The 56,711-nt window shown below is 66.3% G+C and carries 49 protein-coding genes and 1 pseudogene (1 of these 50 running past the window's edge); 21 read left to right on the top strand and 29 right to left on the bottom strand.

Annotation, left to right across the window (positions count from 1 at the left end):
* Positions 1-574 carry the 3' portion of an MBL fold metallo-hydrolase gene (locus ACQ5SA_RS18875; RefSeq protein ID WP_499315544.1) on the top strand. 407 nt of this gene lie to the left of the window's left edge, so the window shows 574 of its 981 coding nt (coding positions 408-981); its start codon lies beyond the left edge, outside the window; it ends in the stop codon at positions 572-574.
* A gap of 64 nt (positions 575-638) precedes the next feature.
* Here ACQ5SA_RS18875 and yihA read toward each other — a convergent pair whose 3' ends face one another.
* Positions 639-1,241: a ribosome biogenesis GTP-binding protein YihA/YsxC gene (gene yihA, locus ACQ5SA_RS18870; protein WP_230111274.1), complete on the bottom strand. Its 603-nt coding sequence runs from the start codon at positions 1,239-1,241 to the stop codon at positions 639-641.
* 155 nt (positions 1,242-1,396) lie between these two features.
* Here yihA and ACQ5SA_RS18865 point away from each other — a divergent pair, with 155 nt between their 5' ends.
* From ACQ5SA_RS18865 to ACQ5SA_RS18850, 4 genes are all read left to right on the top strand, one after another.
* On the top strand, positions 1,397-2,194 hold the full coding sequence (locus tag ACQ5SA_RS18865) for a c-type cytochrome (RefSeq protein ID WP_346587695.1): 798 nt from the start codon (positions 1,397-1,399) through the stop codon (positions 2,192-2,194).
* Positions 2,195-2,300: 106 nt separating this feature from the next.
* A complete protein-coding gene (locus tag ACQ5SA_RS18860; protein ID WP_230111279.1) occupies positions 2,301-2,951 on the top strand; it encodes a thiol:disulfide interchange protein DsbA/DsbL in 651 nt (216 codons plus the stop codon).
* A 106-nt stretch (positions 2,952-3,057) separates the two neighbouring features.
* The gene (locus ACQ5SA_RS18855; protein ID WP_230111281.1) at positions 3,058-3,873 is read left to right on the top strand and encodes a thiol:disulfide interchange protein DsbA/DsbL; all 816 of its coding nucleotides are present in this window, start codon (positions 3,058-3,060) and stop codon (positions 3,871-3,873) included.
* 22 nt (positions 3,874-3,895) lie between these two features.
* Positions 3,896-4,663: an endonuclease/exonuclease/phosphatase family protein gene (locus ACQ5SA_RS18850; protein WP_089236863.1), complete on the top strand. Its 768-nt coding sequence runs from the start codon at positions 3,896-3,898 to the stop codon at positions 4,661-4,663.
* A 131-nt stretch (positions 4,664-4,794) separates the two neighbouring features.
* Here the strand turns inward: ACQ5SA_RS18850 and ACQ5SA_RS18845 are convergent, their stop codons facing one another.
* Positions 4,795-5,670, bottom strand: a complete 876-nt coding sequence (locus tag ACQ5SA_RS18845; RefSeq protein WP_089236864.1) for an EamA family transporter — start codon at positions 5,668-5,670, stop codon at positions 4,795-4,797.
* Positions 5,671-5,742: 72 nt separating this feature from the next.
* Here ACQ5SA_RS18845 and ACQ5SA_RS18840 point away from each other — a divergent pair, with 72 nt between their 5' ends.
* From ACQ5SA_RS18840 to ACQ5SA_RS18815, 6 genes are all read left to right on the top strand, one after another.
* The gene (locus tag ACQ5SA_RS18840) at positions 5,743-6,216 is read left to right on the top strand and encodes an Lrp/AsnC family transcriptional regulator (protein ID WP_165378087.1); all 474 of its coding nucleotides are present in this window, start codon (positions 5,743-5,745) and stop codon (positions 6,214-6,216) included.
* A 43-nt stretch (positions 6,217-6,259) separates the two neighbouring features.
* Positions 6,260-6,814, top strand: a complete 555-nt coding sequence (locus ACQ5SA_RS18835) for a M23 family metallopeptidase (RefSeq protein WP_230111283.1) — start codon at positions 6,260-6,262, stop codon at positions 6,812-6,814.
* A 109-nt stretch (positions 6,815-6,923) separates the two neighbouring features.
* Positions 6,924-7,400, top strand: a complete 477-nt coding sequence (locus ACQ5SA_RS18830; protein ID WP_230111284.1) for a hypothetical protein — start codon at positions 6,924-6,926, stop codon at positions 7,398-7,400.
* Positions 7,401-7,631: 231 nt separating this feature from the next.
* Complete coding sequence (gene fhuE / locus ACQ5SA_RS18825; RefSeq protein WP_499315542.1) at positions 7,632-9,791, top strand: ferric-rhodotorulic acid/ferric-coprogen receptor FhuE; 2,160 nt, start codon at positions 7,632-7,634, stop codon at positions 9,789-9,791.
* A 172-nt stretch (positions 9,792-9,963) separates the two neighbouring features.
* Positions 9,964-10,455, top strand: coding sequence for a hypothetical protein (locus tag ACQ5SA_RS18820; protein WP_499315540.1), 492 nt, complete (start codon positions 9,964-9,966; stop codon positions 10,453-10,455).
* Between the two features lie 68 nt (positions 10,456-10,523).
* The gene (locus tag ACQ5SA_RS18815) at positions 10,524-11,231 is read left to right on the top strand and encodes a hypothetical protein (protein WP_499315539.1); all 708 of its coding nucleotides are present in this window, start codon (positions 10,524-10,526) and stop codon (positions 11,229-11,231) included.
* 70 nt (positions 11,232-11,301) lie between these two features.
* Here ACQ5SA_RS18815 and ACQ5SA_RS18810 read toward each other — a convergent pair whose 3' ends face one another.
* Positions 11,302-14,166, bottom strand: coding sequence for a TonB-dependent receptor plug domain-containing protein (locus tag ACQ5SA_RS18810; protein WP_499315538.1), 2,865 nt, complete (start codon positions 14,164-14,166; stop codon positions 11,302-11,304).
* Between the two features lie 258 nt (positions 14,167-14,424).
* Positions 14,425-14,832 carry an ExbD/TolR family protein gene (locus ACQ5SA_RS18805; protein WP_099820943.1) on the bottom strand — a complete coding sequence of 136 codons (408 nt, stop codon included), beginning with the start codon at positions 14,830-14,832 and terminating at the stop codon, positions 14,425-14,427.
* Between the two features lie 151 nt (positions 14,833-14,983).
* Between ACQ5SA_RS18805 and ACQ5SA_RS18800 the strand changes: the two genes are divergently transcribed.
* Both ACQ5SA_RS18800 and ACQ5SA_RS18795 read left to right on the top strand, forming a co-directional pair.
* Positions 14,984-16,969, top strand: a complete 1,986-nt coding sequence (locus tag ACQ5SA_RS18800; RefSeq protein WP_499315537.1) for a transglycosylase SLT domain-containing protein — start codon at positions 14,984-14,986, stop codon at positions 16,967-16,969.
* Between the two features lie 111 nt (positions 16,970-17,080).
* Complete coding sequence (locus tag ACQ5SA_RS18795; RefSeq protein WP_499315535.1) at positions 17,081-18,301, top strand: multifunctional CCA addition/repair protein; 1,221 nt, start codon at positions 17,081-17,083, stop codon at positions 18,299-18,301.
* Between the two features lie 57 nt (positions 18,302-18,358).
* On the opposite strand, the gene ACQ5SA_RS18790 is transcribed toward ACQ5SA_RS18795, so the two are convergent.
* The 5 genes from ACQ5SA_RS18790 to ACQ5SA_RS18770 all read right to left on the bottom strand — a co-directional run bounded on the left by ACQ5SA_RS18790 (position 18,359) and on the right by ACQ5SA_RS18770 (position 20,968).
* On the bottom strand, positions 18,359-18,793 hold the full coding sequence (locus ACQ5SA_RS18790) for an SseB family protein (protein WP_049467432.1): 435 nt from the start codon (positions 18,791-18,793) through the stop codon (positions 18,359-18,361).
* A gap of 87 nt (positions 18,794-18,880) precedes the next feature.
* Positions 18,881-19,240: a helix-turn-helix domain-containing protein gene (locus tag ACQ5SA_RS18785; RefSeq protein ID WP_499315534.1), complete on the bottom strand. Its 360-nt coding sequence runs from the start codon at positions 19,238-19,240 to the stop codon at positions 18,881-18,883.
* A complete protein-coding gene (locus ACQ5SA_RS18780; RefSeq protein WP_375069311.1) occupies positions 19,237-19,539 on the bottom strand; it encodes a type II toxin-antitoxin system HigB family toxin in 303 nt (100 codons plus the stop codon). Before ACQ5SA_RS18780 ends, ACQ5SA_RS18785 begins: the two co-directional genes overlap by 4 nt.
* A gap of 46 nt (positions 19,540-19,585) precedes the next feature.
* Complete coding sequence (locus ACQ5SA_RS18775; RefSeq protein ID WP_499315532.1) at positions 19,586-19,924, bottom strand: hypothetical protein; 339 nt, start codon at positions 19,922-19,924, stop codon at positions 19,586-19,588.
* A 3-nt stretch (positions 19,925-19,927) separates the two neighbouring features.
* On the bottom strand, positions 19,928-20,968 hold the full coding sequence (locus ACQ5SA_RS18770; RefSeq protein WP_312785994.1) for a S41 family peptidase: 1,041 nt from the start codon (positions 20,966-20,968) through the stop codon (positions 19,928-19,930).
* 386 nt (positions 20,969-21,354) lie between these two features.
* On the opposite strand from ACQ5SA_RS18770, the gene ACQ5SA_RS18765 reads away from it, so the two are divergent.
* A complete protein-coding gene (locus ACQ5SA_RS18765; RefSeq protein WP_499315530.1) occupies positions 21,355-21,777 on the top strand; it encodes a hypothetical protein in 423 nt (140 codons plus the stop codon).
* A gap of 243 nt (positions 21,778-22,020) precedes the next feature.
* Here the strand turns inward: ACQ5SA_RS18765 and ACQ5SA_RS18760 are convergent, their stop codons facing one another.
* The 6 genes from ACQ5SA_RS18760 to ACQ5SA_RS18735 form a co-directional block, all read right to left on the bottom strand.
* A complete protein-coding gene (locus ACQ5SA_RS18760; protein WP_499315529.1) occupies positions 22,021-25,062 on the bottom strand; it encodes an autotransporter family protein in 3,042 nt (1,013 codons plus the stop codon).
* Positions 25,063-25,434: 372 nt separating this feature from the next.
* A complete protein-coding gene (locus tag ACQ5SA_RS18755) occupies positions 25,435-26,502 on the bottom strand; it encodes an acyltransferase family protein (protein WP_499315528.1) in 1,068 nt (355 codons plus the stop codon).
* 2 nt (positions 26,503-26,504) lie between these two features.
* Complete coding sequence (gene nagA / locus ACQ5SA_RS18750) at positions 26,505-27,653, bottom strand: N-acetylglucosamine-6-phosphate deacetylase (protein ID WP_499315526.1); 1,149 nt, start codon at positions 27,651-27,653, stop codon at positions 26,505-26,507.
* A complete protein-coding gene (locus ACQ5SA_RS18745) occupies positions 27,653-28,681 on the bottom strand; it encodes an SIS domain-containing protein (RefSeq protein ID WP_499315524.1) in 1,029 nt (342 codons plus the stop codon). Before ACQ5SA_RS18745 ends, nagA begins: the two co-directional genes overlap by 1 nt.
* A gap of 7 nt (positions 28,682-28,688) precedes the next feature.
* The gene (locus ACQ5SA_RS18740) at positions 28,689-29,756 is read right to left on the bottom strand and encodes a LacI family DNA-binding transcriptional regulator (RefSeq protein ID WP_353099441.1); all 1,068 of its coding nucleotides are present in this window, start codon (positions 29,754-29,756) and stop codon (positions 28,689-28,691) included.
* Positions 29,757-29,795: 39 nt separating this feature from the next.
* Positions 29,796-31,088 carry a sugar MFS transporter gene (locus ACQ5SA_RS18735; protein WP_499315522.1) on the bottom strand — a complete coding sequence of 431 codons (1,293 nt, stop codon included), beginning with the start codon at positions 31,086-31,088 and terminating at the stop codon, positions 29,796-29,798.
* A 385-nt stretch (positions 31,089-31,473) separates the two neighbouring features.
* Between ACQ5SA_RS18735 and ACQ5SA_RS18730 the strand changes: the two genes are divergently transcribed.
* From ACQ5SA_RS18730 to ACQ5SA_RS18720, 3 genes are all read left to right on the top strand, one after another.
* Complete coding sequence (locus tag ACQ5SA_RS18730; RefSeq protein WP_363731599.1) at positions 31,474-32,490, top strand: glucokinase family protein; 1,017 nt, start codon at positions 31,474-31,476, stop codon at positions 32,488-32,490.
* 143 nt (positions 32,491-32,633) lie between these two features.
* Positions 32,634-35,297 (top strand): TonB-dependent receptor, encoded by a 2,664-nt coding sequence (locus tag ACQ5SA_RS18725; RefSeq protein ID WP_499315521.1) that lies wholly within the window; start codon positions 32,634-32,636, stop codon positions 35,295-35,297.
* Positions 35,298-35,409: 112 nt separating this feature from the next.
* The gene (locus ACQ5SA_RS18720) at positions 35,410-37,764 is read left to right on the top strand and encodes a beta-N-acetylhexosaminidase (protein ID WP_499315519.1); all 2,355 of its coding nucleotides are present in this window, start codon (positions 35,410-35,412) and stop codon (positions 37,762-37,764) included.
* An 84-nt stretch (positions 37,765-37,848) separates the two neighbouring features.
* Here ACQ5SA_RS18720 and ACQ5SA_RS18715 read toward each other — a convergent pair whose 3' ends face one another.
* Together ACQ5SA_RS18715 and ACQ5SA_RS18710 are read right to left on the bottom strand one after the other, a co-directional pair.
* Positions 37,849-38,241: a VanZ family protein gene (locus tag ACQ5SA_RS18715; protein WP_230111317.1), complete on the bottom strand. Its 393-nt coding sequence runs from the start codon at positions 38,239-38,241 to the stop codon at positions 37,849-37,851.
* Positions 38,238-39,422, bottom strand: coding sequence for a class I SAM-dependent methyltransferase (locus tag ACQ5SA_RS18710; protein WP_499315517.1), 1,185 nt, complete (start codon positions 39,420-39,422; stop codon positions 38,238-38,240). Before ACQ5SA_RS18710 ends, ACQ5SA_RS18715 begins: the two co-directional genes overlap by 4 nt.
* A 59-nt stretch (positions 39,423-39,481) precedes the next feature.
* On the opposite strand from ACQ5SA_RS18710, the gene ACQ5SA_RS18705 reads away from it, so the two are divergent.
* Positions 39,482-40,219, top strand: coding sequence for a pteridine reductase (locus tag ACQ5SA_RS18705; protein ID WP_089236904.1), 738 nt, complete (start codon positions 39,482-39,484; stop codon positions 40,217-40,219).
* Positions 40,220-40,284: 65 nt separating this feature from the next.
* On the opposite strand, the gene folK is transcribed toward ACQ5SA_RS18705, so the two are convergent.
* A complete protein-coding gene (gene folK / locus ACQ5SA_RS18700) occupies positions 40,285-40,770 on the bottom strand; it encodes a 2-amino-4-hydroxy-6-hydroxymethyldihydropteridine diphosphokinase (protein ID WP_499315516.1) in 486 nt (161 codons plus the stop codon).
* A 93-nt stretch (positions 40,771-40,863) separates the two neighbouring features.
* On the opposite strand from folK, the gene ACQ5SA_RS18695 reads away from it, so the two are divergent.
* The gene (locus ACQ5SA_RS18695; RefSeq protein ID WP_230111323.1) at positions 40,864-41,607 is read left to right on the top strand and encodes a proteasome-type protease; all 744 of its coding nucleotides are present in this window, start codon (positions 40,864-40,866) and stop codon (positions 41,605-41,607) included.
* Positions 41,608-41,682: 75 nt separating this feature from the next.
* On the opposite strand, the gene ACQ5SA_RS18690 is transcribed toward ACQ5SA_RS18695, so the two are convergent.
* From ACQ5SA_RS18690 to ACQ5SA_RS18675, 4 genes and pseudogenes are all read right to left on the bottom strand, one after another.
* Complete coding sequence (locus tag ACQ5SA_RS18690; RefSeq protein ID WP_499315514.1) at positions 41,683-43,194, bottom strand: two-component system sensor histidine kinase NtrB; 1,512 nt, start codon at positions 43,192-43,194, stop codon at positions 41,683-41,685.
* 4 nt (positions 43,195-43,198) lie between these two features.
* Complete coding sequence (locus ACQ5SA_RS18685; RefSeq protein WP_025878695.1) at positions 43,199-43,639, bottom strand: response regulator; 441 nt, start codon at positions 43,637-43,639, stop codon at positions 43,199-43,201.
* Entirely contained in the window at positions 43,636-45,453 is a 1,818-nt protein-coding gene (locus tag ACQ5SA_RS18680; RefSeq protein WP_499315513.1) for a sensor histidine kinase, read from the bottom strand. The genes ACQ5SA_RS18685 and ACQ5SA_RS18680 overlap by 4 nt, the downstream gene beginning before the upstream one ends.
* A 202-nt stretch (positions 45,454-45,655) precedes the next feature.
* Positions 45,656-45,895, bottom strand: a pseudogene (locus ACQ5SA_RS18675) (BON domain-containing protein); the annotation flags it as partial.
* 334 nt (positions 45,896-46,229) lie between these two features.
* Between ACQ5SA_RS18675 and ACQ5SA_RS18670 the strand changes: the two are divergent.
* Entirely contained in the window at positions 46,230-47,273 is a 1,044-nt protein-coding gene (locus ACQ5SA_RS18670; protein ID WP_499315511.1) for an oxidoreductase, read from the top strand.
* A 391-nt stretch (positions 47,274-47,664) separates the two neighbouring features.
* Here the strand turns inward: ACQ5SA_RS18670 and gnd are convergent, their stop codons facing one another.
* The 7 genes from gnd to ACQ5SA_RS18635 all read right to left on the bottom strand — a co-directional run bounded on the left by gnd (position 47,665) and on the right by ACQ5SA_RS18635 (position 55,109).
* On the bottom strand, positions 47,665-48,570 hold the full coding sequence (gnd, locus tag ACQ5SA_RS18665; RefSeq protein WP_499315510.1) for a phosphogluconate dehydrogenase (NAD(+)-dependent, decarboxylating): 906 nt from the start codon (positions 48,568-48,570) through the stop codon (positions 47,665-47,667).
* 10 nt (positions 48,571-48,580) lie between these two features.
* A complete protein-coding gene (locus tag ACQ5SA_RS18660) occupies positions 48,581-49,819 on the bottom strand; it encodes a hypothetical protein (protein ID WP_499315508.1) in 1,239 nt (412 codons plus the stop codon).
* A gap of 17 nt (positions 49,820-49,836) precedes the next feature.
* Positions 49,837-50,448 (bottom strand): DUF2242 domain-containing protein, encoded by a 612-nt coding sequence (locus ACQ5SA_RS18655; protein ID WP_229979890.1) that lies wholly within the window; start codon positions 50,446-50,448, stop codon positions 49,837-49,839.
* 175 nt (positions 50,449-50,623) lie between these two features.
* On the bottom strand, positions 50,624-52,801 hold the full coding sequence (locus tag ACQ5SA_RS18650) for a carboxy terminal-processing peptidase (RefSeq protein WP_346560235.1): 2,178 nt from the start codon (positions 52,799-52,801) through the stop codon (positions 50,624-50,626).
* A 300-nt stretch (positions 52,802-53,101) separates the two neighbouring features.
* Positions 53,102-54,112 (bottom strand): lipoyl synthase, encoded by a 1,011-nt coding sequence (gene lipA, locus ACQ5SA_RS18645; protein ID WP_499315507.1) that lies wholly within the window; start codon positions 54,110-54,112, stop codon positions 53,102-53,104.
* A 17-nt stretch (positions 54,113-54,129) separates the two neighbouring features.
* Positions 54,130-54,810, bottom strand: coding sequence for a lipoyl(octanoyl) transferase LipB (gene lipB, locus ACQ5SA_RS18640; RefSeq protein WP_230111343.1), 681 nt, complete (start codon positions 54,808-54,810; stop codon positions 54,130-54,132).
* A gap of 20 nt (positions 54,811-54,830) precedes the next feature.
* Positions 54,831-55,109 (bottom strand): YbeD family protein, encoded by a 279-nt coding sequence (locus tag ACQ5SA_RS18635; protein ID WP_032975372.1) that lies wholly within the window; start codon positions 55,107-55,109, stop codon positions 54,831-54,833.
* Between the two features lie 296 nt (positions 55,110-55,405).
* On the opposite strand from ACQ5SA_RS18635, the gene ACQ5SA_RS18630 reads away from it, so the two are divergent.
* Positions 55,406-56,464: a lipid A deacylase LpxR family protein gene (locus ACQ5SA_RS18630; RefSeq protein WP_447935586.1), complete on the top strand. Its 1,059-nt coding sequence runs from the start codon at positions 55,406-55,408 to the stop codon at positions 56,462-56,464.
* Positions 56,465-56,711: the final 247 nt, after the last annotated feature.

Below are 56,711 nucleotides of genomic sequence, written 5' to 3'. Positions count from 1 at the left end.
TGAGGTGCTGCTGACCCACGCCCATCCCGATCACCTGTGCGGCATCCTCGATGCACAAGGCAAGCCGGCCTATCCGAATGCGACAGTGTGGTTGTCCAAGGCCGATGCCCGCTATTGGCTCGACCCGGCCAGCGAAGCCACGGCGCCGCAGGGTGTGCGCTTCGCCTTCGCGCTGGCACGCAATGCGGTGGCGCCGTACCAGGCGGCCGGCCGCCTGCACACCTTCCAGCCTGGCGACGCCCTGCCGGGCCACGCGGTGGCGATGGATACCCACGGCCACACGCCGGGCCATGTGTCCTATCGCTTCGACAGCCAGGGCCAGTCACTGCTGGTGTGGGGCGATGTGCTGCATTTCCACGCGGTGCAGTTCGCACACCCGGAAGCGGCATTCGAGGCCGATTCGGACCGCAAGGCGGCTACGGCCAGCCGTCGCAGCCTGTTGCAGGAAGCCAGCGCCAACGGCTGGTGGGTGGCGGGTGCGCACCTGCCGTTCCCCGGGCTGGGTCACGTTCGCAGCGAAGGCAAGGCGTATGCGTGGGTGCCGGCGGAGTTCTCGCCGTTGCCGAAGGAGTGAGGGCGGCCGCAGGGACGGTGAGGTTGCCGGCCAGCGGCCGGCACTACCGTCATGGCGACGGGGCTTATTCCAGCCCCAGCCAGCCGCCGATGATGCCGCGGGCTTCCTCGACGCCGGTACGGGCGGCGCCGGAGAACACCTGCACGCTCACCGTATCGCCGAACGACGAATGCAGTTCCTTGCGTACCTTCTGCAGGGTCTGCATCTGCTGGCTGCGGCTCAGCTTGTCGGCCTTGGTCAGCAGCGCATGCGCCGGCAGGCCACGCTGCACGGCGTAGGCCAGCATCTGCCGGTCGTAGTCCTTCAGCGGATGGCGGATGTCCATCACCACCACCAGGCCCTTCAAGGCCTCGCGGGTGCGGAAGTAGCGGTCGATGAAGGCCTGCCAGTGCGCCTGCAGGTCCAGCGGCACCTTGGCGTAGCCGTAACCGGGCAGATCGACCAGGTGGGCGTCCGGGGTGACCTGGAAGAACACCAGCTGCTGGGTCCGGCCAGGGGTCTTGGAAACCCGGGCCAGGCTGTTCTGCCGGGTCAGCGCGTTGAGCGCGCTGGACTTGCCGGCGTTGGAGCGACCTGCAAAGGCCACTTCAGAACCTTCATCGGGCGGCAGCTGCCCCATGTTGTGGGCAGAGAGGTGGTATTGGGCGCGTTCGATGAGCAATGACATGCCTATAGGATCGCATGTTGCGGCGCCGCGCGCCCGGCCCGGGGCCTTCCAGCGGGAAAATGCTGCACTGCTGCGTTGACCGTGTACGGAAACGGCGTTGATAATCCAGGCGATGCCGGCCGCCGCCGCCCGGCCGGTCCATACGGAGCTTCAGCATGCGCCACGCTCGCGTTCTTGCCGTATCCGCCCTTGCTACTGCCGTTGTTGCCGCTGCTGCCTTTGCGCAGACCACGCTGACCCCGCTGCCCGACAACGGCCCGATCAAGACCGCCTCGCTCGAGGTGGATTTCAGCAAGACCACCTGGGGCGACGCCAAGGCCGGCCAGACCAAGGCCACTGCGTGTGCCGCCTGCCATGGTGCCGATGGCAATTCCACGGTGGAGATGTATCCCAGCATCGCCGGCCAGAGCGAGCGCTACGTCGCCCAGCAGATGGCCCTGATCGCCAATGGCCAGCGCAGTTCCGGCGCCGCCGTGGCGATGGTGCCCTTCGTGCAGAACCTCACCCCGCAGGACATGCGCGATATCGGCGCGTTCTTCGCCACCCAGAAGGCCAACGCCGGCATCGCCGACGACACGCTGGTGGCCGAGGGCCCGTACAAGGGCATGAAGTTCTACCAGATCGGCCAGCAGCTTTACCGCGGCGGCGACGCCCAGCGCGGGCTGCCGGCCTGCATGGCCTGTCATGGCCCCAGTGGTGCCGGCAACCCCGGCCCGGCCTACCCGCACATCGGCGGCCAGCACGCCAGCTATGTCGCCCGGCGCCTGCAGGAATACCAGGCCGGGCAGACCAACGAGACCGACAAGGCGCACTTCCAGATCATGGCCACGGTGGCGCAGAAGCTGACCGAGCAGGAGGTGCAGGCCCTTTCCAGCTACCTGCAGGGCCTGCACAACAAGGCCGACGACCTCGCCGCCGAGGGCGCTTCGACGCGACCGGCCGCCGCCCCCTGACCGCCACTGGTCGGCGCGGGTCGCCACGACGGCCCGCCGCTGCGGTATGTTTCCTTCACGCCGGCGGCTGCGCCGGCGTTGTCATTTTCAACGGAGATGCGTGTCGATGAGGTTGATTCCCCGCCTTCTGCTGTCCCTGCTGGTGCTGCTGCCGTTGGCGGCCTGCGCCGCCACCCCCGCCAACGCCCCGCTGGTCGAAGGCAAAGACTACGAGCGCATCGCCCAGCCCGGCCCGTTCCAGCCGCTGGCCGGCAAGATCGAAGTGGTCGAGGTGTTCGGCTACACCTGCCCGCACTGCGCCCATTTCGAACCGCAGTTGGCCGCCTGGGCCGCAAAGCTGCCGGCCGACGTGCGCTTCACCCCGGTCCCCGCCGCCTTCGGCGGTGCCTGGGATTCCTGGGCCCTGGCCTACTACGCCGCCGACGAAGTGGGCGTGGCCAAGCGCAGCCACGCCGCCGTCTTCAAGGCCCTGCACGATGACGGCACGCTGCCGATGCAGAACGTCTCGGCCGATGAGCTCGCCAGCTTCTACAAGGCCTACGGCGTGACCCCGGAGCGCTACACGCAGGCCCTGCGCGGCGAGGCAGTACAGAAGAAGGTCGATGCTGCCCGTGCCTTCGCCCAGCGCACCCAGGTGCCGGGCACCCCGGCCATCATCATCAACGGCCAGTACCTGGTCCGTGGCAAGAGCTTCGACGACCAGCTGCGCATCGCCTCGGCGCTGATCGTCCAGGCCCGCGCCGCCCGCGGCCGCTGAACCAACACACACCATCGACACGGCGCTGTCGTCGCCGCATGTCATCATTTCCCTCTGGCCGGTGCCTGACGCCGGCCCCACCTTTCCAGATGCTGGAGACGTTTCCATGAAGACCCGTTTCGCCGCCCTCGCCCTCGCAGCGCTGCTGCCGATCCTGGCGGCCTGCAAGGCCGACGATGGCACCGCCAACACCGCCGCCCCGGCAGAACCGTCGGCGACCCCGGCCGGCACCGAACCGGCCGCACCGGTCGCAGGCAGCGAAGCCGCTGCACCGGCTGCCGAAGGTGACAAGACCGCTGCCAGCGCCGCGCCTGCCCCGACCACCGCCGCGCTGACCGGCCCGGCCCCGGTGGAAGGCGCCGACTACCAGCTGATCCCGAACGGCCAGCCGTTCCAGCCGGCGGCCGGCAAGGTCGAAGTGGTCGAGATCTTCGGTTACGTCTGCCCGGCCTGCGCGGCATTCCAGCCGCTGGTCAGCCCGTGGAAGGCCGGCCTGCCGAGCGATGTGAACTTCGTCTACGTGCCGGCCATGTTCGGTGGCACCTGGGACAACTACGCCCGTGCCTTCTACGCCGCACAGACCTTGGGCGTGCAGGAGAAGACCCACGAAGCGCTGTACTCGGCCATCCACTCGCAGAAGACCCTGAAGGGCGAGCGCGGTGCCGATTCGGTCGATGACATCGCCAAGTTCTACGGTGCCTACGGCGTCGATCCGAAGCAGTTCGCCGCCACCATGGGCAGCTTCGCGGTCAATGCCAAGACCAACTCGGCCAAGCAGTTCGCCCAGCGCAGCCAGATCAGCGGCACCCCGTCGATCATCGTCAACGGCAAGTACCTGGTGAAGGGCAAGAGCTTCCCGGACATGCTGCGCATTGCCGACCACCTGATCGCCCGCGAACGCGGTGCGGCCCAGGCTCACTGATCAAAGAGACGTTTTCCCGGCCGTGACTTCCCCCACAACACGGACCCTGCGCTTGCTGACGGCCAACATCCAGGCCGGCTCGAGTACCCGCCGCTACAGCGACTATGTGACCCGCAGCTGGTCACATGCGCTGCCGGCGGGTCGCAAGCGGAGCAGCCTTGACGCGATTGCCACTTTGGCGCGCGGTCATGACATTGTCGGCCTGCAGGAGGCCGACCCGGGCAGCCTGCGTTCGGGCTTCACCAACCAGACCCATTACCTGGCCCAGCGCGCCGGCTTCAATTACTGGAGCCACCAGCCGAACCGGCGCATGGGCGGCGTCGCCTCCAGTGCCAACGGCCTGCTGAGCAAGCTGGAACCGGTGGAAGTGCAGGACCACGCCCTGCCCGGCCGTATCGGCGGGCGCGGCGTGCTGCTGGCCAAGTTCGGCGACGGTCGCGATGGCCTGGCCGTTGCGGTGGCCCATCTGTCGCTGGGCGCGGGCTCGCGGATGGCCCAGCTTGGCTTCATCGCCGAGCTGTTGTCGGACCATCCCAATGCGGTGCTGATGGGCGACTTCAACTGCCTGGCCGAACGTCCGGAAATGCAGGTGCTTTACCAGAAGACCCGTCTGCAGCCGCCCGGCTGCATCGTGCCGACCTTCCCCAGCTGGCGCCCCGACCGTGCCATCGACCACATCCTGGTCAGCAGCGGTCTGCAGACCCGCAACGTGGAAGCGGTGCCGGCCGCATTCTCCGACCATCTCGCCCTGGCAATGGCGATCGACGTCCCCGCCGACGCCCTGCGCTGACGCTTCTGGCAGGTGCCAACCTCGGTTGGCACGCTGATCTGGGTGCGAACCGTTGCTCGTGTGGGTGCGGACAGCGCTCTTATGGGTGCGGACCGTTGGTCCGCACGCTCTCCGCCGGGCATGGCCCGGCGCTACCCCGCCTGCGCCACCGGCACCTTCAACCGCCTTGCCGTCATCGTGCTGCCCACCGAAGCCAGCACCGTGCAGCCGATCGCCAGCCACTGCAGGCCATGCAGGTGCTCGTGCAGCAGCAGCATCGCCCACAGCGCGGCCACCGCCGGCTCCATGCTGATCAGGATCCCGAAGGTCTCCTTCGGCAGGCGCTTGAGCGCCATCATCTCCAGTGACATCGGAATCGCGCTGGACACCAGTGCCACCACCAGCCCTGCCAGCAGGATCTTCGGTTCCAGCAACGCCGCACCGGCATGCACCACGCCCACCGGCACCACCACCAGCGACGCGGCCAGCAGCCCCAGCGACACCGAATGCCCGGCATGCAGGTGGCCGGCGCGCTTGCCGAACACGATGTACAGGCCCCAGCAGGCCGCCGCGCCCATGGCGTACAGCACGCCCACCGGGTCCAGTGCCGGGCCGCCGCCGATCGGCAGCAGCAACAGCAGCCCGACGGCCGCACAGCCCACCCAGAGGAAATCGATCGGCCGTCGCGACGACAGCATGGCCACCGTCAACGGGCCGGTGAATTCGATGGCCACCGCAATGCCGAACGGGATCGTCCGCAGTGCCATGTAGAACAACAGGTTCATCAGGCCCAGGGTGAGGCCGTAGCGCAGGATGGTGATCGCATCCACGCGGCTGGTCTTCCAGCGCCATGGCCGCCAGAACAGCAGCAGCAACAGCGCCGAGAAGCCCACGCGCAGCGCGCTGGTGCCCTGCGCTCCGATCAACGGGAACAGCTGCTTGGCGTAGGAGGTACCGATGGCCAGTGCGGTGACCGAGCCAAGCACCGCCAGCGCCGGCAACATCGGCGCGATTCGAGAAGTCTGCATGCCGCCAGTCTATTGCGCCGGCGGCGAGCACTTGGCTCAATTGACGGCCCGTCCGTGCAACTTCTGCTCACCATGGCCACCGCCCCCGTGCTGGACAGCTTCGACCGCGCCATCCTCGCCCTGCTGCAGCAGGACAACACCCTGCCGCAGCGGCAGATCGCCGAAGCCGTGCACCTGTCGACCCCGGCCGTGCAGCGGCGGATCAAGCGCCTGCAGGACAGCGGCGTGATTGCCGCCAATGTGGCAGTGATCGATGCCGCGAAGATCGGCCGGCCGCTGACCATCATCGTCGAGGTGCGTGTGGTCAGCGAGCAGCGCGAGAAGGTCGCCCCGTTCCGCCGCCGCGTGCAGGACGATCCTGCCGTGCAGCAGTGCTACTCGATCACCGGCGACGGCGATTTCCTGCTGCTGCTCTCGGCGGCATCGATGGAAGAGTACGAGGCGATCACCGAGCGCTTGTTCGGTGCGGATGACAACATCGAGCGCTTCCGCACGTCCGTGGCGCTGGGCACGTTGAAACGTGGCTTCGACGTGCCGTTGTCATAGCGTAGATGCGTTCGAGCATGGCCTGCTCCTACACTGGCAACGCATGAATACCCCTGCCCCCTCCAATGCCAGACGCCTGCGCCGCTGGCTGCTGCGTGGCGCCATCCTGCTGATCCTGGTCATCGCGGCGATGGCCTTCTGGAACAGCCCGTGGGCCGCCGCACCGAAGATGCTGTGGACGCTCTCGCGCATGCCGCCGGCCACGCAGCTGCCGGTGCCGGTGGAAGGCGTCCGCCCGCGCCAGATCGCCGATACCTTCGGTGCGCCGCGCGGGCGTGACCGCACGCATGCGGGCATCGACATCTTCGGCAAGCGCGGTACGCCGGTGCGCAGCGCCACCCCCGGCGTCATCGCCGACATCCGCGAAAGCGGCCTCGGTGGCCGCCAGGTCTGGGTGATCGGGCCGGGGCACGAGCGCTATTACTACGCGCACCTGGAAGACTGGGCCGATGGCCTGGCGCGCGGCCAGGTAGTGCAACCCGGCGACCTGCTCGGTCACGTCGGCGACAGCGGCAACGCCAAGGGCACGCCGCCCCATCTGCATTGGGGCATCTACGGGAAAGACGGGGCTCGCGATCCGCTGCCGCTGCTGCACTGAGCTGCCTCGCAGAGTCACACGTTGCCGACCGCTGCCAGGCAGTTCTGCAAGCTCGACTCTTCACCTGCATGCCCCCATCATCAACCGCAGTGACAGGGAGAGCACGCCGATGGCCGCACTTGGTCGCACCCCGCTGCTGATCACCATCATGCTGCTGGCCACGGGCTGCAGCACGCTGCAGGCGCCGCGCGAGCCGATATGCGCGCAGATGCTCGCCTTCGCCAACAGCACGCCGGTAGGCGCCAGCCAGTCGATCGAACTGGTTACTGATTGGAACACGTGGAGCAAGGGCTGCACGCACGAGGGCAATCCGGCAGGCAAGCGGTTCTGCGATTGGCTGCTTGCCCATTCCTCCACCGAATTCGCCTCGGCCAACATCCGCAGCGCGATGGCCTGCCTGGACCCCGGCGCCCGCTATGCCGGACCGGTGCGTACCACGCCCGAGTACCTGACCGGCAGGATCCATGTGTCCGACATCCGTGGGCTCGAGCGGAACGTGATGATCACCATCGAATATGCCGACGGCATCGAGAGCCAATTGCCGCGCCTGAACATCCTTGCTGAACGCCTGGCTCCCGACGAATAGCCCTATCGCGCGGAACGCAGGCACAGCCGCTGGCTATTTGTAAATGGAAACAATTCCCATTACGCTATTCGCGTTTTCCGGGCAGCCAGGACGGTTCGTCCGTCCTCGCATTGCCCAGCCACCGCCCTGAAACACAGGGCTTCGCCAGCGGCGTGAGATCCCCACCAGCCGCGGCGCCAGACCATCCGGGAAGCCGGTCGGACGCACGCACGTGCCCGTCCAGGAACCTTGATGACCCGTTCGACCTCCCCCCTGCTGCCGCATCGCCTGTCCGCAGCGGTGCTCTCCGCCCTGTGCCTGGCCGCCGCCCCCGCCGCCTTCGCCGAAACCGTCGCCGACCCGACCACGCTCGACAAGGTCGTGGTGAAGGGCGAGCGTGCCGAAGGCTATTCGGTGCGTCGCACCTCGGCCGGTACCCGCTTCGACCTGGCGCCGCGCGAAATCCCGCAGTCGGTCAGCATCATCAGCCACCAGCGCATCGAAGATCAGAAGCTGGACGACATCATCGACGTGCTGGCCAACACCACCGGCGTGACCAGCACGCAGTCGGACAGCGAGCGCACCGAGTTCTACGCGCGCGGCTTCTACATCGACAGCTACCAGTTCGATGGCCTGCCCACGCAGATGGTGCAGAACTGGAGCTACGGCGACTCCGGTCTGGACCTGGCCCTGTACGACCGCGTGGAAGTGGTGCGCGGCGCCACCGGCCTGCTCAGTGGCGCCGGCAACCCGTCGGCATCGGTGAACCTGATCCGCAAGCACGCCGACAGCGCTGAGTTGACCGGCAGCGTGTCGGTGAACGTCGGCAGCTGGGGCCGCACCCGCACCACCGTGGACGTGGGCAGCACGCTCAATGCCAGCGGCACCGTACGCGGCCGCGTGATCGGCAGCTACCTGGATACTGACGGCCAGATGGATCGCTACAACCAGCGCAAGACGCTGGGCTATGCGGTCATCGACGCCGACCTGACCCCGGATACCCAGCTCAGCGTGGGCTACGACTACCAGCAGAAGCGCGCCAACGGCGCCACCTGGGGTGGCTTCCCGATGCTGTATTCCGATGGCTCGCCCACCGGCTACGACGAATCGTTCAACGCGAGCCCGAAATGGACCTACTGGGACACCACCAGCAAGCGCGCCTTCGCCACCCTGCAGCACGCCTTCAGCAACGGCTGGAAGTTCAAGGTCGGTGCCACCCACGATGAGACCCGGGCCGACGACAAGCTGTTCTACCCGGCCTACAACGACTGGACCACCGGCGCGTCGAACTTCGACAAGACCACCGGCGCCGGCATCTCGCCGTCAGCGGGCTTCTACAACACCGAGCGCAAGGTCACCGGCGTTGATGGCTACGTTGACGGTCCGTTCCAGTTGTTCGGCCGCGAGCACCAGTTCATGGCCGGCCTGAGCTACAACAAGCGCGATTACGCCAACTACGGCGACTACCAGGTCGGCGGCGTCGGCCAGACCTGGAACCCGTTCACCAGCTACCTGAACTGGACCGGCAACATCAGTGAGCCGAACTGGAACCCGCTGGCACTGGCCAGCGAAGGCACCATCACCCAGAAGGCCGGCTACGCCGCTGCACGCCTGTCGCTGGCTGACCCGCTGAAGCTGATCATTGGCGCCCGCTACACCGACTGGAAGAGCGAAGGCGAAGGCGCCGACCGCGCACACAAGGTCACCACGCCGTATGCCGGCCTGGTGTTCGACATCAACGACACTTACTCGACCTACGCCAGCTACACCGAAATCTTCCAGCCGCAGACGCTGAAGGACCGCAACGGCAGCTACCTCGATCCGGTCGATGGCACAAGCTACGAAGTGGGCATCAAGGGCGCATGGTTCGACAACCGCCTGAACGCCTCACTGGCCGTGTTCCGCATCGAACAGGACAACGTCGGCCAGGCCACCGGTGAACCCGTGCAGGGCAGCCAGAATGAGTTCGCCTATCGCGCCGCGCGTGGCACGGTCAGCCGTGGCTTCGAGTTCGAACTGAATGGCGAGCTGGCAACGGGCTGGAATGCCACCTTCGGTGCCTCGCGCTATGTGGCCAAGGACATCAACGGCGCCGATATCAACACCAACCTGCCACAGACCGCGCTGAAGCTGTTCACCAGCTACACCCCGCAGTCGCTGCAGGAACTGACCGTCGGTGGCGGAGCCAACTGGCAGAACCGCATCTACTACCCGGTACCGGCCTACGGCCGCATCGAGCAGAGCGGCTATGCGCTGGTCAGTGCGTTCGTGCGCTACCGCATCTCGCCGGAGTTCAGCGTGCAGGCCAACCTCAACAACCTGCTGGACAAGAAGTACCTGTCGCAGATCAACGGCTACGGCGCGTATGGCGATGGCCGCAATGGTTCGCTGACCTTTACCTGGTCGTTCTGACGACCCGCTGAGGTCGGAAGGACCGGCACTGGCCGGTCCTTCCCTTGCCCCTCCCCGTTTGCGCGGACGGGCACTATCGCGGCAACACCGAAGCTCCTAAGCTAGCCGCCAGCCGGCTGCAGGATCGCGCCGGCCCCAGGGAAGTCGAACCCGACCAGGCAGGGAGTGAGCGATGAAGAAGTGGATTCTGATCGTTGCCGTACTGACAATGAGTGGCTGTGAAACCCTGAAGCCCAGGACCGTGTCATCGGCTGAGACGGGCGCGGCATCGCGACTGGAGTTCCAGTCCGGCCCGGACAGCGCCGCGGCAGCCGCGAAGGCAGCCATTGCCGAACAGAAGTGGAAGCTGCTTTACAGCGGCACGGAAAGGCCGAAAGGCGACCACGGCTTCCAGAGCAACAACCACCTCGGTGGCGAAACCGACGACCAGCTTGCCTGGAGCAAGTCCGCTCAGGCCGGCCTGAAGCCCACCGCCTATCTGCAGGCAAAGACACCCACCAGCGCCTTCAGCTGGGGCGCGGAACTGTTCGTCGTTGTCTATGCCACCGAGACCGGCGGCAGCGCCATTGCCATTTCGGCATCGACCAGCCAGGCCCTCGAAAAGGAAAAGCTGGACAGTTACATCCGCCAGCTCGGCAGCGCCATCGACCAGCGTCTGGACTGACTACCCTGGGCCAGCGCTGCGCGCACCTGGGCCTGGCCGACACTGACGTTCAACAGGAGATCTGCACGATGAAACTGCGCATGCATGTGTCAGTGGCGATGACAATGGCGGGCATGAGCGGCTTTTCCGCTCATGCGGTGGATGCCGCCGCAGTCGCTCCCCACCGGCAGGACCTGAAGACCTTCTTCCAGTCCGAACAAATCGACTACATGACCGGGCAATGCCTGCAGCATTCGCCCGAACTGGGCAGGCAGATGCAATCGGCTGCACAGCAATGGCGCCACGACAACGCCGCCGCCACCCAGCGCGGCAGCGACGCCGCAATGAAACTCTACCCGCAACTGGGCGAAGACATCGCCACCCAGCGCAGCCGCGTTCGCCAGCAGTCCGCCAAACAGACGGAAGCGGAGCTGGCCGCTGATCCACAAACAGCCTGCCGGCAGGCACTCAACGGCATCCGCTTCAATGTGCCACTCGAGATGCAGGGGCCGACGTTGACCAGCCCCGTGCTGCGCGCCGACATCTTCAAGCAGGCCTCTTCCGGTGCGGCCATCCTGCTCGACTGCACCGCACTGCAGAGCATCCAGACCGAAGTGGTCAGCGATGGAGGCAGCGGCTCGCAGCGCCGTATCGAGGAGCGCTGGTCGTTCAAGGGCTGCGACAGAACCATCGCCGCCGCGGTCCACTATGCACCGGCCGAGGGCGGCACATCACTCGTTGTCAGTTTCCCTGGAACAGGCGCCAGGCACCGAACCACGCAGGCGCAGCCTCGATGACGCCGGGCATGGCCCGGCGCTACCCCAGCAACAGCAGCGCCGGAATCACTCCGGCGCCGCCGTCCTCACATCAGAACCGCAGGTCCGCGCGCAGGTACCAGTAACGGCCACGCGGGATGTCGTAGGTCGAGGCGTCATAGCCGTTCAACGAGCACGACAGGCAGATCGGCGGATCCTTGTCGAACACGTTGTTCAAGCCGGCCGTCAGCTGCAGCCCCTTCATCCAGTCGATCTTGTAGCCCACCTGCGCATCATGGAAGGTGGTCGCCGACAGCGTGTTGGTGCCAGCAGCCTGGTTGCTGCACACCGGGAACGCCACGGCGTCACCGCAGTCTTCGGTCAGTTCGGAAATGTGGCGTACCGTCCAGTTGGCACTCCAGTTGTCCAACGTCCAACCGATGCTGGCGTTGCTGGTCCATTCCGGAATCGAACTGTCAGCCACTTCAACGCCCGGCTTCTGCGGCTGCCGCTGGCCGGCCGCACCGGTGGCCTCATAGCGACCGACGAAGGTGTTCTTCCAGCCCAGCTTGAACTGGCCGATCGAACTCTGCGGCAACGTCCAGAACAGATCCACATCCCAACCGTCGGTCTTGATCGAACCCAGGTTGGTCAGGCGGTTGTTGAAGCTGCTGACCGCACCAGTGCTGGCACGGGTGATGCCATCGCAGTAGATCGGGTCCAGCGTGTCCACGCACAGGTCCAGCTGGGTCTGCGCGTTGATCGCCTGGATCGCGCCATCGATGTTGTGGCGGTAGAAGGTCACTTCCACGTCGAAGCGCTCCGACCACGATGCATCGTTGCCGAACCAGGGGCTCCACACGAAGCCGGCACTGAAGCTGCGCGAGCGCTCCGGCTCCAGCTCACGGTTGCCGCCGGTAGTCACCGAGATCTGCGAGTTGGCCTGCTGGAAGCCCGCCGGCACGCCCAGCGAGGCACAGTTGGCCGCGCTGCCACGGGGCGGCGTGCCGCCCAGACCAATCGAGCAGGGATCGAACAACTGCAGGTCGGCGCGCGCAGCCGAACCGTACAGCTCACCGATCGACGGTGCGCGGAAGCCTTCGGCATAGGTGGTGCGCAGGACGAAGTCATCGGTCACCTGCCAACGCAGGCCGTACTTGGGCGTGAACTCGCCACCGAAGGTCGAGTAATCCGAGTAGCGGCCAGCCAGGCTCAGGTCCAGCTTCTTGCCCAGTGCCGAGTCGGCGAAGATCGGCACGCTCAGCTCCAGGTACGCTTCGTTGACGTCGTAGGAGCCGGACGTCGGCTGCGACGGTACGCCGTTGTAGTGGCCGATCACCGTCAGCGGGTCAGGCTGGTACGAACCTTTGTACTTGCGGTGTTCGAGGCCGGTGGCGAAGGACACCGGGCCGGCCGGCAGGGTGAACAGATCGCTGGACAGGTTGGCGGTGAACAGGCTCAGTTCGTTCTGGCTGCGGTCGCGCACCACCGGCTGGATCCAGCGCAGCATGTCCGGGGTGATCGAGCCTGCGCCACCGAAAATGTTCAGCGGCACGCAGCCCGGCGTGGCCGCGCACACGGCCGGATCACCCAGCGCCATGTTGACGTTGTAGATGTTGTAGCTGCCGTAGTTGGTCTGCTCGGCCTTGTTCTTGCTGTACATGCCGTTGACGTCCCAGTACCAGCTGCGGTCGGCCGCCTGGAAGTTGCCGACCAGGCCGGTGGCGAAGTACGTGGTGTCCACCTTCTGTTCAAACACGCGCGCGCCGCCTTCCACCGGGCGGCGACCGATCAGGCTCATGTTGCCCGACGACACCAGGTCGAAGCCGAACGGGTTGTACGGGTTCAGGGCCGAGACCACGATGTTGTCGGCCAGCGGGTTGCCGGTGGCGCCATCGGGGCCGAAGAACAGCGGCTCCGGGCCGGCCTGGTTGGTCGACTCGCGGCGGTTGCCCAGTGCCTTGACGTACCACTGCACGTTGTCGGTGATGTCGAAACGGAACTGGCCGAACAGACCCTTACGCTCCGACGGCGTCAGCACCATGTTGTATTCGGCGAAGTTGAAGCGGTCGGCGCTGGTGAAGCAGTGGTAGTCGTCGGTGCGGTTGCAGCCGGCGCTGCCGTCGTAACGCGGGCTGCCCACGCCGGTGTTGGGCACGATGTCCTGTTCGGCACCGGTGTTGGGATCGACGAAGGCAAAGCGCCCTTGCGGAATGCCGCCGCTGCCGAAGGCCAGGCCGGTGCCGGGAATCGGGAAGCGCGACTGCTCGCGGTCCTTCGCATACACCGGGTCCTGCTTGGTCCAGCTTGCCCCCAGGAACAGGCTGTAACGGTCGCCGCTCTTGCCCCAGGCCAGGTCCACGCCCTTCTGCGTGCCATCGCCCTTGCCGTACTGGCCATAGTTCAACGTCACCTGGCCGCCATCGAAATCGCGGCGGGTGATGATGTTGACCACACCGGCGATGGCATCGGAGCCATACAGCGACGACGCGCCGTCCTCCAGCACTTCGATGCGTTCAACGATGGCCAGCGGAATGGTGTTGAGGTCGGTGGCCGAGCCCACGCCCGAGGCCGAGGATTCGTTGACCCAGCGGATGCCATCGACCAGCACCAGTACACGCTTGGCACCCAGATGGCGCAGGTCCACCTGCGCCGAACCCGCGCCGACGCCACTGCCGTCAGGCGGGAAACCGAAGTTGCCCGACGAATTGAACTTGGCATTGAGCGCCGAGCCCGAGCCGGTGAGCTGTTGCAGCACTTCACCGATCGAAGTAAGACCAGTGCGTTCGATGTCGGCGCGATTGAGCGTCTGGACAGGCACCTGGCCCTCCACTTCAGCACGCTTGATGCGGGTGCCGGTGACTTCGATCGCGTCCAGATTGGTGGTGGCCGATTGGGCAGCAGCACCCATCGGTGCCAAGGCGGTCACGCACAGCGCGACGGCGACCGCCAAGGGGCGGTGGTGCAGGTAATTCATTCGCTCTCTCTCCAAAGGAATGTCGGGACATGGACTGCCGCGCTCCCCCCTGCATGGCGGCAGCGTCTCCTTTGTAAACAAGCGGTAAAAATCGCGGCGTGATGCCCGACACTCTTTCACGCGAATTTGACGATTCTGAAAGCAGATAACGTCAATTAGCTACGTATTCACCGAAGGCGGTGATCTACATCGGCACCCTTCTGAGCGCCTGTTACCCAAATGCGGCCCTCCCTCAGGAAGGCCGCACCGGTGACTCGCTCACTGCACGAACGCGATGCGTTCCATGCCGGTGGCCTCGGCGGCGGCCAGGATCTTGGCCATGCCGTCGTACTCGGCCGACGGATCGGTGCTGATGCGCAGCTCCGGCAGGTTGCCGGCATGCTCACTGGCCTGCGCCTGCAGGCGCGACTGCAGATCGCCGATGGCCATCGGCTGCCCGTCCCAGCTCAACTGGCTGGACGCATCCAGGCGCAGTTCGATCGGCGGCGGCGGTTCGGGGCGATCCACCACGCGATCAGTGGCCTGCGGCAACTGCACGTTGATCGGCCGCGACAACATCGGCGCGGTCACGATGAAGATGATCAACAACACCAGCATTACATCCACCAGTGGCGTGACGTTGATGTCCGCCAGCGGGCCGCTTCTTCCTGCGCTACTGAATGCCATGTGCCGCTCCCTGCAGCAGGGCCGGTCGCCCCAGCCCAAACCTACGCCGGACAACCGCCCTCGCGGCAGTGCGGATCCCATCATCATTCAGCTGTCGTTGCCGTCTTCGGCCGTGTACACAATGCGAAACTGAATTCAGCCACTGCCCGCTATGCTGGTCGCCATGACCCGACGATCTTCGACCGCCCTGTCCCTGCTCCCGCTGGCCACCACGCTGCTGATCGGCTGCGCGAGTGCCCAGTCCCTCGATGCCCAGAACGCCCAGCTGAAGGCCGCCATCGCCGCCGCCGAACGTGGCCAGTTCGATCCCGGCCAGGCCGCCGCGCTCAGCCGCCATCCCGCGTATGGCTGGCTGGAGTTCGCCAACCTGCGGCGCAACATCGACACCGTCGATACGGCGCAGGCACAGGCCTTCCTCAAGCGCTACCAGGGCCAGGCCGTGGCCAACAGCTTCCGCAGCGCCTGGCTGCCCTCTGTAGCGCGCCGCCAGGACTGGCCGACGCTGCTGGCCAACTGGGCTCCCACCGACAACCTCGGCCTGCGCTGTGCGCAGCTGACAGCGCGCCAGGCCACCGGCAAGCTGGACCCGCAGTGGATCGGTGAAGCCCAGGATCTGTGGCGCAAGAACGGCAAGTCGTTGCCCGATGCCTGCGACGCCGTGTTCGCCGTGCTGCAGGCGCAGGGTGGCATGAGCGACGCGCTGCGCTGGGAACGCATCGATGCCGCTGCCGATGCACAGCAGCCGGCGGTGATGCGTTCGGCTGCGCGCGGCCTGCCGGCCAGTGATCTGGCCTTGGCCAACACCTACGCCGCCTTCGTCGACAAGCCCAATGCCAGTGCCCTGAACTGGCCGCGCAACGAGCGCAGCCGGCGCATCGCCACCGACGGCCTGGCCAAGCTGGCCAAGGCTGACCCGGACGCCACCGAACAGCAGCTGCCGCAGTACGCGCAGGCGCTGGGCCTGAGCGCCGAACAGCAGGGCCAGGTGCGTTACCAGATCGCCCTGTGGACGGTGGCGTCCTACCTGCCCGATTCGGCCCGCCGTTTGAATGCCGTACCCGATGCGGCCTACGACGAACGCCTGCACGAATGGCGCGCACGCGAAGCGATGTCGCGCGGCGATTGGCCGGCGACGCTGGCAGCGATCCGCAAGATGGGCCCGACCCAGCGCAGCGATTCGCGCTGGCGCTATTTCGAAGGCCGCATGCTGGAAAAGACCGGCCAGGCACAGCAGGCACAGCCGCTGTTCCGCGAAGCCGCACGTGCGCCGACCTTCCATGGTTTCCTGGCGGCGGACAAGGTGCAGCAGGCCTACACCCTGTGCCCGTGGAAGCCCAACGACAGCGCGCAGTCGCAGGCCGTAGTGGCGCGCGATCCGGCCATCCAGCGCGCGATGGCGCTGTACCAGATCGACCGCGCCGGTTGGGCGGTGGCCGAATGGAACAACGCACTGTCGCGCTTCGATGACACCCAGCGTCGCCTCGCGGTACGCGTGGCGCAGGACAACGGCTGGTTCGACCGCGCGGTGTTCTCGCTCGGCAAGCAGAAGCAGGAGCAGCGCCTGTACGACCTGCGCTTCCCGCTGCACCACGACGCTACGATCCGTCGCGAGTCGGCACGCAATGCACTGGACCCGGCCTGGGTGGCCGCTGAAATCCGTGCGGAAAGCGTGTTCAGCCCACGCGCGCGTTCGCCTGCCAACGCCATGGGCCTGATGCAGGTGCTGCCGGCCACCGGCGCCGGTGTGGCCAAGTCCATCGGCCTGACCGGCTACGGCGGCGCTGACAGCCTGTACGACCCGGACACCAACATCGCCATCGGTACCGCGTACCTGCGGCAGTTGATGAACAAGTACGAGGGCCTGCCCTACGTGACCATCGCCGCCTACAACGCGGGCCCGACGCCGACCGCACGCTGGCAGACCCAGCGCCCGGGTTTCGATCCGGACCTGTGGATCGAGACCATCAGCTACAAGGAAACGCGCGAGTACGTGGCCCGCGTGCTGGCCTTCAGCGTGATCTACGACTGGCGACTCAATGGCGACGCATTGCCGCTGAGCGACCGCCTGATGGGCCGCCTGGTGGACAAGCGCAAGAGCTTCACCTGCGCCGCCGACGCCGACCAGGGCGGGGATTGATCGACAGCCGGTAGTGCCGGCCGCTGGCCGGCATCTGCAGACATCCGGTGGGTGCCGGCCAGCGGCCAGCACTACCGGTACATCCATGCACAGCATGCGATCATCCCCCGCATGAAGATCTATCTTGTCGGCGGCGCCGTGCGCGACCGCCTGCTGCAGCGCCCTGCCGGCGACCGTGACTGGGTCGTCGTCGGCGCCACGCCCGCGCAGATGGAGGCGCAGGGCTTTACCGCCGTGGGCCGCGATTTCCCCGTGTTCCTGCACCCGAAGACCGGCGAGGAATACGCGCTGGCGCGCACCGAACGCAAATCCGGCCGTGGCTACCGCGGCTTCGTGGTCGATGCCGATCCGGCGGTGACGCTGGAAGAAGACCTGCTGCGCCGCGACTTCACCATCAATGCCATCGCCTGCGATGAAGACACCGGCGCGCTGGTCGATCCCTATGGCGGCGCACGTGACATCGAGCAGCGCGTGCTGCGCCATGTCGGTCCCGCCTTCGTTGAAGACCCGCTGCGCGTGCTGCGTGCGGCGCGCTTCATGGCCCGCTTCGCCTCGCTCGGCTTCACCGTCGCGCCGGAAACCATGGAGCTGATGCGCGAGATTGCCGCCAGTGGCGAGCTCGACGCGCTGGTGCCGGAACGTGTGTGGCAGGAACTGCGCAAGGCACTGGTGTGCGAACGCCCGTCCGCGTTCCTGCGCACCCTGCACGACGCGCACGCGCTCGGCCCGATATTGCCGGAGCTGGAAGCGTTGTACGGCGTGCCGCAGCGCGCGGAATTCCATCCGGAAGTCGATACCGGCATCCACCTGGAAATGGTCAGCGACATGGCCGCGAAACTCGCGCCCGGTGATGACCTGGTCGGTTTCGCCGCACTGACCCACGACCTCGGCAAAGGCCTGACCCCGCCCGAGGAATGGCCGCGCCACATCATGCATGAGCAGCGCGGCATCACACCGCTGAAAGCACTATGCGCGCGCCTGAGGATTCCCACCGAGCACCAGCAGTTGGCCGAGGCGGTATGCCGCGAGCATCTGAACGTGCATCGCATCGACGAGCTGCGCGATGCCACCGTGCTGGAGGTCCTGGGCCGCTGCGATGCCCTGCGCCGGCCGGAACGGGTGGCCCGCATCGCGCTGTGCTGCGAGGCCGACAAGCGCGGCCGACTCGGTTTCGAGGACAGCGACTACCCGCAGGGCGAAACGCTCAAGCGCCTGCACCGGGCAGCGCTGTCAGTGCAGGCGCGTGATCTGGACACCACCCATTTGAAGGGTCCAGCCATTGGCGAAGCGTTGGCCAAAGCCCGGGTGAAAGCCATCGCCGCCGCCCGCTGATTCTTGTCGGGCGCTTTTACAGGTAGTGCCGGCCGCTGGCCGGCAACCACAGCTCTGTCAGTGCGCCATGCCACGCGTGATCGCCGCAGCACGTTCCTTCAGCTGCGCCACCGCGTCGGGGATCATCTCCATGCCCACGTCCAGGCCCGGGTTCAGCACCAGGCCGACGCCCTCGCCGATGCCCGACAGCAGCGCATGCACCGCGATGGGCATGGCATGGGCGAACTGCGGCAGCTGCTCGTGCCAGATTTCCGCGCGCTCGGGCGCAGTGAACACCGCGAACATCGGCTCCCCGCCTTCGCTGGTCAGCACCAGCGGCGAAATGCTCTCGTCCCAGGCACCGTCTTCACCGATGGCCTTGTCCAGCAGCACGAACACCGGAGCGGTCAGCAGGCCGTCGAGGAACTGCGAGGCCGTGAGGGTTCCGTCCTGGGCCTGCAGCAGGCGCACTTCCAGGTCGTTGGCGGGTTCGAACGGCGTTTCGTGGTCCATGGTCGGTTCCGGTACGTGATTGCTGGCTGCAACTTTAGCAGGCCCTGCACGAGGCTACGCACACCCCATCCCGCATCGGGATGGGCCTCAGCGGCCGATCAGGCTTTCCGCCGGAATGCCCAGGTTGCGGTGCAGGTTGCGGATCATCTCCAAGGTCAATCCACGCTTGCGATTCAATACCTCATACACGCGGTTGAGCTGACCAATGGAGGGCACCAGGTCCTTGACGGTCAGACCGCCCTGCTCCATGCGGAAGCGGATTGCCTCGATGGGGTCCGGCAGTTCTATCGGGTAATGCTTCGCTTCGTAAGCCTCCACCAAGGTGGCGAGAATCTCGAAGCGGTCGCCTTCTTCACTGTCCAGGGCGGGTTCGTTCTCGAAACAGGCCTCCAGTTCGCGCAACGCGTTCTGGTAGTCATCTTCTGTGCGAATGGGACGAATGTTCATTTTTCCTCCACGGTCGCTACGTCAATCCGGTCGTATTCGGCATGGGTGCCGATGAACTTGATGTAGATCATCTGACGCTGATAAGTAACGTCGACAATCAACCTGTGGCTGTTGCCTTTGATGTTGAAAACCACGCGACTGCTACCGATGAAACTCGCACTCGCATAGCAACTGCGGATGTCATGCGGACTCGCCCAAGTGGCGCGCCTCGCTTCGTCGTGCCAAGCCTTCAGCGGCTGCTCGCACTCTGGAAACCTCTCCCAGTAGCGCCTGAGCGTAGACAGCGCGAAGACTCTCACGGCCGCATCCTAGTCCCAATATGGGACATATGCAAATCATGACCCATCAGATGCCTCCGTGCCCCATCCGCCACATCCACCCCGCCACTGCCAGCCCGGCCACCACCACCAGCATCACCGGCAGGCCGAAGCGGTGTCGCCACGGGATCGGCACCCCGCCCAGCTGCTGATCCATGCTTTCGGTATCCAGCACCCAGCCGTGTTCGCAGCCGGTGCAGGCCAGCTCGTAACGACGCTGGTAGACGAAGCCGAACAGCAGGTCGATGCGCGCCATCTTGTAGCGCAGTTGGGGGGCAAATTCGGTTTCGGTCTGGCAGCGCAGGCAGTGGTGCGATTCGGTGGGGCCGACAATCAGCACCCGTTCGTGTTGGCCGATCAGCAGCATGGCTCAGCCCTCTTTACAGGCGGGCTGGGCCAGCAACCAGGCTTCGGCCGCCGCCACCGTGGCGTCATCGCCAGCGGTGGCCTGGTCCGGCACGATCTTCCGCCCGTCGCCATTTCCGTTGCGATCGCGCATGACGCTGGTGGTCAGCACCAACGCGCTGCCGTCCACCAGTCGGCGCACCACGTTGGCAGTCGATACACCCGCCGTGGGCTGGCCGAAACTGCGGGTCTGCGCGCGGCCGCGGAACGCCAGAACGGTCGCCTCGCCGGAACTGGCGGTGCGCGGGCCGGTCAACACTGCCACCGGAGCGCCAACAAGGCTGGGTAGATAGCCGGGCTGGCCGAAATCCAGACGCGTCGCCTCCCCCATGCGCACACCACTGCCGGTGGTCTGCCACCGTACCGGACCGTCGGCGGTCTCGAATGATCCCACGTCCTCGACGCCCATTGCCGAGGTGCGCAGCAGCGGCGCAACGCCCAGCAGCATCGGCCACATGTTGCCGCCGGTGTTGTCGCGCAGGTCGACGATCCAGCCACAGCGAGGCGTGCTGTCCTTTTCACGGATGATGTTCTGCCAACTCACCGCACGCTGGATGTTCTGTTGCTGCAGCTGCTGCGGCGGCGCACCGGGGTCTGCCGCATAGCCCTCGATCAGCACCTGGCCGATACGCGGGTCACGTGCGCGAGTGGCGTCGCTTTCGCTGCGGGCAGCAGCGGTGGCGTTTTCGCGGGCGAAACGCTCCACGCGTTGCTGCTGTCGTTGCGGGGTCATCCAGCTGCCGTGACCGCCTGAACTGCGACCGATGGCCTCGGCCAGGACGGTCCGGACCTTGGCCGGATCGCCCTGCGCGTCCTTCAACCGCGTGCGCGTGACTGGCCAGTCGACCCTGCTTCGGTACAGCGCCTCGCGTTCGAGCATGTCCAGCAGCTGTGCCTGCGCGGCGGGTGAGGGGATCTCGATGGTGTCGGCCGCAGTGGCAGCGGTCGCTGCCAGCAGCGTGGCGATCAAGGCGGCTCGTGCCGGCAGTCCCTTGCTGTTTCGCATCGACATCTCCCTGTCGTTGGATGAAGGCGAAGCATAACGGTGCCGGAGCGGTGTGTTCCATCGCGCACCCTGTCGTGTTTGGCTTGGCAGGGCGCGTCGTATCGATTTGCAACTTTGCCCATGTCAGCGCGACCGCAAAAGCGCGAAGGTCGCTGTGCCAGCGCCACCTGCGCTGGCCGGGATTGGCGTCCCGAATCAAACATTCAAGCGATCAGATTGCCGATTCAGCGGCAATCACGACAATGCACCTGCTCGCCCATGGCGGGCGGTGCGTGGGGATCCTCGCGATCCGTCGGCTTTTTCGCTTGGATTTTGACCGGCACGCCAACCCGCACCGCCCGCCACCTTGCATCCCGCAGGTGGCCTTGCCCTGTGAGGTTGCTGCCATGACTACGCTCTACCCCACCTATCCCCGCCTGCACACACTGCTGGGTGATGCCCTGCCCGACCTGCAGCTGCCCAACGCTACTGCCGAGGCTCTGGAAGACGCGCTGACCGAAGCGGATGAAGCCGCTCCCACGCCCGCCTTTTTCAAGCGGTTGCGCGACATCACGCGCTGCCACGCCGCCGACGGCGAGCCGTGGACGGAGCTGCGCATCACCCCGGCACGGGCGCGCGATCTGGCCTGCACCACGCGCTGCCTGCTGGCGTTGTCGGCATTGGGTGGCGTGTTGCTGGCGACGCAGGCCGCGCGTGAACTGGACGACGCGGAGGCGCAATGCCCGCCGCTGACAGAGGAAGGGTTGCTGTATGCGGTGCAGCTGCTGGCCGATCACGCAGGTACGTTGCTGGGTCGATCGCCGTTGTGATGCAGGTGTGTGGGAATTGATTGACTGCTGCCAAGGCGTGTCGACCAAGGTCGACACCTACCAGAGCGGGTCATGGCGCCGGCTGGATTCGTGTCGACCAAGGTCAACACCTACCAGGGCGGGTCATGGTGCCGGTTGGATTCGTGTCGACCAAGGTCGACACCCACCAGAGCGGGTCATGACCTCGGTTGGATTTGTGCCGACCAAGGTCGGCACCCACCAAAGCAGCCAAAGCGGCGGGCGCTACCAATCCGCGCGCAGGCCGATGTTGCCTTCGATGATGCGGCGCTTGCCGTTGTCGCTGCCACCCACCTCGCGGGTGTAATCGGCCACAGCATATGCGCTGATCGTGCGGTTGAAGCGCCCGACCACGCCGACACCGGCTTCCAGTGCGCGCGAGCGCTGCGAATTGATGATCGCGTCGTTGTCGAACAGGATGCGGTCCTCGCCCGAACGCCCGTGCCAGTAATTCAACTTGAAATACGGCTGCCAGCCGTTGTCGGCCAGTTGATAGTCGCCCGCCAGGCGCAGGCCGACGCGGCCGGTCCAGGCGTTGTCGTTGTCGAAGGAAATGGTGGACACCAGATCGCGTTGGTCATCCAGCGAACTGCGTTGCCAGATCACCTGCAGCTGCGGTTCCAGCCACCACGATGACTGTCCGAACTGCAGCAGTGGCTTGCCCGCTTCCAGCGACAGCGTGGTGCCATCACCCTTCAGGTCGATGCCCAGCCCGCGCGACGAACGCGTGCGGCCGTCGTAGCGGCTCTGCATCGCCACCGCGTCGATGTAGCCGCCGCTGCTGTCGGTCAACGTCCAGTACAGCCCCACGTGCTTGTCGTCCAACCGGCTCTGGCCGACCAGCACGTTGTCCCAGCCCACGGCCAGGCCGGTGATCCTGCCATCGGCGCGGGTGCGGCCGACGAACACGCCGATCTGGTTGCGGTGGTTCTCGGCGGCGGCAGCCCATACGTCCAGGCCCGCCTGCACCCCCATCACGTCGCCGTCGAAGCCGGGCCGTGCATCGCCCTTCCAGTGGATCTCGCTGCTCTGCCCCACCAGCCGCCCCCATGCGGTGCGGAACGCACCTTGGTTGTACAGCAGGCGCTGTTCGCCCTGGCGCTCGTGGAAGGTACCCAGGCTGGCCAGCGAGGTCTCGCGCAGCAGCGGGGGCACCACGGCGTAGGCGGCGGTCTCAAGGCGATACAGCGGTACCAGGCCGTTCGCGTCCGGTGCGGCGGGTCTCGCCCCCGCACTTGGCGGCGGCGCACCGGTACCAGGCAGGCTACCCCCGGCCAGCGGCACGTCCGGCACCGGGGGATCGCTGGGCGGGGCCACGGGCGGCGGTTCCGGCGGCGGCGGTGGTGGCGCGGTCTCACCGGCGGTCAGGTCCGGATCGACTGCGCCCTCCGGTGGCGGTGGGGGCGCCGGGGGAATCGGAGGCGGCGGTGCGACGGGCGGTGTCGGCGGTGGCGGTGGAACCACTTCGCCACCACCGTTCGGCGCGGGGCCCGGCCCGACCGCAACTGTCGAGCGCAGGTACCAGTTTTCACCGGTACCGGCACTGACGCCGCCCTTGAACAGGAAGTACTCGTAGGCACCGGCCGAGACCGGCGCGAACAACGAGAAGGCACTGGGTGCGGTGGTGGCACCGTTCAGCGCCTGCACCACCAGGATGCCGTCGACCAGCGTGGCTGCTCCGCTGCCGCCCGCGTTGAGGATGCCGATGCCGGTGCTGCCGGTGGCCGTGCCGCCATCGATCACCAGTCGGTCGCTGGTAGCGTTGTCCGCCGCCAGCACGGTACGCAGGTACAGCCCGCCGCCATCGCCACGGTAGTTGCCACGCACGGTGAATACATCGCCCGGCGAGGAGCCGGTGAGATCGATGCGCCCGGCGTTGACCACATTGACCAACGCGCTGCCGCTGAAGGGACGCACTGCATGCGCACCGCTGCCTGCATAGATCGTGCTGGTGTCATCCAGGGTGAGTGAACCGGTACCGCTGACACTGTCACCGAGCACCAGATCGCCATCGAAGGTGAGCTCGGTGCTGCTGGCCAGGCTGATCGCTTCCCAGTTCTGGAAGCGCGCGACGCCGCTGCCTTTGACGTTGCTGAAGCTGAGACGATCATTGCCGCTGCCACCGTCAAACAGCGGTACCGCGCCGATGTTGCCTTGGTTGAGGTTGCTCAGCGTGGCCACGTCGTCATCGGGGCCTGCGTCGATGGCGCCGTACACGATGCCGCCGCCGTTCCAGTTGAAGGTGTCGTTGCCGGTGCTCAACAGCACCTGGCCACGCACGGTGCCATCGGTGATGGTCACGCTGTCAGCGCCGCCGCTGACGCTGATGTTGCCGCCGATATAAGCGGTGCCGGAGATGATGATGGTATCGGTGTCGAAACCGGTCACCACGTTGCCATCAACGGTGCCACCGGACATGTCCCACAGGTTCTTGTCCAGCTTCATGTTGACCCGGCCGATGCGGCCACCAGTCATCCACGCCTGGTCGCCATCTTCGAACGCGCCGACGATGCGGCCACCGCTCATGCGGAAGGTATCGATGTTGTCGCCCTGCTGCAGGGCACCGATGGTGCCGCCGGTCATGACGAAATCGTCGCGGCCACTGCCCTGCGTCACCAGCCCGGTGATGGTGCCTGCGTTGACGGTCAGCTGGTCATCGCCGCTGCCTTGGTCGAGGCTGTCGAGGGTGCCGTCGGTGAGCAGCAGCACGTCGTTGCCATCCCCCTGCTGGACGCCGCCGGTGATGCTGCCGGCCAGCATCTGCAGACGATCGTTGCCGGCGCCGAACTGCACGCCGGTACTGCCACTGATGGCCCCGCGGTTGACCAGCACGCTGTCGCCGGGGCCGCTGAACTGCAGCGCCGTACTGCTGCCGGAACTGATGCTGCCGGTGTTGTCGACGCGGCTGCCGCCGCCGAGCTGCACCGCGGTACCGCTCGCCGAGCTGATGGCCCCGAGATTGGTGAGCACGTGGCTGCCAGCGCCGAGCAGGGAAATGGCGTTGCCCGCACCAGCCTGCTGCAGCTGAGCGCCATTGCCAACGTTCACGGTGATGCCTGCCGCGCCAGTTGCACTGATTGCTGCAGTCTCGGGATTGGGCGCGGCCGCACTGCAGGTGACGGTCTGCCCGGCAATGGGGGCGGAGGCATCGCAACCTGCCCAAGCGGTGGGAGCAGACAGCGCGAGCAGCGTGGGCGCCGCCAGGATCTGCAGCAGGGAAATGGTCAAACGGCGCCGGCGGAACCCGGGCGGGACGACATGTGACATACGGCACTCCTGGGTCGGGGATCAGGAACTGCGGATGCTCTGTACGACACTGCTGATGCAGTCTGCCCTGCCATGAATGGTTTCGATAGGTGAAATTGCAGGCAAGCGGTCACGTTTTCGATATGAAACCGGGAAGCGCTCACGCGGTCCGCATGTCGATGAACCAGTTCACCTTCGTCAGCCTGCCAAGAGCATCCACGCATGGCGTGGATCTACTGCAATCCTGGCCCAGTAGATCCACGCCATGCGTGGATGACCCCGCAACCCACCAGCACAGTAGATCCACGCCATGCGTGGATGACCCCGCAACCCACCAGCACAGTAGATCCACGCCATGCGTGGATGGGCCGTTCTCCACCATCTCTGCCGCGCTCAGATCTTCAGATAAATGCGACGTCGGTCCAGCCACCAGGCTACGCCCCACCACAGCGCAACGAACACCAACGCCTGCAGCATCGAGGCCAGCTCCAGCGCCTGCGGCATCGCCGCAGCCAGTTGCTGCCAGACCCAGCCCCAGGCACCGGTCGCCAGCAGGATCACCGACATCAACGAAGCTCCCAGATAGGCGGTGATGGCATTGACGCCGAAGCGCCGGCCCAGTGCCGGCCATCCCTTGCGGTCGATCAGCAGGTGGCCCAGCCACAATGCCAGCGCGGCCAGGCCACCGGTCCACAGCACGTAGCTGGGCGTCCACAGCTGCTTGTTGAGCGGCAGCACGGTCGCCAGCAGCAGGCCGAGCACGGCGGTGATCGCACCCAATGCGGCCAGTGCACCGGCCCGGCCACTGCGCAGCAGGCCACCGGCCAACAGGCCCAGCACGGTGCTGGCCAACGCGCCCAGACTGCTCAGCAATCCTTCCGGGTCATGGCCCAGACCGGTATCGGCCTGCCATTGGTAGATCCATGGCGCGAACAAGGTGGTGTCCAGACGGCTGGCCGGGTTGGTCCAGGGCGCAAGATCTCCGATGCCCAGCAGCAGCGCGGTGTAGCCCACCAGCAGCGCCACCAGCACGGCCACCTGCATGCGCGGACGCGCATACACCGCCAGCACGCCCACCACTGCCGCGCACAGCGCGATGCGCTGCAGCACACCCCATATGCGGAAGTGATGCGTGTGCAGTGCCCACCACACCAGCAGGTGCAGCAGCACGCCGGCAATGGCGATGCGCAGTGCGCGTTCCAGCACGCCACGTGCAAGTGCGGGCCGTGCGGCCGGATCCAGCGCGCGCGGTGCGACGCTGAAGGCCATCGACACGCCAACAAGGAACAGGAAGAACGGGAACACCAGGTCGGTCGGTGTGCAGCCGTGCCATTCGGAATGGCGCAGCGGTGCGAACACCGCACTCCAGTCACCGGGGTTGTTGACCAGAAGCATCGCCGCCACGGTCATGCCGCGCAGGGCGTCGATCGAGCCCAACCGGCGTGGCGGCGTGCTGCTCATCGTCAAGCCGCCTCGTACTGGCCGGCGATCCACGTACCGCGCACCTGCAATGCATCGTCCAGCAGCACCAGGTCGGCCTGGTAGCCCTCGGCGATATGACCCAGGCGATCATCGACATTGAGGAGCTGCGCTGGATAGGTCGAGGCCATGCGCGCGGCTTCGGCCAGCGGTTGGCGCAGCAGCTGCACGGTGTTGCGCACGGCAGTGGCCATGTCCAGCGCCGAGCCGGCCAGCGAGCCGGCTGCGTTGCGCACGACGCCGTCGATGGCGGTGATGGTTTCGCCATACAGCACGTAGCTGGGATCGTCGGCACCAACCGGCGGCATCGCATCGGTCACCAGCAGCAGGCGGCCGCGCGGCTTGGCCGCCAGCGCCACGCGCAGGCTGGCCGGATGCACGTGCACACCATCGACGATGATGCCGATCCAGCTGTCGCGATCTTCCAGCGCCGCGCCGACCGCACCGGGCTCGCGGCCCTGCAGCGGCGACATCGCGTTGTACAGATGGGTGAAGCCACGCACGCCGGCATCGAGGCCGGCACGGATCTCTTCATAGGTACCGGCGGTGTGACCGGCGGCGACGATCACACCGCGTTCGACCAGCGCGCGGATGGTCTCCAGCGGCACGCGCTCCGGCGCCAGGGTCAGCAGGGTCACGCCGTTGTCCAGCGACGACGCCAGTTCGATCTCTTCCTCATCCGGCACGCGGAACTTGCTGGCATCGTGCGTACCCTTGCGCGCCGGTGCGATGTACGGCCCTTCCAGGTGGATGCCGATCACGCCCGGCACGCCCTGTGCAATGGCCTCTCGCATCGCACCGATCGCCTCGCGCATCACCCCAAGGTCATCGCTGATCAGGGTCGGCAGCATCGCGGTGGTGCCGAAGCGGCGATGCGCACGCGCAATCGTGCGCAGCGACGCCACGTCGGGCGTGTTGTTGAACAGCGCGCCACCACCGCCATTGACCTGTACATCGATGAAGCCGGGCAGCAGCCAGCCGCCCCCCAGGTCCACCTGCTCGTCGGCCTTGCCCAGCTGCGGCGCAGCGTCGGGCAGCAGCGCGCTGATGTGGCCGTCTTCGATCACCACCGCAAGATCGTCGCGGAACTCATCGCCGGCAAGAATGCGGGCATTGCGCAGCACGGTTGCCATCACACCGTCTCCGTCACCTTGTTCAGATGCGGCGGCAGATCCGGGTTGAAGCCGCGGCGCAGCGCCAGCGCATTGATCGCGCGGTAGAAGCTCTGCACGGTCAGCAGCGGCGCGCACAACGGATGCGGGGCAGCAGCGACCGGCAGGTTGCCGCCGGCACCGGCCAGCCACACCTGGGCGCCACGTGCGGTGAATTCTTCGGCCACGGCGCGGGTGCCGGCACCGGTTTCATCAGGCTGGGCGAAGGCCAGCACCGGGAAGCCGCGATCGACCAGCGCCATCGGCCCATGCTTGACCTCGGCCGAGCTGTACGCCTCGGCGTGCAGGCTGCAGGTTTCCTTGAACTTCAGCGCGGCCTCCTGCGCCGCGCCGAGGCCCAGGCCACGGCCGAGCACGAACAGGTTGTTGGCCTCCACCAGGCCATCGGTCACTGCGCTCCAGTCGCACTGCCAGGCCTCGCGCATCGCATCGGGCAGCAGGTCCAGGGCATTGCGCAACGCGCTGTCCTGCTTCCAGTACGCGGCCAGCTGCAGAAGCGCGGACAACGAGGCGAGGTAGCTCTTGGTCGCCGCCACGCTTTTCTCCACGCCGGCATGCAGCGGGATGACCGTGTCGGCAAGCTGTGCCAGCGGCGAATCCTCGACGTTGACCAGCGCCACCACGCGCGCGCCAGCGACCTTGGCAGCTTCTGCATTACGCAGCAGGTCCGGGCTCTTGCCGGACTGCGAGATGACGATGAACAACGCACCGCGCAGCTGCAACGGTGCGGCGTAGACCGAACCCACCGACGGCGAGGCCGAGGCAACGACCAGCCCCAGCTGGGTTTCCAGCAGGTATTTGCCGTAGGTCGCGGCATGGTCGGAGCTGCCCCGTGCGCAGGTCACCACGAACGGCGGCGGTGCGGCGCGCAGGCTGGCTGCCAGCGTTTCCATCACGGCATGGTTGCGGGCGAACTGACGGGCAACGACGTCAGCCGCTTCGGCGGCCTCGGCGAACATCAGGGTAGCGGTGGGGTCGGACAGCGACATGGCAGGCTCAGGAAGGATCGGAAGGAAGGGGACGGGCGGCGGCAGGCCGCATCGGTGCGGTCGAGCCGCGCACCACCAGCTGTGGCACGAAGCCCTGGTTATGCAGCGGCGCCGGCGCATCGTCGTAGGCATCACTGCGCAGCTGCGCGATCAGCAGGCGCGCGGCATGGCGGGCGATGTCTTCGGTGGCCTGCTTGGCGGTGGTCAGCGGCGGCCACGACTGGCGCGAGAACGGGCTGTCCTCGAAGCCGGCGATGGACAGGTCGTAGGGCACGTTCATGCCGGCCGACTTCGCTGCGGCCAGTACGCCGGCGGCGATTTCATCGTTGGAACCGAAGATGGCGGTGGGCGGTTCGCGCAGTGCCAGCAGGCGCCGCGCACCGCGGAAGCCGTCGTCGAAGGTGTAGTCGCCCTGCACCACCAGATGCTTGTCCACGGTCATGCCGTAGTCTTTCAGCGCGGCCTCGTAACCGGCGTAGCGCTCGCCCGACGATCGGTGCGAGGTGCCACCCCAGAGGAAACCGATGCGCTGGTGGCCCAGCTGGATCAGGTGCTCGGTGATTTCGTAGGCGGCTTCGCGGTCGTCGACGAACACGCAAGCGCCATCGGCCGGATCTTCGGTGGCCGCGATGATCCGCACCAGCTTGATGCCGCGCGAGGTGAGTGCCTGGATCAGGTCGCGACGCTCGGACATCGGTGCGGTCAGCACCAGCCCCGCCAGGCGCGAACGCTGCACCCAGTCGGCCAGTTCATCGGCCAGCAGCGGCGAACTGGAATCGCACGGATGGATCTGCAGGCCGAAGCCGGTTTCGCGGCAGGCGGCGAGCACGCCGTTCTGCACGCCGATGATGTGGTACGGGTTCGGGTTGTCGTACACCAGCCCGATCACGAAGGTGGTGCCGCTGCGCAGGTTGCGCGCGGAGGGATCGGGTTCGTAGTCGAGCTCGGCGATGGCACGCAGCACCCGCGCACGGGTGGCCTGCATCACCGAGGGCTCGTTGTTGATCACCCGCGACACCGTCTTCAGCGAGACCTTGGCCTTTTCGGCAACGTCCTTGATGGTCGCTCTGCGCATCGGCTTTTCCTGGGGTTGGCTGCCGTCCATCATCGCCGATCAGCCCTTGTCCTGCGGCAGGCCGACGCGATGGCCGACCACCGAGTAGAACAGGATGTACAGGTAGCACGGCACCATCAGCAGCAGGAACACCAGCTGGAAGTCGATGTGCTGCTTGAGCACGGCGAACAGCTGCGGAATGATCGCGCCGCCGGCGATGCCCATCACCAGCAGCGCCGAACCGGTTTCGGTGAAGCGGCCCAGGCCACGGATCGCCAGCGGGAAGATCGCCGGCCACATCATCGCGTTGGCAAAGCCCAGCAGCGCCACGAAGGCGACCGACACATAGCCGTGGGTGAAGAAGGCGCCCAGGCAGAACACCACGCCCAGTACCGCAGAGATGGTCAGGTAGCGCGACTGCGAGATCACTCGCGGGATCAACGCCAGGCCGACCACGTAGCCGATGAGCATGGCAAACAGGGTAACCGCGGTGAACATCTTGGTCTGGTCCAGCGGCAGGTCGAAGCCATGACCGTAGGTACCGATGGCATCACCGGCCATCACTTCCACGCCGACGTAGACGAACAGGCACAACACGCCCAGCCACAGGTGCGGGAACTGGAAGATGCTGCTGCGCTCGGCCTTGCCCGGAGCGCCGGCCGGGGTGGCATTGGCCTCGGAGGCCTTGATTTCAGGCAGCGGCGAGAACAATACCGCGACCGCCAGCACCACCAGCAAGCCGGCCATGGCCAGGTATGGCGCGTGGATCTTGGCCGCGAACTGGTTGAGCAGCGTGGTCTTGGTGGCCGCATCGGCGGCCTGCACCTGAGCGTCGAGGTCACCGATGCCATGCAGCACCAGAGTGCCGATCAATATCGGCGCCAGGATGCCTGCAACCTTGTTGCAGATGCCCATCAGCGCGATGCGCCGTGCGGCGGTTTCGATCGGGCCGAGGATGGAGATGTACGGGTTGATCGCGGTCTGCAGCAAGGCAAGTCCACTACCGATCACGAACAGGCCGCCGAGCGCGCCGGGATACCAGCGCTGGGTGGCGAATTCACCGAACAACGCCGCGCCGCCGGCCATCACCAGCAGGCTCAGGCTGAGGCCCTTCTTCATACCGGTGCGGCGCAGGATCCACGACGCCGGCAGGGCCAGGAAGAAGTAGGACAGGTAGAACACCATCAGCACCAGGAAGGCGCCGACCTCGCTGAGCTCGAAGGCGAGTTTGACGAAGGTGATCAACGGGCCGTTGAGCCAGGTGAAGAAGCCGATCAGGAAAAACAGCACGCCGACGATGGCGATGGACGAGGCCACGTTCGGGCGTGCGCTTGCAGCGGGGACGGCTGACATCAGGAAGGCTCCTGCGGCGACGGCCGCAGAACACGGCGTCGGAGAGTGGCTGGGAACAACGTTGTCACATTCTTTCGGTGGACGACGACCGTTTGTCAACTTCCATGCACGGCCCATCACACCTGATGCTGCACTGCGCAAGCCCGCTGCACGGCCATCCGCTGAATGCGCTTCGCCCTTGAAGCCCCTTGCTGCAACGGTTCTGCCATGGATGCCGTACTCACGCCATGTAAACGTTTACGGCGATCTGCATTCGCTGCGGCGCAGCAACGAAAGTGTCACGAACTCGTTGACATCGTTGTCAACGCGGTTACAGACTCCGCCCCAATCGCCGGCTTCATCGTTGCCCTTCCCGGGGCCGGCCCCACCTGCTGCAGGAGCCCGCGTGACCGCCAGCCATCCCGCCCCGGCCCATGTCCTGTCCCGCGTCGCGCCCTCGTTCCTGGCCGCCGACGTCGGCGGCACCCATGTGCGTGTTGCCCGGGTCCAGGCCAGCGGCGACGATGCCCATCCGGTGCAGGTGCTCGATTACCGCAAGTACCGCAACGCCGACCATGCCGGGCTCAGCGCGATCCTCGCCGACTTCCTGGCCGAAGGCCCGCGCCCGTCGCACTGCGTGGTCGCCACCGCTGGCTATGCCCGCGAAGACGGCACGGTGATCACCGCCAACGTGCCATGGCCGTTGTCGGCCCGGCAGATCGAGGCCGACGTCGGCCTGCAGCGGGTGCACATCGTCAACGACTTCGAAGCCGTGGCCTATGCGGCCGCGCAGGTCGATGCCAGTGGTGTGCTGCACCTGTGCGGCCCGGACAGTGCACCGCGTGGCCCGACCCTGGTGGTCGGCCCCGGCACCGGTCTGGGTGCAGCGTTGTGGATTCCCACGGCCAACGGCCCGGTGGTACTGGCTACCGAAGCCGGGCAGCCGACCCTGGCCGCCAGCACCGAACTGGAAATGGCGATCGTCCGCCACATGCAGCGCGACCGCGCGCATGTGTCGATCGAACATGCGATCTCCGGCCCCGGCCTGATGAACCTGTACCGCGCGATCTGCGCACTGCAGGACCAGGCGCCGGCGCTGGCCAGCCCCGATGCGGTCACCGCCGCAGCAATGGCAGACACCGATCCGCTGGCACGACAGGCGCTGGATGTGTTCTGCGGCCTGCTCGGCAGCACCATCGGCGACATGGCCCTGTTCTATGGCGCCCACGGCGGGGTCTACCTGGCCGGTGGAATCCTGCCGCAGATCCGCGAGTACCTGCGTACCAGCACCTTCGTCGAGCGCTACCTGCAGAAGGGGCCGATGGGCGAAGCGCTGGCACGCATCCCGGTGAAGGTGGTCGAACACGGACAGCTGGGCGTGATCGGCGCTGCCAGCTGGTACCTGCTCCACGCCGACGCCTGAACCTGCAAACGGCTTCAACGCAATCGCAGCACGCAGTACGTGGCACGCCAATGCCCGGGACATCGCCGCCGCCCCGCGCACGTCATCGCAACCGCAATCCCATATCGCCGCCGGCATCCAATCGAGTGATGAGGAGAGACATCATGAATACCCGCAAGACCTTGCTTTCGGCCGCCATCGTCAGCTGCATCGCATTCAGTGCGCACGCGCAGCAGGCCGCCCAGACCGCCACCGATCTGGACACCGTCACCGTTACCGGTATCCGCGGCTCGATGGAAAAGTCGCTGGACACCAAGCGCGACGCCAATGCGCGCGTGGAAGTGGTCACCGCCGAAGACGTGGGCAAGCTGCCGGCGCACAACGTTGCCGACACCCTGCAGCGCCTGCCGGGCGTCAACATCAGCTCGTCCAGCGCCGATGAAGGCGGCTTCGACGAAGCCGACCGTGTCAGCCTGCGCGGCACCAGCCCCAGCCTCACCCAGACCCTGATCAACGGCCACACCGTCGGTTCGGCCGACTGGTTCGTGCTCAGCCAGGGCAACAACGTCGGCCGCAGCGTCAGCTACTCGCTGCTGCCGTCGGAACTGGTCAGCTCGGTTGAAGTGAACAAGTCCTCGCAGGCCAAGCTGCAGGACGGTGGTACCACCGGTACCGTCAACATCATCACCCGCAAGCCGCTGGAATTCTCCAAGCAGTTCACCGCTGAAGGCTCGATCGGCATGGTGCGTTCGGACCAGGCCAAGTCGAATGACCCGCAGTACTCGGCATTGTTCAACTACAAGAACGAAGAAAACACCTTCGGCGTGATGGTGCAGGGCTTCAGCCAGAAGCGCGAACTGCGCCGTGAAGCACAGGAAATTCCGGGCGGCTTCTTCAAGATCGGCGCCGGTGATCCGGTTGCCAAGACCAATCCGGACCTGATCGGCGTCAACGTTCCCGGCCTGCTGGGTTCAACCCTGTTCGAACAGACCCGTGAGCGCAAGGGTGGCCTGGTCTCGCTGCAGTTCAAGCCGACCGACACCCTTACCCTGGGCCTGAACGGTTTCAGCTCCGAGCTGAAGGCGAACAACTACAACCGCAATTTCATGATGTTCGGCAACAGCTTCGCCAAGGTGCAGGCGCCGAACCCGGGTTATGTGGTCAAGGATGGCGTGCTGACCAACGCCACCTATGCGGGCGTGCCGGGCACCAACTACGCGGTGTACGACATGATCTACCGTGAGTCGAAGGCCAAGTCGAGCTACGTCACCTTCGATGCCGACTGGCAGATCAGCGACAGCCTGACCGCCAAGTTCCAGGCCGGCAGCACCAAGGGCACCGGTGAGACTCCGCGCCAGTACATCGCCGAGGTCACCGTGGGAAGCGGCGGTGGCGCCAGCTGGGCTACCCATGGCGCCGGCTCGCCGATCGACTGGAACGTCGGCGGCGACCTTTCGCCCAACGGCGTGACCAGCTTCGGCACCTGGGGCAACCAGCAGGTCACCGCCGAAGACAAGGAGAAGTGGGCCACGCTCGACTTCAACCAGTACTTCAACGACGGCGGCGTGCTGAGCTCCATCGACTTCGGTCTGCGCTTTGCCGACCACAAGCGCGAAGCGCTGTCGCCGGAAGGTGCAACGCCGGGTGATATCTGGAGCGCGCTGAAGAACGGTGCCACCTCCAACTATCCGAACGGCTTCGCTGGTGATATCGGCGGCACCTTCCCGCGCAACATCTGGTACTTCACTCCGGGTGCGTTGAAGGACGCGGTAACCAACAACTCCACCTGGCTGGCGGGCAACGACGGCCCGACCGGTCGCCACAACTACGGTGCCGAGTGGCAGGTGAAGGAAAAGAACTTCGCCGGCTACGTGCAGGCCAACTTCCGTGGTGACTGGTGGGCAGGCAACGTGGGCCTGCGTTACGTCAACATCAAGCAGGACATCAACACCTACAACGCGGTCAGCAATGCCGCCGATGCCGACGTCAGCAGCCTGTTCGGCATGTGGGAGCGCGTGGCCTTCCAGAACAAGCGCAACCGCGTGCTGCCCAGCGCGAATATCAAGTTCGACCTGGACGACAAGCTGGTGCTGCGCGTAGCGGCCTCGCAGACCCAGACCCTGCCCGATTACTCGGCACTGGGTGCATCGTCGTACGGTTCGGATCTGAACCGGACCGGCGGCGGCGGCAATCCGAACCTGAAGCCGACCCTGTCCACCAACCTGGATGCCAATCTGGAGTGGTACTTCATGCCGCGCGGCCTGCTGTCGATTGGTGCGTACCACATGGACCTGAAGGACTACATCGCCTTCGACGTGGTTTCGCGCCAGCTGTACAGCGAACTGACCAACCAGCTTGAGACCTACCAGATCTCCACCCCGATCAATGCCGACGGCAAGGTCACGGGTGTGGAAGTGGCTTATGAGCAGCCGATCGGCGAGTACTTCGGCGTCAATGCCAACTACACCTACGCCAACGGCAGCACCGCGCACACCTGGTCGGACGGCTCGCACAACCTGCTGGGCACCTCGAAGAACACCTACAACGTGGGTGCCTACTTCGAGAACGAGCGCTTCGGCGCGCGGGTCAGCTACACCCACCGCTCCTCGTTCCTGATCAGCCTGTCGGGCACCAACCCGTACTACCAGGATGACTTCGGCACGCTGTCGGCGTCGCTGAGCTTCAAGGCCACCGACTGGCTGAGCATCAGCCTGGATGGCCTGAACCTCAACAACCCGACCTACAAGTACTACCAGACCGCGGCCATTCCGACCTCGTTCTACAGCAACGGTCGCCAGTACTACCTGAACTTCCGCTTCAAGTACTGATCCAACGGCAGCTTCATCGCCGAGTCGTGCACGCACGCCGGGCCTGGGTCATTCCGGGCCCGGCGTTTTTCATGTATAGCGAACATCGCACCCGATTCAAGGAGTCCTTCCGATGACGAAGCCCACCCGCGCCAGGATGCGCAGCCTTCTGTTGCTGGGCAGCCTGCTGGCCGCCCTGCCCGTGCTGCCGGCACTGGCCGCCGATGCCCCGGCACTCGATACCGGCCCCGGACCGCAGTTGCGCGCCGGCAGCCTGATGTTGATTCCCGCACCGGCCAACGTGCAGCGCGGCAACGGCGCGGGCATCACTGTCGGCGCGGGCACCGTGTTGCATGCCGATGGCGAAGCCGCACAGCGCGTCGCTGCACAGTTCGCCGATCTGCTGGCGCGCAGTGGTGGGCCGCGCCTGGCAGTGGCCAACGGCAAGGCCGTCACCAAGGGCGGCAGCATCCGCTTCCAGATCGTGCCGACCTTCCGCGACAGTGGCGAGGGCTACACGCTGGAAAGCACCGCGCAGGGCGTGGTGGTGCAGGCCGGCAACGAGTCCGGCCTCTTCTACGGCGCCACCACGCTGGCCCAGCTCGCCACCGGCGGCAGCAACGGCGTGCTGCCGGCCGTGCAGATCCAGGATGCGCCGCGTTTCAGCTGGCGCGGCTTCATGCTCGACTCGGCGCGGCACTTCCAGAGCCTGGACGAGATCAAGCGCGTGCTCGATGCGATGGCCGCGCACAAGCTCAACACCTTCCATTGGCACCTGACCGACGACCAGGGCTGGCGCATGGAGATCAAGCGCTACCCGAAGCTGACCGAGGTCGGCAGCTGCCGACTGCCGGCCGGTGACGGCGGCATCGATCCGGTCAGCGGCAAGGAACATCCGTACTGCGGCTTCTACACGCAGGACCAGATCCGCGAAGTGATCGCGTACGCGGCCGCGCTGCATATCCAGGTGATTCCGGAGATCGATGTCCCCGGCCACGCCACCGCTGCCATCGCGGCCTATCCGGAACTCGGCACGATCGACACGCCACTGAAGCCGTTGAGCGAATGGGGCGTGTTCCCGAACCTGTTCAACGTCGAGGATGGCACCGTCACCTTCCTGGAAAACGTGCTGGAAGAAGTCATCGCCCTGTTCCCGGCCAAGTACGTGCACGTAGGTGGCGACGAGGCAGTGAAGGACCAGTGGGAGGCGTCAAAACAGGTGCAGCAGCGCATGCGCGCGCTCGGTATCAAGGATGAGATGGCCATGCAGAGCCACATCATCAAGCGCCTGGAAACCTTCCTGGAAGAACACGACCGCCGCCTGATCGGCTGGGACGAAATCCTTGAAGGCGGCCTGCCGCCGCAGGCCACGGTGATGTCCTGGCGCGGCACCGAGGGTGGGCTGGCCGCGGCCAGCGCGGGCCACGATGTGGTGATGTCGCCGGTCAGCCATCTGTACCTGGATTACCTGCAGACCGCCTCGCCAAACGAGCCGCCGGGCCGGCCGACGCAGGTGAACCTGGCCAAGCTCTACAACTACGAACCGGTGCCGGCCGAACTGGCCGCCGACAAGCGCGGTCACATCCTCGGCCTGCAGGCGAACATGTTCACCGAGCACACGCGCACCTACGCACGTCTGCAGCACAACCTGTTCCCGCGACTGGCCGCCGTGGCCGAGACCGGCTGGAGCGCGCCGGAGCATCGCGATTTCCGCGACTTCCTGGCCCGCCTGCCCTCGCAGCTGCAGCGCTATCGGGCCTGGGGCCTGGCGTATGCGCAGACGCCGTTCGAAGTAGGCGTGGCCTACACCGATGACCGCGCGGCGAACACGGTGACCGTGTCACTGGCCAATCCGCTGGGCTATGAAGTGCGCTACAGCAGTGACGGAAAGCCGGTGACCGCGCAGTCGCCGCTGTACCAGCAGCCACTGACGTCCACGCTGCCCGCGACGGTGCAGGCGGCTGCGTTCTACCAGGGCCAGCCGCTGGCCGCGAAGCCGACGGTGGCGTCGTACACCGCGCAGTCGCTGCTGTCGCGGCACAGCGAGGAACTGCGCAGCTGCGTGGGCGAGAAGGGCCTGGTACTGCGCCTGGAAGACGATGGTCCGCGCGAAGGTGCGCGTGCGGTGTTCACCGTCGACATCTTCCAGCCGTGCTGGCGTTGGCCGCAGGCCCAGCTCGATGGCATCGGCAGCGTGGAAGTGCGCGCGGGCCGCATTCCGTACTACTTCCAGTTGGCCCACGACGAGCCGAAGCGCCGCTTCGAGAAGGCCCGGAGCGCGCACGGCGAAATGCTGATCCGTCGCGGTGACTGCACGGGCAAGGTACTGGCGCAGGTGCCGCTGCCGGCGCAGACCGATGCAGACGGCTTCGTGACCCTGCGCGCGGATTTGCCGAAGGGCACCTCGGGTACGGGTGATCTGTGCATCAACTTCACCGGCGACACGCGCCCGGCGATGTGGGTGCTGGATGAGGTGACGCTTCGGTAGATGCCAACCTTGGTTGGCGCTTTACGGCGGGATCCACGCATGGCGTGGATCTACCGGTAGACGCCAACCTTGGTTGGCACGCCTTTACCCCCGCCAGCGCAGCAGGATGTCGCGCAGCGGGGTCAATGCGGTGGCCATCCCCGCCAACACGCCAATGGTGTTGGCCACCGCATCCATCGGATCAGCCATGCGATTGCTGGTCAACGCGCCCTGCGCGAACTCGATGCCGACGCCCATCAGTACCAGGCCAGCCCCCACCCACAGCAGTGGGCGGCCACGCCGGAACAACTGCACGGCGCTGCCGGCCAGGATGAAATAGGCCAGGAAATGCTCGCCCTTGTCGCTGTTTTCCGGCAGCGGGATCGGCGGTGGCGGAATCAGGCAGACCACGATCACCGTCAGCACCGCCAACACCCACAACGCGCTCCACAAGCGTGGCCGCCGCAGCGGTTTGATCACCGGCAACGCTGCACTCACAGGCGCCAGCTCAGGTCACCCAGTTCGAACGCCGGCTCGAAATCAACGTCACGCTGCAGGCCAATGGCCTGGAAGCGCTCGCCCATCTCCGTTGGCAGGGTCAGCTTCTTCACCTGGTCGCGCAATTGGATGCGGCCCACTTCATCGGTGCGCTCCTCGGCCAGGGTCAGTACCTGGTCCAGGCCGTTGCCGAGCAGGAAACTGGCCTGGCTGCAGTAACCGGCCAGTTCGAAACCGCCGTGCAGGCCGGCCTCGGCCATGGCGGTGAAATCGACCGATGCGGTGATGTCCTGCAGCCCCGGCCAACGATGGATCTCGTTGTGCACGTGGTGGCGGTAGAACGCGCGCACGGTGCCGTCATCGCGCTCTTCCTGGTAGAACTCTCCCCGGTTGTAGCCGTAATCCACGAACAGCATCGCGCCGCGCCGCAGTCCGCCGGCCACCGCCTGCAGCCAGTACGGCAACTGCGGCAGTACTTCGGATCGGTAGCCGTCGGCAAAGGGCTTTTCCAGGTAGCGCTCAAGATGGCGCACCGCGCCGTTGAGCAGGAGGTCGGCCGGCTGCGCGCCACGGATGAAGTTGCCCTGCCCGTCCAGTTCGACGGTTTCCTCGTACACCTCGCCATCCTTGATGAGGAAGCGCGGTGTCGGCAGCGCATCGATCACCTCGTTGGCGAACACCACGCCGTCCCAGTCGTCCTCGAACGGACGATCAAGCCATTCCACCCGACTGGCCAGCTCAGGCGGCAGGTTCTGCTGCAGGCGCTCCTGCTGGCGCTGGCGCAGGTCCGCGCTGGGTTCGAGGATCGCGTATCGGGCCGGCAACGCGTCCAGCTCGGCCAGGCGCAGCAGCACCGCCTCGGCGAAGGCACCGGTACCGCCGCCCAGTTCCAGCATCCGCGCCTGCGTGTCGAGCTGGCCGAACACCGGTGCCAGCGCATTGGCCACGCTGCCTGCGAAGAGGCTGCCCAGCTCGGGGGCGGTGGTGAAATCGCCGCTGCCGCCGAATTTGCTGGCGCCGGCGCTGTAGTAGCCCCAGCCCGGCGTGTACAGGCACAGCTCCATGAAGCGGGAGAACGGCATCGCCCCGCCCTGTGCGAGGATCTCGGCACGCAGGGCGGCGGCCAGCTGGTCGCTGTGGGCCAGGGCATCGGCTTCGGGCAGGGGGAAGGTAGGCTGCATGGCGTCTTCGAATGCGGTGACAATGGTGCACAGGATAGCCGAGCCTTGGAGGACCCTCGATGAGTGACACCGCCCCCGTGGCCCTGATCACCGGCAGCGCACGCCGGATCGGCGCGGCCATCGCCCGCCAGTTCCACGCCTGTGGCTGGTCGGTGGTGCTGCACGCCAATACCTCCAGCGCCGAACTGCAGCAGGCCGCCTTCAACCTGGACAACGAGCGCCCCGGCAGCGTGCTGGCGTTGCAGGCCGACCTGCGCGACGCCGACGCCCTGGCCGATCTGGTCGAGCAGGCGGTGACCCACTTCGGCCGCCTCGATGCGCTGGTCAACAACGCCTCCAACTTCTTCCCCACCCCGCTCGGCCAGGTCACCGCCGAGGCGATGGACGAGCTGTACGCGGTCAACGCGCGCGCACCGCTGCTGCTGGCCCAGGCCGCCGCGCCGTATCTGCGCCGTCAGCACGGCTGCATCGTCAACCTGACCGACCTGCATGGCACCGACCCGATGCGCGACCACATCGCCTACACCATGGCCAAGGCGGCGCTGGAAATGGCCACCCGCTCGCTGGCGCTGGAACTGGCGCCGAAGGTGCGGGTGAATGCGGTGGCGCCCGGTGCGATCCTGTGGCCGGAACAGGGCAAGGACGATTTCGCCCGCGAGGCGCTGCTGGCACGCACGCCGCTGGCGCGGATCGGCACGGTCGAGGAAATCGCCGAAGCGGTGTACTGGCTGGCGGCCGAGGCCAGCTTCGTCACCGGCCATACCCTGCGTGTGGATGGTGGGCGTACGGTGAGTTGAGGTGTTGCCGGGATCCAGGACGGGGTCAGATCCCTTTTCCCGGTGGGAAAAGGGATCTGACCCCGTCACTCAAGGTCAACTACCTCGAACGCTTCGCCATACTGCTTGTGTGCGCGCCACAGCGTGGCCAGGTCCAGACCGCTGACCGGATCGATGAAATCCGGGGCGATATCGGCCAGCGGCTTCAGCACGAAGGCATGCTTCAGCTCCGGGCGCGGAATGCGCAGATGGCCGGGGCCTTCCACCACCAGGTCGCCATAGAACACCACATCGACGTCCAGGGTCCGGTCGGAAAAGCGAGGACCGCTGCGGTCACGACCGTGCGCATCTTCCAGCGCATGCAGCCAGTCATCCAGTTCCTGCAGCGGCAGGTCGGTCTCGATGGCCACACCATTGTTGAGGAAGGCCGGACCGTCGAACCCGACGGCGGCGGTGCGGTAGGCGGCAGACACCTGCAGCGCACCAAAGCGCTCGCGCAGGGCCGCCACCGCAGCATGGAGGTAGCGGCGGGGGTGGACGTTGCTGCCCAGGCTCAGGAGCACGGTGGTCATGCGGTTCCGGTGACGGCAATCAGGTGGAGCGCGGGCATGCCATCGTCACAACGGCCTGCCTACAATCCGGGACGCATATGATAGGGCACCGACATGACCTATTGCGTTGGAATCGAGGTGGACGAGGGCCTGGTCTTCGCCGCCGACACCCGCACCAATGCCGCGCTGGACGATGTCCGCGTGCACCGCAAACTGCACGTGTTCGAATACCCCGGCCAGGCCGCCTACGTGGTGATGGCCGCCGGCAACCTGGCCACGACCCAGTTGCTGGTGTCGCGGCTGAAGCGCGATGCCGACGAGCGGCGCACACCGAACCTGCGCGACATGGCCCATCTGTTCGAGGCTGCGGCCTACGTCGGCTCCCTGCTGGTGGACAGCCAGGTGCAGAGCCAGCACACCGAACACGGCCATGACGGGGTGAACACCCAGGCCACGCTGATCTTCGGTGGACAGATTGCCGGCGAGCAGCCCGGCCTGTACATGGTCTACCCGCTGGGCAACGCCATCGCCGCCTCGCCGGAAACGCCCTATCTGCAGATCGGTGAATCCAAGTACGGCAAGCCGATCCTGGATCGCATCCTGACCCCATCCACGCATCTGGAAGATGCCGCGCGCACGGCGATCGTTTCGCTCGATTCGACCATCCGTTCCAACCTGTCGGTGGGCCTGCCGGTCGACCTGGCGCTGCTGCGCGCCGGCGAGCTGCGGATCAGCCAGCAGCTGCGGCTGGGCGCCGATTCACCGCTGTACGCCGACATCCATCAGAACTGGTCGCGCCGGCTGGAACAGGCAGTGGAGAGCCTGCCTCGGTTTCCGTGGGAGCCCGGGCAGCCGTAGTGCCGGCCGCTGGCCGGCAACCGCAGTGATCCACTTGTGCGCGGATGCCGGCCAGCGGCCGGCACTACCCGAAGGTCAGCCCAGCGCTTCAGCCACTGCGCGGAATACCTGCTGCATCTGCAGCGGCTTGCGCAGCAGGTGCACCTCGATGCCGGCGGGGAACACACCTGCCGGCATTTCCCCGGCGGCATCTTCCAGCACCAGCGCCGGGCCGCGATAGCCGAGCGTGGCCATCTCGCCCAGCAGCTGGCTGGCCGACAACAGCTTGGAGCCGGCGTCGGCAATCACCAGCGCCGGCATCGCCTCCTGCTGCATCCAGCGCAGCGCGGCCGGGCCATCGGAGGCCAGCTGCAGCTGATAGCCCTGGCTGGACAGCGCATTGCCCAGCAGCGACAGGCGGGTGGCTTCGCCATCGACCACCAGGATCGACTGGCCACTGCCCAGCGCCACCAGTTGTTCGATCGGTTCGCCGCCATCGGCGCTGGCATGCATCGGCAAGCGCAGCTCGAAGCAGGTGCCCTGCCCCAGCTGGCTGTTGACGTGGATGCTGCCACCGGCGCCTTCAACGATGCGCTTGCAGGAAATCAGGCCCAGCCCGGTGCCATCGGCCTTGGTGGTGAAGAACGGATTGAACAGGTGCGACATCGTGTCCGCATCCATGCCGGTGCCTTCATCGACCACCGCGATGCGCAGCCAGTCCTCGCCATCACGCTGGCCACCGTGGCTGGCGGTCAGGCTCAGGTTGCCACCATTGGGCATCGCCTGGATCGCGTTGAGCGCCAGGTTCAACAACACCTGCTGCAGCTCGGTGTAGTTGGCATCGACCACCAGCCCCTCATCCTCGACCACAAGGTCCAGGCGGACGCCATCGGGCACGTTGCTGCGCAACAGCAGCGCCACGGCCTGGAACAGGTCATCGATGTAGATGCGCTCGCTGGCCTTGCGTGATCCGCGCACGAAGGACAACATCGATTCGGCCATCTCATGGCCACGTCGACCGCACTCGGCGATCACGTCGGCCAGGTGGTGCAGTTGCGGGTCTTCGGTACGCGCCTTCAGCAGGTCCGGCATGATCAGCAGCGGCTGCAGGATGTTGCGCAGATCGTGGCTGAGGCCAGCAGCCAGCAATGACAGACTTTCCAGCCGTTGCGCGCGCATCAGCTCGGTTTCCACCCGCGAGCGCTCGATGGCGCTGCGTGCCTCACGCACCGCGCGCGCCACAGCGGACGGCAGGCGTGCCGGCTGGTGCTTGATGATGTAATCGTTGGCGCCCTTCTGCAGGGCCGCCACCGCATTCTCTTCGCCCATGGTGCCGGAGACGAAGATGAAGGGCACCTCCGGCAAAGCATCGCGCACGATGCGCAGCGCGTCGTCGCCGGAGAAGCCAGGCATGCTCAGGTCGGACAGCACGATGTCCGGCTGGAAGCGTGCCAGCGCATGGCGCAGGTCGTCCGCACTCTCGACACGCTCGAACGTAGCCTCAAGGCCTGCATCGAGCATCTGTTCGGACATCAGCTCGGCATCCTCGGGGGAATCTTCCACCAGCAGGATGCGCAATGCGCCGAGTGCGGGACCGGTCAGGGGCATGTGCTTACTCGATCTCCGGAGCCTGGTTGATCAGTGCCCAGAACTTGCCCAGGGTCTGCACTGCGCCGAAGAACTGGTCCACGTCCACCGGCTTGACTACGTACGCGTTCACGCCCATGTCCCAGCTGCGGGCCAGGTCGCTTTCCTCGCGCGAGGACGACAGAATCACCACCGGCAACCGCTTCAGCTCGTCGTGTTCGCGGATCTGCCGCAGCACTTCCAGGCCATCCATGCGCGGCATCTTGATGTCCAGCAGCAGTACCGCCGGCAGGCCTTCTTCGCGGCTGGCGAAGGCGCCACGGCGCAACAGGTAATCCATCACTTCCACGCCGTCTTCGACGTGCACGATGGGATTGGCCAGGCGTGCTTCCTGCAGCGCATCGATCGCCATTTCGGCGTCGGCCGGGCTGTCTTCGGCAAGGAGTATGGTGCGCAGCGTCGTCATGCGATGGGGCCCTGTTTGTCCGCGTCGAGCACGGGGGGAAGATAGAAGTGGAAGGTGGCGCCGGCATCCGGTGCGGCCTCGGCCCAGATGCGGCCGCCATGGCGGGTCAGCACCCTGCGTACGCTGGCCAGGCCGATACCGGTGCCGGGATAGTCGCTGGCCTTGTGCAGGCGCTGGAAGACGCCGAACAACTTGCCGGCGTAGGCCATGTCAAAGCCTGCACCATTGTCGCTGACCGTGAACTGATGACCGCCATCGGGCTGCTGCTGGTAGTCCACGCGGACCTTCGCCGGCTCGCGGTTGGCCGAGTATTTCACCGCGTTGCCCAGCAGGTTCAGCCAGACCTGGCGCAGCATGTTTTCATCGCCTACCACGATCGGCAACGGCGCGATGCTCCACTCCACCTGATGGGCATGGCCGCTGCCCTCGGCTTCGCTCTGCACGTTCGCGTCGAGCATAGCGCGCGTATCGGCCACCAGCGACTGCATGTCCACGGTCTGTTGGCGCATCGCTGCGCGGCCCAGGCGCGAATAGACCAGCAGGTCGTCGATCAGCGTGGCCATGCGCCGCGCTGAACCGGAGATCACTCCCAGGTAGTGCTGGCTCTTCTCGTCGGCGGCCTCGCCCAGATGGCGCGACAGCTTGTCCGAGAAACCGGCGACATGGCGCAGCGGTGCGCGCAGGTCGTGCGACACCGAATAGCTGAACGCTTCCAGTTCGCGGTTGACCTCCGAGACCTGGGCAACCTTGCCTTCCAGCTGCCGGTTCAGTTCTTCAACGCGTGTCTGCACCGCACGCTGCACGGTCACATCGCTGACGGTCAGCAGCACCACTTCATCGTCGGTATCAGGCAGCGGCATGCGCCGCGCATTGAGCAGCATGTAACGGGACATGCCGTCGGCGCCGCGTTGTTCGTGTTCGAAATCCCACAGTTCGCGGCCGCGCAGCAACACATCGGCCAGACGCTGGCGAACAACGGGGTCACGCCACGCGCCTTCGCCTACGTTTTCCAGCAGCAGGCCATCGGCGCGCTCATCCTGCAGACCGTACAACTCGGAGAATGCGGGATTGTGCAGCTGCACGCGCAGCTCGCGATCCAGCAGCACGATCGGCTCGCGCACGGTCTGCAGCACCGATGCCGCGCGCGCAGCGGCGCGCTGCGACTGCCGTTCAGCCTGCAGGCGGCGGCCAATCTGTCGTTGCAGCAGCCACAGCACCAGGCCGAGCAGCGCCAGCTGCACCACCAGCGAGCTCCACGACACGAAATTGGTCTGCCGCTTCTGCCGCTCCGCCTGCGCGGCGCGCTGGGCCAGCAGCGCTTCCTCGCTGGCCTGCAGCTCTTCCACCAGGCCACGGATCGGGTAGCGCGTGCTCAGGTCCTGCACCAGCTCGCGCTGGTCGCTGTTGGGTTCGGACTTGGCCAGCTCCCGCGCAACCTCCAGACGCCCTTCCAGCATCGACTGGATGCGGCCGATGCGGATCAGTTGATCGGGATTGTCGCGGGTCATCCGGCCCAGTTCGGCCAACTGCGCGGGGATGTCGTTGGCCCTGCCCATGCGCTCGCGCAGGCCCGGCGCGTCCACACCCTTGGACAGCGTCAACGCGGCCGACTCGATGTCGCGCACGTCGGTCTGCAGCTGCTGCAGAGCCACAGTCACCTGCTGGGTATGGGTCACCCAGCCCATGGCCTGTTCGTTGTCCAACTGCAGTTTGCGCAGGGTCAACCACGGAACCACGATGATGGCTGCCGCTGCCAGTGCCAAAGCAGGCAGTCGCCAGCGATCCCAGATGTCATCACTGAAAACCAGCGCCATAGTTCCTCGTCAGCTCAGCTGCGGGAGTGCGATCCGGACAGGATCGGCCGCAGCGGAACCGGCAATATAGCGCAGCCGGTCACATCTCTGGGGCAATCGGTCCATCAGGCGGGCCAGCCACCAGCACGCGCCGAGCTGGCCTGACACAACAAAACAGGGGCGCCCCCGTGGGAGCGCCCCTGCTGGCAACCTGCGGTGTCGATCAACGCTTCTTGGCGGCACTGACCTTCAGCGCGGCGGCATCAACGCGGGTCACGCCCTTGATGCCCTTGGCGGTGGCGATAGCCTTGTCATGTTCGGCCTTGGTAGCGACCGTGCCGCTCAGGCTGACCACGCCATTGACCGTCTCCACCTTCACTTCGGTACCCGGCACATTGCTGCTGGCGAGCAGATCGGCCTTGACCTTGGTGGTGATCCAGCTGTCGGTGACCGGCTCGTTGGAATCATGGCGGTCGGCATGGGTCATCGCCGAATGATCGGTTTTCGGCGGGCTCTTCGCTGCGGCGTCCTGGGCGAATGCGGCCGAGGAGGACAGCGCCAGGCCCAGGGTGAGGGCGGAAGCCAACAGCGTACGGGTCGTGGTGCTCATCGTGTGGTTCTCCTACTGGTTGGTGCGCCCAGTGTCGCCAAGTGGTTGTAGTGCAGGCGTGGCGCTGCGGTCATGCTCACGTGAATGGGCGCATCCGCAGCGGGAATGGTTCAGCTTCCGGGCACGCCGTCATCTCGTTTACCCTGACATTCCTTCCCGTACTTTCCGATCTGCGCGGAGTCTTCCCATGCGCCCCCAGCTGCAACTGGCCCTGATCGGCTACGGCCTGGCCGGCCGCGTCTTCCACGCCCCGCTGATCCAGCACACGCCGGGGCTGGCCCTGCACAGCGTCGTCAGTTCGCAGCGCGATACGCTGCTGCGCACGTTCAGCGACGTCCACGTGCGTGCTACCGCGCAGGAGGTCTTCGATGACCCCGCGGTGGATGCAGTGGTCATCGCCACCCCGAACAAACAGCACGCGCCGTTGGCCATCGCCGCGCTGGCCGCCGGCAAGCACGTGCTGGTGGACAAACCGTTCGCGGTGAACGTGGAGGAAGCCGAGCAGGTGCTGGCTGCGGCGCGCAGCGCCGGACGCATCGCCACCGTGTTCCAGAACCGGCGCTTCGATGCGGACTTTCTGACCCTGCAGGCACTGCTTGCCGACGGCACGCTCGGTGACATCGCCGAATGCCACGCGCATTTCGACCGCTACCGCCCGCAGGTACGCGAACGCTGGCGCGAGCAGGATGGGCCGGGCAGCGGCCTGTGGTACGACCTGGGGCCGCACCTGCTGGACCAGATGCTGGTGCTGTTCGGCTGTCCCCAGGCGATCGATGCAGACCTTGCGGTGCAGCGCGAAGGCGGCGCTGGCATCGACTATTTCCACGCGGTACTGCATTACCCGCGTCATCGCGCGATCGTGCATGCCGGTTCACTGGTGGCTGCGCCTGCCCCCCGTTTCGCCGTGCATGGAATGCGGGCCAGCTGGATCAAGCACGGCCTGGACGTGCAGGAAGCGCAGCTGCGTCGCGGCGTCGCGCCAGGCGCGCCGGGATGGGGTCTCGATCCGCGCCACGGCGAACTGCTGCACTGCGATGCAGAGGACAACGTGCTGCGCAGCACCGTGGACAACCTGCCCGGCGACTACCGGCGCCTGTATGCCGACTTCGCAGCGGCGATGCAGGGTGAGGGTGAGCCGACGGTCAGCGCGCAGCAGGCGCTGCAGGTGATGCGTTTGCTGCAGGCGGGGATGGAGAGTGCGCGCGAAGGGCGGCGGGTGCGGTTGGGGTGATCGGCAGGGCTGCGCCCTGCACCTGCCGAGGCAACGGCAACAGCGACAGCAACCGCAACGGCAACGGCAAAAGCTGGGCTGCTGAGGGATGGCGGGGTAGGTCCGGTTGCGGGGGACGCCGTGAATCCGTCCATGGAGGCTTGGCCGCGGCATCCATGCCGCGGACACCCCCGCAACCGGACCCACCCCGCCTTCGACAGTTTCTCGCTGCTGTTGGTGGGTGTCGACCTTGGTCGACACGGCATTGCCTGCTCTTGGTGGGTGTCGACCTTGGTCGACACAGTAGATCCACGCCATGCGTGGATGACGTCGAAACGATCAAAGAAGGTCTTCGCAATTGCGGGGTCAGAGCCCTTTCCTGCGGAAAGGGATCCGACCCCGGCGACGGTGCTTACGACTTCTTGATGGCGTGGCCGCCGAATTCGTTGCGCATCGCTGACAGCAGGCGGTCGGTGAACGAGTTCGATTCACGCGAACGCAGGCGTTCGAGCAGCGACAGGGTGATCACCGGTGCCGGTACGTCCAGCGCGATCGCTTCGGCGACGGTCCAGCGGCCTTCGCCGGAATCTTCCACGTACGGTGCGATGCCATCCAGCGAGGGATTGCGCTTGAGTGCTTCGGTGCTGAGGTCCAGCAGCCACGAACGGACCACGCTGCCGTGGCGCCAGACTTCGGCCACCTGCGCCAGGTCCAGTTCCATCTCCTGCTTGCGCTCCATCAGCGCGAAGCCTTCGGCGTAGGCCTGCATCATTCCGTACTCGATGCCGTTGTGGACCATCTTGGTGAAGTGGCCTGCGCCGGACGGGCCCACGCGCGCCCAGCCACGGTCTTCGGCCGGTGCCAGCGTGCGCAGCAGCGGTGCGATCTGCTCGACCACCGCTGCATCGCCACCCACCATCAGGCTGTAGCCTTCCTGCAGGCCCCACACGCCGCCGCTGGTGCCACAGTCCACGTAGCCCAGATCGTCTTCTGCCAGCGCCTTGGCGCGACGGATCGAGTCCTGGTAGTTGGAGTTGCCACCGTCGATGACGACGTCACCTTCGGCCAGATGCGGGCTCAACTGCCCCAGCGTCTGGTCCACGGTCTCGCCGGCCGGCACCATCAGCCACACCACACGCGGCACCGGCAGCACGGCCACTGCGGCGGCCAGCGAATCCACCACTTCCAGGCCGGCTTCAGCGGCGCGCTGGCGGGCACCCTCGCCCGGGTCGTAGCCGACCACGCGGTGACCACCGCGGTGCAGGCGCTGGGCCATGTTGGCGCCCATGCGGCCGAGGCCGATCATTGCAATATCCATTGTTTCACCTTCAGTTGGGGTCTAGGGTCAGGCTGCCTGGCCTGCCGGTGGCTGCGCAGTGGCGCAACTGCGCCTCGCGCCAACGCCGGTAGAGCGTGGTATGCAGATTGTGCAACGCCAGGTCGATGGAAAACGGCGTGCGCGGATTCCGGTCGAGCAGGCGGATGACGTGATAGCCAACAGGACGTATACCGCGTGGGTGCGCGTAGATCACGAACTGCTGGTAGAACGCATCGTCCAGCAACTGGTCCATCTGCTGCACGACGTCACGATAGCGCGGGGCCAACTGCGCACGCAGCGCCGGATCGCGCTCGTACAGCAGCCGCTCGAAATAGCGTTGTCCGACGCGCGGAATGCCCTGTGCCAGCTGCCACAGGGCACGATTGCGCTGGTCGTACCAGGCCAGGCCGCCGTGCATGGCCAGCGCCTGCGCGGCCCCCTCGCCCACCTCCACCACGACGAAGTTCTCCGCCTGGTTGCTGAGATCGTCCAGCGTGCCTTTGTCGAATACGTGTTCGATGAAGCCCGGCAGCCCTGCAAATGCCTGCCGCCCCATCGCCGAGGTGCGCACGGCCTTGCCGTCGGCCAGGAACTGGCCGGCCTGCGCGCCCAGCAGGATGCTGTCGGTGTCGTGCAGGCCAAGGAAGGTGCCGATGGACAGCTCGTCCGGCGTGAATTCCGCATCGAAGGCCGCATCGCCGTACAGCTCGCGCTGCGTAGCCAGCTGCGCGACCTGACGGCCGACACCGCACTCGGCACGCACGTGGCCGGTGTAGAACGCATCCAGTGCGCGGCTGTTGCTGGCGGCCGGTACATAGCCGCGGCCAAAGCTGCGCACCCGCTGCCATCCCTGTGCCGGGGCACCACGAGCGCCAAAGCCGATCCAGCCCAACTGCACACTGGTGAAGCGGAAGGTTTCATTGTCCTGCAGTGCCTGCGTGGCACGTTGCACGGCCGCGCCCAGTTCAAAGGCGTAGGCGCAGACCGTGGCCGGGTCGTCCAGCAGCTGCTGCAACAGGGCCTGCCGATCAGCATCAGCCAGCGTCTCCGGCCAACGCACACGCAGATCACCCGCTGCCTGCGCTTCGGCCAGCGACGCACGCGTACAGACCGGGCCACCCTGCACCTGCGGTGTGCTGATGGCTGCAGTTTCAAAGCGCCACCCCAACCGCTGCAGCAGGCCCTGGGTGCATTCGGCCGTAGCGGCCAGCGCGCTCAAGGGCCAGCCCAGCAGCAGGGCCCATGCCATCACCCTGCCGCGCACGTTCAGCCCTGATCCGTTGCTGCCGGCGCTGGTTCGGGCTCAGGCCCGGCAGGGGGCGGTGGCGGCGCGGCCGGTTGCGGTTCTGCTTTCGCTGCCGCCGGCAGGTACTGCTGCAGGCGCTGGAAGAAGCGCCGATAGAACTCGGCATCGGTGATCGTGCTGCTGGCCACTTTCACCAGCGAGTCGTCATTGCTGCCGAACGGCAACGACACCGAGCCCAACGCGCCCACGCCGACACTGGCCGAGGTCGGGCTCTTCTTCAGCGCATAGCGGTCCTGCACGGCGCTGACGAACACCAGCGCCTGGCTGCCACGCGGCGCGCACGAGATACGCAGCACCAGTTGTTCGTGGTCGTCCTCGCGCGGCTGGAAATTCTTGTTGCCTTCCACCTGCGCGTCGTCCGACCGTGCGATGGCATAGCCCTGGCTGAGCAGCGTGCGCCGTGCCGCCTCGCAGGCTTCGGCCGGACGCCCATCGACGGTGCGCGAGAAGGTATCCCCCGAATCGAAAGACTCGCGCAGCACCGTGCTGTCGGCGGCACGACCACCACAGGCGGTCAAAGCCAGGGCACTGGTGGCGGCCAGCAGGGAAGCAGAAAGAAGGGAGGCCCGCATGGGTACTCCTGCGAAGACGGTAGCCACGAGGGTAGCCCCCTGCCCGTGTGCGCCGGGTCGATAACGCCAGGCCCACGCCCCACCGTTGTTCCCGGTTCATGCAAAAAGGGGGCGGAGGGGATCAAGTCGTTTGTGCTACTAACGACTTGATCCCCTCCGCCCCCTTTTCAATCAATCAGTCGGCCCAGCGGCCTGCGGCGGTGGACTGCGGCAGCACCTGTGCCGACAGCGGACGGTCGGCCTCCAGCAGGTTCACCGCGTCGGCCAGGATCGAGGCCGATTCACGCAGCAGCGGGTCCGGGCGCTTCTCGGCAGCCTTCTCGCGGGCGGCATCCTTGACGATGTCGCGCTCGTTGCCGGTCAGGCCGTCATCGCTGCTGTCATCAGCCAGCGGGTCCAGGGCCAGGCCCAGTTCCTTGCGCACGATCTGGCGCTGCTTGCGCTGGGTGTCCTGGCGCTCGCGTTCGGCACGACGGGTTGCTTCATTCAGCGAGACGTACTTCTTCGCTGCTTCGGTACGGAACTGCTCCACGTCCTCGTTCCACCACTGGAATTCCTTGTCGGTGGCGATACGCGAGTCGTGGCGCGTTTCCAGCTTGGGCAGCAGCGGCGCGAAGTTGCCGTACTGGGTATGCGGAACTGCGGCGATGCGGGTCCACGGCAGTGCGTTGTCGTAGGTGCTCTCGCCGAACTCGGTGGCATCGACGCTGGCCGGGAACGCCAGGTCCGGCACCACACCCTTGTGCTGGGTGCTGCTGCCGCTGATGCGGAAGAACTGGGCGATGGTCAGCTTCACCTGGCCAAAGCGCTGGGTTTCGCCGCTCGGCCAGCGGTCCAGGTCGACGATGTTCTGTACGGTGCCCTTGCCGAAGCTGGTTTCACCGATGACCAGGCCGCGACCGTAGTCCTGGATGGCACCGGCGAAGATTTCCGACGCCGACGCCGAACCACGGTTGATCAGCACTGCCAGCGGGCCGTCCCATGCCACGCCCTGGTTGCGGTCGCTGTTGACGGTGACACGGCCACCGGATTCGCGCACCTGCACCACCGGACCCTGCTCGATGAACAGACCGGTCAGCTCGATGGCTTCATCCAGCGAACCACCACCGTTGTTGCGCAGGTCCAGCACCACGCCGTCCAGCTTGTCGGTCTTGAAACCGGCCAGCAGCTTGGCCACGTCGCGGGTGGCCGACGCATAGTCGGCGGCGTTGCGACGACGGCCTTCGAAGTCCTGGTAGAAGGTCGGCAGCTTGATCACGCCGACCTTGCGTGCCGGCTCGCCATTGGCGGCCGGGATGGTCATGGTCTCGCCCTTGGCGGCCTGTTCGGCCAGGCGCACCTTCTGCCGGGTCAGCACCAGGGTGTGGTGCTTGCCGTCGACGCCGGCTTCGGCAGGAATGAATTCCAGCTTGACGTCGGTGTCCTTTGCGCCACGGATCTTGGCCACCACATCGTCGATGCGCCAGCCGATCACATCTTCCACCAGCCCGGACTTACCCTGGCCGACACCGACGATGCGGTCGCCCGGCTTCAGCGTGCCGTCCACGGCCGCCGGACCACCGGCGATGATCTCGCGGATCACCACCACATCGTCCTGGCGCTGCAGCTGCGCGCCGATGCCTTCCAGCGACAGCGACATCGCCTGGTTGAAGTTCTCGGCGGTACGCGGGGTGAAGTAATCGGTGTGCGGATCAACCGCGCTAGTGTAGGCGTTCATGAAGAACTGGAAGGTGTCTTCGCCCTTCAGTTCGTTGACCGACTTTTCCAGGGTGGCGTAACGCTTGTCCAGCGTCTTGCGGATGTCATCGGACTTCTTGCCGGCCAGCTTCAGGCGCAGCCAGTCGTTCTTCACCGACTTGCGCCACAGCTCGTCAAGTTCGGCATTGGAAGCGGCCCACGGCACCTCCTTGCGGTCGTACTCGAAGCGCTCATCGGTGGTGAAATCCGGTTCCTGCTTCAGCAGCTTGCGTGCATAGGCCACACGCTCGCCGACGCGCTGCTTGTAGACCGCGAACACCTGGAAAGCCGGCTCCAGCTCGCCGCCGCGGATGGCATTGGCAATGCCGGCCTGGAACGGTGCGAAGCGGGTGATGTCGGCCTGGGTGAAGTACTGCTTGCCGCCGTCCAGCGTCTCCAGGTAGCGCTTGAACACATCCTTGGAGGTCGCTTCATCGAGCGCACGCGGACGGTAGGCGTAGCGACTGTCGGACAACAGGCCGTAGACCAGCTTGGAGGTGGTCACCTGATCGGCGGTGGCGGCAGCCGGCAACGCCGGTGAGTCGGCCTTGGCCGCGAGCGCCAACGGCGCGACCAGCGCCAGGGCCATCAGGAATGCGGGGGCTTTGAATTTCATTGACGTGCTCGAAGGCGCCTTGCCAAGGGGGAGACTGCAGGGTGTTCAGACACCGCGACAGTGCCGAAAGTTGCCGGGTTTGTCACCCGCCCACGTTCGGTGGAAAACCAGCCTAGCGGGGCCGGCGTAGCAAATTGTGAATGCAGGCGAAGGCGTGCGGACCAACGGTCCGCACCCACCACGGTGGCGGTGATACCCATCATGGTGGTGGTGACACCCATCGGTGGCGCCGGGCCGTGCCCGGCGAGCCTGAGGCGTGCGGACCAACGGTCCGCACCCACCGGCGCATCGCGCAACCGCTTACTGGACGCCGGCGCCCTTGGCCTGCACGTCGGCGTGGTACGACGAGCGCACCATCGGGCCAGAAGCCACGTGGCTGAAGCCCAGCTCGTAACCGTAGACTTCCAGCGCCTTGTAGTCCTCGGGCGTCCAGTACTTCAGCACCGGGTGGTGGTGCGCGGTCGGCTGCAGGTACTGGCCGATGGTGATCATGTCCACGTTGTGCGCGCGCAGGTCGCGCATGGTGGCCTTGATCTGTTCGAAGTCTTCGCCCAGGCCCAGCATGATGCCCGACTTGGTCGGCACTTCAGGGTGCTGCGCCTTGAAGTTCTTCAGCAGGTTCAACGACCACTGGTAGTCGGCGCCCGGGCGCACGTTGCGGTACAGGTCCGGTACGGTTTCGATGTTGTGGTTGAACACGTCCGGCGGGTTCTGCGCGAGGATCTCCAGCGCGCGCTCCATGCGGCCCTTGCCGCGGAAGTCCGGGGTCAGCACTTCGATGCGGGTGCCCGGCGACTTCTCGCGGATGGCGCTGATGCAGTCGACGAAGTGCTGGGCACCGCCGTCGCGCAGGTCATCGCGGTCGACGCTGGTCACCACCACGTACTTCAAGCCCATGTCGGCCACGGTCTGGCCGAGGCTGGCCGGCTCGTTGGCGTCCGGCGGCTTCGGCCGGCCGTGGGCCACGTCGCAGAACGAGCAGCGACGGGTGCAGACCTCGCCCAGGATCATGAAGGTGGCGGTGCCGTGGCTGAAGCATTCGTGGATGTTCGGGCAACTCGCCTCTTCGCACACGGTCACCAGACGGTTCTCGCGCAGCTTGGCTTTCAGGTTCTGCACGGCATTGCCCGAAGGAATGCGCACGCGGATCCAGGAGGGCTTGCGCAGCACCGGCACGTCGGCGAACTGCACCGGCGAACGGTTGATCTTGTCCCCACCCATCTGCTTGACCCCGGCCTGCAACGGCGCGGTGGACGGAAGCTCGGCCTGCACGATCTGCAGGGGAATGGTGCGGGCAGTGGTTTCAGTCATGGCGTTTCCGGGGGCGGTCAGGCGGCCGCAGAGAGATCAGGCAGTTCAGGCACGGGCTGCAGCAGCAGGCCGAACTGGCGGGCCAGGTGGTCCAGCAGCACCGGCTTGACGGCGTCCATCCCGGACGGACCGCCCAAGTCTAGCACCGTGGTCACCTGCAACCCCTCATAACCACAGGGGTTGATGCGGTGGAAAGGGTCAAGGTCCATGGCCACGTTGAAGGCCAGGCCATGGAAGGTGCAGCCGCGGCGCACGCGGATGCCGAGCGCGGCGATCTTGGCGCCACCGACATAGACGCCCGGGGCGCCGTCGAGCCGTTCGGCACCGATGTTCCACTCGGCCAGCGTGTCGATGATGGCCTGTTCGATGCGGCACACGTAGTCGCGCACACCGATGCCCAGCCGCGGCAGGCGCAGCAGCGGGTAGATCACGATCTGGCCGGGGCCGTGGTAGGTCACCTGGCCGCCGCGATCGACGTGGACCACCGGGATCTCACCCGGCGCCAGCACGTGTTCGACCTTGCCGGCCTGGCCCAGGGTAAACACCGGATCGTGCTCGACCACCCACAGCTCGTCGAGCGTGTCGTCGTCGCGCTGGTCGGTGAAACGCTGCATGGCGTGCCACACCGGCTCGTAAGCCTGGCGGCCCAGGTCGCGGACCACCGCCGGGCGCGGCGGACGCGCCTCGGGGGCAGCCACTTCGGCAGGACAGCTGACGGCTACACCGTCCACTTCACTTCCGGGTGGTCGCGCAGGGCCTGGTGGGCCACGTCGTACTGTTCACGGTTCTCGGCCCGGAAGACCAGGCGCACCGAGACGTACTTGCCGTTGGACGAATGCTTCCAGCTGATGCGCTCGTTCACCACGTCAACGCCAGCAGCCAGCAGCAGGCGGGGGAGTTCATGCTCCAGGCCGCGGTTGGCCGGGCCCATCGCGCTGAGCTCGAACTGACCGGGGAACTGGAAGCCGTGTTCGGGATTGTCGGACTTGATTTCCATGCGCCCATTATCGGGCCGCAGGGCAACAAACCCAAGAGTATTCATATAAGCCAGCGGCACCGCAGGCGGGCCGCTGCGTTGCAGCTGAACATCCATTCAGGCTCGGACCCCACTCCCTCGGCCCTGACCCAGACCCGGCTCCCGCTGTCTGCGGCAACCAATTGTGTCGATCAGACAATGTTGTTTTCGGAACAGACAAGTGATCCCAGCGCGCTCGTTCCGTCACAGCGCCGGGAGTACCGTGTCGTTGCATAAAACGACAAACAAAAGCCCCCTTCCCGATGATCATCCCATCCATGCGTCACCTCGCAGCCTTCGGGTTGTCCGGCCTGCTGGCCACCGCCCTCCCCCTCTCCGCCCAGGCCGCCGAACAATGCGGCCCGGACGCGATGCGCGAACACCCTCCGCAGGTCAATTTCCGCGTCGATAACGACCTGTTCGGCGGCCGCCACCAGGACCAGGGCTATACCAATGGCGCCCAGCTGACCCTGGTCTCGCCCAACCTGGTCGACTACACCGATGATCCCTGTCTGCCGCGTCTGGCGCGCTGGGTGAACAGCCACCTGGAAGCGCTGCACCCGGGCAAGTTCGAACAGCAGAACATGATCTTCAGCGTGGCGCAGGGCATCTTCACCCCTACCGACCCGACCCGCAGCGACCTGATCGAGGATGACCGGCCGTATGCCGGCGTGCTGCTGGTCAGTTTCGGCTTCAACGCGCGCAGTGGCGATCGCCTGCAGACCACCCAGCTGTCGCTGGGCGTGGTCGGGCCGTGGGCGCAGGGCAAGCAGGTGCAGGACGCCGTGCACAGCGTGCTGGGCGATGAGAAGTTCAAGGGCTGGGACAACCAGCTGCACAACGAACCGGTGTTCATGCTGACCCACGAGCGCATGCGCCGCTGGCCGGGTGATGCCAGCATCAATGCCGACGGCTGGGGCTGGGATGCGATCAGCCACTACGGCGGTTCGATCGGCAACCTGGAAACCAAGGCGAACCTCGGCGGCGAAGTGCGCTTCGGCTGGAAGCTGCCGGACGATTTCGGCAGTACTCCGCTGCGCCCGGCCGGCGAGAACACTGCGCCGACCCGCGGCGGCAAGCCGTCCGGCTGGTCGTGGCACCTGTTCGCTACCACCGATGCGGCGTGGGTGATCCGCGACATCACGCTGGACGGCAACACCTTCCGCAACAGCCACAGCGTGGACAAGCGTCATGTGGTTGCCCAGGGGGGGTATGGCATTGCGGTGATGCGCGGGCGCTGGAAGTTCGCGATGGCGCGCTACCACAGCACCCGCGAATTCGATGGCCAGCGCCAGTCGCCGGTGTTTGGCAGCTTCACTGTGAGCCGCTCGCTGTAAGCGATCGGGCTGCAGGCATATCCGGATGGGCTGGTGGTAATGCCGGCCGCTGGCCGGCTCCAGGCATAGCCGGATGGGCTCATGGAGAGCCGGCCAGCGGCCGGCACTACCCACATCGGGTGGGTTCATGAGGAGCCGGCCAGCGGCCGGCACTACCCACATCGGATGGGTTCATGAGGAGCCGGCCAGCGGCCGGCACTACCCACATCGGATGGGTTCATGAGGAGCCGGCCAGCGGCCGGCACTA

It is taken from the genome of Stenotrophomonas indicatrix (assembly GCF_050573115.1).
Taxonomy (GTDB): domain Bacteria; phylum Pseudomonadota; class Gammaproteobacteria; order Xanthomonadales; family Xanthomonadaceae; genus Stenotrophomonas; species Stenotrophomonas lactitubi_A.
Note: the sequence above shows the minus strand (reverse complement) of the source record. Positions and strands in the feature narration are given on the sequence as shown.

Coding starts and splice junctions, on each gene's coding strand:
- yihA (WP_230111274.1), bottom strand. CDS start 1,241: ATGTCATTGCTCATCGAACGCGCCCAATACCACCTCTCTGCCCACAAC.
- ACQ5SA_RS18865 (WP_346587695.1), top strand. CDS start 1,397: ATGCGCCACGCTCGCGTTCTTGCCGTATCCGCCCTTGCTACTGCCGTT.
- ACQ5SA_RS18860 (WP_230111279.1), top strand. CDS start 2,301: ATGAGGTTGATTCCCCGCCTTCTGCTGTCCCTGCTGGTGCTGCTGCCG.
- ACQ5SA_RS18855 (WP_230111281.1), top strand. CDS start 3,058: ATGAAGACCCGTTTCGCCGCCCTCGCCCTCGCAGCGCTGCTGCCGATC.
- ACQ5SA_RS18845 (WP_089236864.1), bottom strand. CDS start 5,670: ATGCAGACTTCTCGAATCGCGCCGATGTTGCCGGCGCTGGCGGTGCTT.
- ACQ5SA_RS18840 (WP_165378087.1), top strand. CDS start 5,743: ATGGCCACCGCCCCCGTGCTGGACAGCTTCGACCGCGCCATCCTCGCC.
- ACQ5SA_RS18835 (WP_230111283.1), top strand. CDS start 6,260: ATGAATACCCCTGCCCCCTCCAATGCCAGACGCCTGCGCCGCTGGCTG.
- ACQ5SA_RS18830 (WP_230111284.1), top strand. CDS start 6,924: ATGGCCGCACTTGGTCGCACCCCGCTGCTGATCACCATCATGCTGCTG.
- fhuE (WP_499315542.1), top strand. CDS start 7,632: ATGACCCGTTCGACCTCCCCCCTGCTGCCGCATCGCCTGTCCGCAGCG.
- ACQ5SA_RS18820 (WP_499315540.1), top strand. CDS start 9,964: ATGAAGAAGTGGATTCTGATCGTTGCCGTACTGACAATGAGTGGCTGT.
- ACQ5SA_RS18815 (WP_499315539.1), top strand. CDS start 10,524: ATGAAACTGCGCATGCATGTGTCAGTGGCGATGACAATGGCGGGCATG.
- ACQ5SA_RS18810 (WP_499315538.1), bottom strand. CDS start 14,166: ATGAATTACCTGCACCACCGCCCCTTGGCGGTCGCCGTCGCGCTGTGC.
- ACQ5SA_RS18805 (WP_099820943.1), bottom strand. CDS start 14,832: ATGGCATTCAGTAGCGCAGGAAGAAGCGGCCCGCTGGCGGACATCAAC.
- ACQ5SA_RS18800 (WP_499315537.1), top strand. CDS start 14,984: ATGCTGGTCGCCATGACCCGACGATCTTCGACCGCCCTGTCCCTGCTC.
- ACQ5SA_RS18795 (WP_499315535.1), top strand. CDS start 17,081: ATGAAGATCTATCTTGTCGGCGGCGCCGTGCGCGACCGCCTGCTGCAG.
- ACQ5SA_RS18790 (WP_049467432.1), bottom strand. CDS start 18,793: ATGGACCACGAAACGCCGTTCGAACCCGCCAACGACCTGGAAGTGCGC.
- ACQ5SA_RS18785 (WP_499315534.1), bottom strand. CDS start 19,240: ATGAACATTCGTCCCATTCGCACAGAAGATGACTACCAGAACGCGTTG.
- ACQ5SA_RS18775 (WP_499315532.1), bottom strand. CDS start 19,924: ATGCTGCTGATCGGCCAACACGAACGGGTGCTGATTGTCGGCCCCACC.
- ACQ5SA_RS18770 (WP_312785994.1), bottom strand. CDS start 20,968: ATGCGAAACAGCAAGGGACTGCCGGCACGAGCCGCCTTGATCGCCACG.
- ACQ5SA_RS18765 (WP_499315530.1), top strand. CDS start 21,355: ATGACTACGCTCTACCCCACCTATCCCCGCCTGCACACACTGCTGGGT.
- ACQ5SA_RS18760 (WP_499315529.1), bottom strand. CDS start 25,062: ATGTCACATGTCGTCCCGCCCGGGTTCCGCCGGCGCCGTTTGACCATT.
- ACQ5SA_RS18755 (WP_499315528.1), bottom strand. CDS start 26,502: ATGAGCAGCACGCCGCCACGCCGGTTGGGCTCGATCGACGCCCTGCGC.
- nagA (WP_499315526.1), bottom strand. CDS start 27,653: ATGGCAACCGTGCTGCGCAATGCCCGCATTCTTGCCGGCGATGAGTTC.
- ACQ5SA_RS18745 (WP_499315524.1), bottom strand. CDS start 28,681: ATGTCGCTGTCCGACCCCACCGCTACCCTGATGTTCGCCGAGGCCGCC.
- ACQ5SA_RS18740 (WP_353099441.1), bottom strand. CDS start 29,756: ATGCGCAGAGCGACCATCAAGGACGTTGCCGAAAAGGCCAAGGTCTCG.
- ACQ5SA_RS18735 (WP_499315522.1), bottom strand. CDS start 31,088: ATGTCAGCCGTCCCCGCTGCAAGCGCACGCCCGAACGTGGCCTCGTCC.
- ACQ5SA_RS18725 (WP_499315521.1), top strand. CDS start 32,634: ATGAATACCCGCAAGACCTTGCTTTCGGCCGCCATCGTCAGCTGCATC.
- ACQ5SA_RS18720 (WP_499315519.1), top strand. CDS start 35,410: ATGACGAAGCCCACCCGCGCCAGGATGCGCAGCCTTCTGTTGCTGGGC.
- ACQ5SA_RS18710 (WP_499315517.1), bottom strand. CDS start 39,422: ATGCAGCCTACCTTCCCCCTGCCCGAAGCCGATGCCCTGGCCCACAGC.
- ACQ5SA_RS18705 (WP_089236904.1), top strand. CDS start 39,482: ATGAGTGACACCGCCCCCGTGGCCCTGATCACCGGCAGCGCACGCCGG.
- folK (WP_499315516.1), bottom strand. CDS start 40,770: ATGACCACCGTGCTCCTGAGCCTGGGCAGCAACGTCCACCCCCGCCGC.
- ACQ5SA_RS18695 (WP_230111323.1), top strand. CDS start 40,864: ATGACCTATTGCGTTGGAATCGAGGTGGACGAGGGCCTGGTCTTCGCC.
- ACQ5SA_RS18690 (WP_499315514.1), bottom strand. CDS start 43,194: ATGCCCCTGACCGGTCCCGCACTCGGCGCATTGCGCATCCTGCTGGTG.
- ACQ5SA_RS18685 (WP_025878695.1), bottom strand. CDS start 43,639: ATGACGACGCTGCGCACCATACTCCTTGCCGAAGACAGCCCGGCCGAC.
- ACQ5SA_RS18680 (WP_499315513.1), bottom strand. CDS start 45,453: ATGGCGCTGGTTTTCAGTGATGACATCTGGGATCGCTGGCGACTGCCT.
- ACQ5SA_RS18670 (WP_499315511.1), top strand. CDS start 46,230: ATGCGCCCCCAGCTGCAACTGGCCCTGATCGGCTACGGCCTGGCCGGC.
- gnd (WP_499315510.1), bottom strand. CDS start 48,570: ATGGATATTGCAATGATCGGCCTCGGCCGCATGGGCGCCAACATGGCC.
- ACQ5SA_RS18660 (WP_499315508.1), bottom strand. CDS start 49,819: ATGGCATGGGCCCTGCTGCTGGGCTGGCCCTTGAGCGCGCTGGCCGCT.
- ACQ5SA_RS18655 (WP_229979890.1), bottom strand. CDS start 50,448: ATGCGGGCCTCCCTTCTTTCTGCTTCCCTGCTGGCCGCCACCAGTGCC.
- ACQ5SA_RS18650 (WP_346560235.1), bottom strand. CDS start 52,801: ATGAAATTCAAAGCCCCCGCATTCCTGATGGCCCTGGCGCTGGTCGCG.
- lipA (WP_499315507.1), bottom strand. CDS start 54,112: ATGACTGAAACCACTGCCCGCACCATTCCCCTGCAGATCGTGCAGGCC.
- ACQ5SA_RS18635 (WP_032975372.1), bottom strand. CDS start 55,109: ATGGAAATCAAGTCCGACAATCCCGAACACGGCTTCCAGTTCCCCGGT.
- ACQ5SA_RS18630 (WP_447935586.1), top strand. CDS start 55,406: ATGCGTCACCTCGCAGCCTTCGGGTTGTCCGGCCTGCTGGCCACCGCC.